This window comes from Streptomyces sp. NPDC050164, assembly GCF_044459945.1.
Classification (GTDB): domain Bacteria; phylum Actinomycetota; class Actinomycetes; order Streptomycetales; family Streptomycetaceae; genus Streptomyces; species Streptomyces coeruleorubidus_A.
This window is the reverse complement of the sequence record NZ_JBITJK010000025.1, coordinates 55,980-112,038: the sequence shown is the minus strand read 5'-3', so window position 1 is coordinate 112,038 and position 56,059 is coordinate 55,980. Positions and strand designations below refer to the sequence as shown.

The following is a 56,059-nucleotide window of genomic DNA, read 5'->3' as shown; positions in this document are numbered from 1 at the left end:
GGGCCTTCGTGGCGCCAGGCCTGCACCGGCACGAAAAGAAGTACTCCCTGGCCTTCGTGGCCGCGGGATTCCCGCTGTTCATCACGGGGGCGTACTTCGCCTACTGGTCGCTGCCCAAGATGGCGTCCGTGATGCTCGAGTTCGCGATCATCGGCAGCGACAACCAGCTTCCCCTTGATGATCTCCTGCAGCTGATCATGCGGATGATCATCGTCTTCGGCCTCTCCTTCGAGCTGCCGTTGCTGCTGGTCATGCTGAACTTCGGCGGCGTCCTCTCCGGCAAGAAGATGGCCGGCTGGTGGCGTGGCATGATCATGGGCATCACCTTGTTCGCCGCGATTGCCACCCCCAGCACCGACCCGATCTCCATGCTTGCCCTGGCGGGCCCCATCTGGGTTCTGTACTTCGGTGCGTGCGCAGTCGCCCTCGCGAACGACAGGCGGCGTGCCCGTCGCGAGGCGGCGGGGCCGGCCGACGACGAGGCCTCGGAGCTTGATCTGACCCCGGAAGACGTCGGTGAGGTAGAAGCCGTGACGACTGCGCCTGCCCTGCCGAAGCAGGCGGACACCACCCGAGAACGCGTGAACGGCTACGACGACGTCACATAGATGTCGAAGCCTGGTTTTGCGTTGATCAGGACGAAGCGACGAGGAGGTGCCCCCACCCAGGCAAGGGTGGGGGCACATGCACGCGATGGCGCCGCTCTCGGTCGTCCACTGCAGGCCCTTGGGTGCACGGCGTCAGCGGCGGCTGCGGCCGGCGCGGTGCCCACGAAGCCCACTTCTGCGCGGCTGCCCGCCGCTCAGTGATCCGGATAATGATCGTCCTGTTGTCAGTGCGGCCCGGTACGCTCGAAAGCACGATGACAGAGGATCTCTCACCGGCCGAGCGGTACGCGGCAGCCCGCAAGCGCGCTGCCGAGCAGGCCACCGCGCTCGCCTCCTTCCGCGAGATGTACGACTTCGGCCTCGACCCCTTCCAGATCGAGGCCTGCCAGGCGCTCGAGGCGGGGAAGGGCGTGCTGGTCGCCGCGCCCACCGGCTCCGGCAAGACGATCGTCGGCGAGTTCGCCGTCCACCTCGCCCTCCAGCAGGGCAAGAAGTGCTTCTACACGACGCCCATCAAGGCGCTGTCGAACCAGAAGTACGCCGACCTGTGCCGCCGCTACGGCACGGACAAGGTGGGCCTGCTCACCGGCGACAACAGCGTCAACTCCGACGCCCCGGTGGTCGTGATGACCACCGAGGTGCTGCGGAACATGCTGTACGCCGGTTCGCAGACGCTCCTGGGCCTCGGCTACGTGGTCATGGACGAGGTGCACTACCTCTCCGACCGCTTCCGGGGCGCCGTATGGGAAGAGGTGATCATCCACCTCCCCGAGTCGGTCACGCTCGTCTCGCTCTCGGCTACCGTGTCGAACGCCGAGGAGTTCGGCGACTGGCTCGACACGGTCCGCGGCGACACCGAGGTGATCGTCTCCGAGCACCGGCCCGTGCCGCTGTTCCAGCACGTGCTGGCGGGGCGGCGGATGTACGACCTCTTCGAGGAGGGCGAGGGCCACAAGAAGGCCGTCAACCCCGACCTCACGCGCATGGCGCGCATGGAGGCGACCCGGCCGTCGTACCAGGACCGCCGGCGCGGCCGGCAGCGCGAGGCCGACCGCGAGCGTGAGCGCAGACAGCGCTCCCGGGTGTGGACGCCGAGCCGGCCCGAGGTCATCGAGCGGCTCGACGCCGAGGGGTTGCTGCCCGCCATCACCTTCATCTTCAGCCGCGCCGCCTGCGAGGCCGCCGTCCAGCAGTGCCTGTACGCGGGCCTCAGGCTCAACGACGAGGAGGCGCGCCACCGGGTACGCGCGCTCGTCGAGGAGCGCACGGCGTCCATCCCGCACGAGGACCTGCACGTCCTCGGCTACTACGAGTGGCTGGAGGGCCTGGAGCGCGGCATCGCCGCCCACCACGCGGGCATGCTGCCGACCTTCAAGGAGGTCGTCGAGGAGCTGTTCGTGCGCGGCCTGGTCAAGGCCGTGTTCGCGACCGAGACCCTCGCCCTCGGCATCAACATGCCCGCCCGTTCGGTGGTGCTGGAAAAGCTCGTCAAGTGGAACGGCGAGCAGCACGCGGACATCACCCCGGGCGAGTTCACACAGCTGACCGGGCGGGCCGGACGGCGCGGCATCGACGTCGAGGGCCACGCCGTCGTGCTCTGGCAGCGCGGCATGAACCCCGAGCACCTGGCGGGCCTGGCCGGCACGCGCACGTATCCGCTGCGGTCCAGCTTCAAGCCGTCGTACAACATGGCGGTCAACCTGGTCGAGCAGTTCGGCCGGCACCGCTCGCGCGAGCTGCTGGAGACGTCGTTCGCGCAGTTCCAGGCGGACAAGTCGGTCGTCGGCATCTCCCGGCAGGTGCAGCGCAACGAGGAGGGTCTTGAGGGCTACAAGGCCTCCATGACCTGCCACCTCGGCGACTTCGAGGAGTACGCGCGGCTGCGCCGCGAACTGAAGGACCGTGAGAACGAGCTGGCCCGGCAGGGTGCGGCACAGCGGCGCGCGGAGGCCGCCGTCTCGCTGGAGAAGCTGAAGCCCGGAGACGTCATCCATGTGCCCACCGGCAAGTACGCGGGCCTGGCGCTGGTGCTGGACCCGGGCCTGCCCGCGGGCCGTTCGAACGGCCACCGCGGTTTCGAGCACCACGACGGGCCGCGCCCGCTGGTGCTGACCGCCGAGCGGCAGGTGAAGCGGCTGGCGGCCATCGACTTCCCGGTGCCGGTCGAGGCGCTGGAGCGGATGCGGATCCCGAAGTCCTTCAACCCCCGTTCACCGCAGTCCCGTCGGGACCTCGCGTCCGCGCTGCGCACCAAGGCCGGGCACATCCCGGCCGAGCGGCACCGCAAGCGGCGCTCCCAGGCGGCCGACGACCGCGAGATCGCCCGGCTGCGGACGGCGCTGCGCGCGCATCCCTGCCACGGGTGCAACGACCGTGAGGACCACGCCCGTTGGGCCGAGCGCTACCACCGGCTGCTGCGGGACACCTCGCAGCTGGAGCGGCGCATCGAGGGCCGTACGAACACGATCGCGCGGACGTTCGACCGGATCGTGGCGCTGCTGACCGAGATGGACTACCTGCGCGGCGACGAGGTCACCGAGCACGGCAAGCGGCTCGCGCGGCTGTACGGCGAGCTGGACCTGCTCGCCAGCGAGTGTCTGCGCGAGGGCGTCTGGGAGGGGCTCGGCCCGGCCGAACTGGCCGGGTGTGTCTCGGCGTTGGTGTACGAGGCGCGCGTCGGGGACGATGCGCTGGCGCCGAAGCTGCCGTCGGGCAAGGCCAAGGCCGCGCTGGGCGAGACGGTGCGGATCTGGGGGCGGCTGGACGCCCTTGAGGAGGAGTTCCGGATCTCCCAGACCGAGGGTGTCGGGCAGCGTGAGCCGGACCTGGGGTTCGCCTGGGCCGCGTACATGTGGGCCTCCGGGAAGGGGCTCGACGAGGTGCTGCGCGAGGCGGAGATGCCGGCGGGGGACTTCGTGCGGTGGTGCAAGCAGGTCATCGATGTGCTGGGACAGATCGCGGCGGCGGCCCCACAAGGGTCTTCGGTGGTGAAGAACGCCCGTAAGGCCGTTGATCTGTTGCTGCGGGGAGTTGTCGCCTACTCGTCGGTGGGGTGAGCTGTTGCGCGGGTGCCGGTTGGTCGTGGTTGCTCGCGCCCACGCGGCGGAGCCGCAAATCGACACGGCCCCGCGCCCCTGAAGCAGCGTTGTACTGAAGCCCGTTCACCCATCACGGTGAACGGGCTTTCGTATGCCTGTTCGCTATTACGCGCCGTGTTCGAACGATGTCGCAGCGTGTAAAAGGTTGAGCGTACTATCCCTTCGCGACCGGTTTCCGGCAGTTGCTGAATATGACATGGCGATGATCCGGTCGGACTAAGCTCGCCCGCAGCGCACCGGCTTGAGATGAATTCGTGCGCTCGTTCCCCAATGTGCGGAAGAGTCCTACAGCTTCATGACATACCCCCTTGCAAGTCCTTCCGAACCCCAGCCGACTCCTTTCAGAAGGCCCACATGGTGAGTGTTCAATCCCCTCCCGGTCGCGCTGAACTGCCCTACGCGCGACTGCTGCTGCTGCCGGCCATAGTGATGGCCGCGGCCACCGGAGCCGCTGTCGCCCTGGTGACGGCGCCGGCCCGGCTCGCCGTCGGCTGGTGCGGTGGCATCGCCACCGTGCTGGTGATCGCGGCGGCGGCCGAGGCGGTGCGCCGCGGCCGTGCCCTGCGCAAGCAGCGGGCCGAGCACGCCAGGCACAGCACGCATCTGGAACAGCGGATCGCCGCCCACGAGAACGAGTTGGTCCGCTTCTCGAGGGAGATCATCCCCGCGGCGCTCCAGCTGCTGAGCACCGGACAATCCCCCAGGGAGGTGATTCGCAAGCTCGGCGTGGCCAACCCCGAGTACCGCGACCTCCCCGCCCCGCAGGCCGAGACACTGCTGGCGGTGCTCAAGATCGTCGATCGCGAAGTGACCATGCGCGACGCCGCCGCGCGCTCCTTCGTCAGTGTCGCCCGCCGTGTCCAGGCGATCATCCACCAGCAGGCCGAGGAGCTCCGGGAGATGGAGGAGGACCACGGCCGCAACCCCGAGGTCTTCGACGACCTGCTGCGCATCGACCACGGCAACGCCCTGATCGGCCGCCTCGCCGACTCCGTCTCCGTCCTCGGCGGCGGCCGCCCCGGACGGCAGTGGCCCGAGCCGGTGTCCCTGTACAGCACGCTGCGCGGTGCCATGTCCCGCATCCTGGAGTACCGGCGCATCCAGCTGTCCTCCATCGCCAAGGTCAGCGTCAAGGGCATCTACGTCGAGCCGGTCATCCACGCCGCCGCCGAGCTCCTCGACAACGCCACGCGCTACTCGCCGCCGCAGACGAAGGTGCACGTCACCGCCACCGAGGTGCAGACCGGCGTCTGCATCGAGATCGAGGACGGCGGTGTCAACCTCAACGAGGAGGCACGCGCCCGGATCGAGGGCATGCTGGAGGCCGCCAAGGCGGGCGTCGACCTGCAGGACATCGGTGAGCACCCGCGCCTCGGCCTCGCCGTCGTGGGACGTCTGTGCACGGCGTACAACATGCAGGTCTCGCTGCGCGCCTCCGCGTACGGTGGCGTCCGCGCCATCCTCATCGTGCCGAGCGAGATGATCACCCACGAGCCCGGTGTCGGACTCGCCCACGGCATCGGCGCCACCGGCATCCCCATGACGGTCGGCATCCCCGAGGGGCCGAAGCGCACGCCCAAGAAGCGCCGCCCCACCAGCCCGCGCATCCCCGCAACGGTCTCCCTGGAGGACGACGACGTCCCCGAGGTCACCGAGTGGACGCCGAACGGCCTGCCACAGCGCCGCAGCCGGGTGAAGACGCCGCTCGCCGAGCGACTCGCCCAGCAGGCCGCCAACGAGAAGGCCGACCGGGAGGCCGCCGAACGGGGCGAGTACAACCCCTGGGCGACGCTGGAGCCCGAGCCCAAGCCCCTGCGCGACATGAACGCCCCCGACGCCCCCGGCAAGGGCCTCGAGGCCTTCTGGGAGGGGCTCAAGCAGGGCATCGAGCCCGGCACCCACCCGACCGACTTCATCCGGAACCCGACCAAGTACCTGCACCTGCTCAACGACCCGGCTCCCACCGAGGCCGACGACGAGGGGGACCTCAAGTGATCCAGCAGCGAGGCAACTTCGACTGGATGCTCAAGCAGCTCGCCGACGGCGTGCCGGGCATCGAGATGATCGTGGTGCTCTCGGCCGACGGTCTGCGCATCGCCCGCTACGGCGGCGAGCCCGACGCGGCCGACCGGGTCGCCGCGGCCTGCGCCGGCCTGCAGTCCCTCGCGGGCAGCGTCTGCCAGGAACTCACCGTCGGCGACGGCGAGATGAAGCTCGTCATGATCGAGATCGACCGCGGCTACTTCTACCTGATGAGCGCCGGAGCCAACGCCTTCCTCGCGGTGCTCTCCGACGTGCGGTGCGAACCCGGACGGATGAGCGCGATGATGCGCGATCTGGTCGTCCGGATCGGCGGCCATCTCACCAGTCCGCCCCGGCGGAACGGGCAGATCGTATGACGCCTCCGCAACGCCAGAGGCGCGATCCCGCCGTCCCGGATCCGCCCGCGCCCCAGGAGGGCGAGGGCAAGGTCAGGAATCCCGAGCGGATGTACGTGGTGGCCGGCCCGGACGGTGAACGGGCCGAGCTCGACCTGGTGACGTTAATCGTGGCGCGCGCCACGGACCCGCCGCCCTCCGCCTCTCCCGAGCAGGCGGCGGTGCTCCGGCTCTGCGCCGCCCCCCTGTCCGTGGCCGAGCTGTCGGCCTACCTCCACCTGCCGTTCAGCGCGATGGGCGTGCTGCTCACCGAGCTGCTGACGGCGGAACTGGTGCAGGCGCGCGCCCCGATCGTCCGCCAGCAACGCACCGACCGTTCCCTCCTCGAAGCGGTGATGAATGGACTTCAAAGGCTCTGACACCATCCCGGGCCCCCGGGCCGAGGACCAGTTGCCCCACACGGCGCAGGCCGCGGCCAAGATCGTGATCGTGGGTGGCTTCGGCGTCGGCAAGACGACCATGGTCGGCTCGGTCAGCGAGATCACACCGCTGACCACCGAGGAGACCATGACGCAGGCCGGCATCGGTGTCGACGACAACTTCGGTTCCGCGTCCAAGACGGCCACCACCGTCGCGATGGACTTCGGGCGGATCAGCATCACCGAGCAACTCGTGCTGTACCTCTTCGGCACACCCGGCCAGCAGCGCTTCTGGTTCCTGTGGAACGGCCTGTTCGAGGGCGCGCTCGGCGCGGTGGTGCTGATCGACACCCGTCGGCTGGAGGTCAGCTTCGATGTGATGGGGCGCCTGGAGGAGCGCGGCGTACCGTTCGTGGTCGCCGTCAACTCCTTCCCCGACGCCCCCCGTTACGCCATCGAGGAGCTGCGCACGGCCCTCGATCTCACGCCGGACATCCCGATCATCGAGTGCGACGCGCGGCGGCGGGCCTCCAGCCGTGACGTCCTGATGACCCTCATGCGCTTCCTGCACTCGCTCGCCATGACGGGCTCGCGCACCTGATCCCGTGTCCGCGCCCGCCCCATCTTGCCCCCGTACATCTGGATTCACCTCAGTTTCGGAGCGACCACTGTGACGCCTGAATCCCACGCCCCGACCGGTACGGACGCCCCCCGGACCGGCCCGCCCCCCGGCTGCCCCGCGCACGGCCTCGGGCCCGGGGGACTGCACCGGCTGCAGGAGTCGGAGGACCTGCCGGCGCTGTACGAGCAGCTGCGGAAGGAGCACGGCCCCGTGGCGCCCGTGCTGCTCCACGACGACGTACCGATGTGGATCGTGCTCGGCCATGCCGAGAACCTGCACATGGTGCGCTCGCCTTCGCAGTTCTGCCGGGACAGCCGCATCTGGACCCCGCTCAGGGACGGCCTGGTCAAGCCCGATCACCCGCTGATGCCGCACATCGCCTGGCAGCCCATCGCCTCGCACGCCGAGGGCGACGAGCACAAGCGGCTGCGCGGCGCGGTTCAGGGCGCCATCTCGACCATCGACTTCCGCAGCTTGCGCCGCTACATCAACCGCAGCACGCAGGCCATCGTCAACCGGTTCTGCGAGCACGGCGAGGCCGACCTCGTCGGACAGTTCTCCGAGCACCTGCCGATGGCGGTGATGTGCGAGATCCTCGGCATGCCCGAGGAGTACAACGACCGTCTCGTCGAGGCCGCCCGTGACGCCCTCAAGGGCACCGAGACGGCGATCGCCAGCCACTCCTACGTCATGGACGCCCTGAGCCGGCTCACCGTCAGGCGCCGCGCCCAGCCGGAGGAGGACCTCGCCAGCTACCTGATCACCCACCCGGCCCGGCTGACCGACGACGAGGTCAGGGAACACCTGCGCCTGGTGCTCTTCGCCGCCTACGAGGCCACCACCAACCTGCTGTCCAACGTGCTGCTCACGGTGCTGATCGACCCGCGCTTCCGGGCCCAGCTCAACGGCGGCCAGATGACGGTGCCGGAGGCGGTGGAGCAGTCGCTGTGGAACGAGCCGCCGTTCAGCACGGTCTTCGCCTACTTCGCCAAGCAGGAGACCGAGCTGGGCGGGCAGCGCATCCGCCGGGGTGACGGACTGCTCTTCGCCCCGCTGCCGGCCAACGTCGACCCGCGGGTGCGGCCGGACCTGAAGGCCAGCATGCAGGGCAACCGGTCCCACCTCGCGTTCGGCGGCGGCCCGCACGAGTGCCCCGGTCAGGACATCGGCCGCTCCATCGCCGACGTCGGCGTCGACGCGCTGCTGATGCGGCTGCCGGACGTCGAACTCGACTGTGACAAGGACGAGTTGCGCTGGACGGGGTCCATCGCCTCCCGGCACCTCGTGGCACTGCCGGTGCAGTTCGCGCCCAAGCCGCCGCAGGACGTGACGCAGACGCCGAGCCACAAGCCGGTCCCCCCACAGCGCTCGGACTGGCAGATCGGCATCGCGCAGCCGCAACCGCAGTCCCAGACCGCACCGGTCGCCGCACAGCCGCAGCCTGAGCTGGCTCCGGCGCAACCCCAGCCGGCTCCTGAGACCCCGCAGCCGGCGGCTGAGGAACCGGCCCGCCGCAAGGGCGTCTGGCAGCGCTTTGTGAGCTGGTGGCGCGGCTACTGACCGTCCGACGGGCCGTCGTACGTCCCGGCGGCCCACCGGTCCTGCGACGCCCAGGCCGCGAGCACCCGGCCGCTGCGGAACCGGTGCTCCACGCCCGTGACCGGGTCGGTGAACTCCAGGGCCCGGGCCAGCAGTTGGAGCGGGCGCCGGAAGTCACCGGCCGGCACGGGAGCGGTGACCTCGGGGTAGAGCGGGTCGCCGAGGATCGGCACGCCCAGCGCGGCCATGTGCACACGCAGCTGATGGGTCTGCCCGGTGCCGGGCACGAGCCGGTACCGGGCGAGTCCGCCGGCCCCGTCCGGGCGGTGCTCGACGAGCTCGACGCGGCTGACGGCGTTGGGCTCGCCCGCCACCTCCCGGGCGGTGAGCTCGCCGCGCTCCTTCACGATCCGGCTGCGCACGGTCCGGGGCAGGGCGAGGCCGGGATCGTACGGGGCGACGGCCTCGTACTCCTTGCGCACCCGCCGGTCGCGGAACAGCGTCTGGTAGGTCCCGCGCTCCTCGGGTCGCACGGTGAACAGCACGAGTCCGGCGGTGAGCCGGTCCAGCCGGTGCGCGGCGCTGAGCGTCGGGATCTCCAGCTCGCGGCGCAGCCGGGCCAGCGCGGTCTCGGCGACATGGCTGCCGCGCGGGGTGGTGGCGAGGAAGTGGGGTTTGTCGACGACGACGAGGTGCTCGTCCCGGTACACGACCTCCAGCGGGAACGGCACCGGCACCTCGTCGGGCAGCTCCCGGTGGAACCACACGAACATCCCGGGCACATACGGCGCGTCCGCCGGCACGGGCCGCCCGTCCGCCCCGACGACGAGCCCCGCGTCGAACATCCCGTCGACGACTCCGTCGCCGGCCCCCGAGAGCCGCTCCACCAGATGCTCACGCACCGTGGCCCACGCCCCCGCGGCGGGCAGCCGCACCCGCACCGGGTCGACCCCGTGGCGCTGTGGCAGGGGAGCGGGCGGGATGCGGGTCCTGCGTCTCATCGCGGCCCAGCGTACGAGGCGGGCGGGCACCGGCGGAAAACGAGTGGGGCGGGCCACCGCTCTCTTGCCAGGATGTGGGCATGCCCTTCCTCACCAGCCCGGTCCTGACGCCCGAGGTCTTCACAGGCCACCCGCAGCCCACCCTGGCCACCGGCGACGGACTCCTCCTGCGCCCGTGGCGGGCCGGGGACACCCCTGCGGTGTACGAGGTCTTCCAGGACCCCGTGATGCACCAGTGGCACGCCCGGACCGCCGACTCCGAGGAGGAGGTCGCCGGCTGGATCCGCGACTGGCATCAGGCCTGGGAGGAGGAACGGGAGGCGCAGTGGGCCGTCGTCGACGCGGACTCCGACCGGCTGCTGGGGCGGGTGGCGCTGCGCGAGATACGGCTCGACGACGGCGTGGCGGAGGTGGCGTACTGGACCGCCCCGGCGGCACGCGGCCGGGGCGTCGCCGCCCGGGCCACGACCGCACTCGCCCGCTGGGCGCTCGACGAGATCGGTTTCCACCGTCTCGAACTGCTGCACGCCGTGCGCAACGAGGCCTCCTGCCGTGTCGCCTCGCGGACCGGATTCGCCCTCGAAGGCACCAAGCGCAGTGCCATCCTGCACCCGGACGGCTGGCACGACATGCATCTGCACGCGCGCGTGCGGGGTGACTGACCGCGGCCTGCCCGGGGCGGAGCGATGTCTCGCGCCGCTCAGGCGGCGGGGGTGCGCTCCTGCTCCGCCTCGATGCGCGCGTTCCACTCCCGCTTCGATGCCTGCCAGCCGTCCTCGTTGTGGCCGCGGCGCCAGTAGCCGGAGATCGACAGGTCCTCGCGCCCGATGCCGCGCTCGACGCGGAGCAGCCGGCGCAGCTCCTTCACGAAGTGCGCCTCGCCGTGGACGAAGGCGTGCACCCGGCCCTCGGGGAACGCAAGGCCCCGCACGGCCTCGACGAGCGCCTCGCCGAGCGGCCGGTCACCGCGGTGCAGCCAGACGACCTCCACGTCCGAGTCGATCTTCTGCTCCTCCTCGGGGCCGGAGACCTCCACGAAGGCGTACGCCCTGGCCCCGCGCGGCAGTGCCTCCAGGGAGCGGGCGATCGCGGGCAGCGCGCTCTCGTCGCCGACGAGCAGATGCCAGTCGGCGTCCGGGTCGGGCGCGTACGCCCCGCCGGGGCCCGTGAACCGCACGGTCTCGCCCGGCTGGACGCGCGCCGCCCAGGGGCCCGCCAGGCCCTCGTCGCCGTGGATGACGAAGTCCAGGGTCAGCTCGCGGTGTTCCGCGTCCCAGTGGCGCACCGTGTACGTCCGGGTCACCGGCCACTGTTCGCGCGGCAGCTCCTCGCGGATGCGCTGCATGTCGAAGGGTTCCGGGTAGGTCACTCCCTCGGGCGGGAACAGCAGCTTCACATAGTGGTCGGTGCAGGTGCCCGCCGCGAAGTCGGCGAGGCCCTCGCCACCGAGCACCACGCGCTGCATGTGCGGGGTCAGCCGCTCGGTGCGGACGACCTGAGCGGAGTGTGGTTTGCGCGGCTGGCGTCCCGGTCGCTCTGCCATGAGGGCCTCCCTGATTCGTATAGTTAGGCTTACCTAAGTTAGCACCTCGCCCCCCACTTAACACCTCTCGAATGAGAGATTGATGAGGGCCACCGGCCTCAAGGAAGGCCACCGGCCCCGCACAGGTCACGCCGCGAGCGTCGCCAGCAGGCGCTCCAGTGACCCGCCCAGTCCCCAGCGGGCCGCCAGCACCTCCAGCTCCGCCGGGTCGCGCGGCGTCCGCGGCAGCGCCGTCGTGACGTCCGGCAGCGGTACGTCGCCCGCGACCCTGACCACCTTCGGCGCGACCGCCAGATACGGGCGCGCCTCGTCCAGCCGCCTGCGCTGCGTCGGCGTCAGCTTCGAGCCCCGGTCCTCGACCGCCGCCAGGATCCCGGTCAGGTCCCCGTACTCGGCCAGCAGCTTGGCGGCCGTCTTCTCGCCGATGCCCGGCACGCCGGGCAGGCCGTCGCTGGGGTCGCCGCGCAGCAGGGCCAGATCCGCGTACCCGCTGCCGTCGACCCCATACTTCTCACGCAGCACCGCCTCATCGGTGTGCTGCAACGTGCCCACGCCCTTCAGCGGGTACAGCACGCGCACCCCGCGAGCGTCGTCCACCAGCTGGTACAGGTCGCGGTCGCCCGTGACGATGTCGACCGGGCCCTTCGCCCGCGCCGTGAACGTGCCGATCACGTCGTCGGCCTCGTATCCCGCGACGCCCACGCGCGCGATGCCCACCGCGTCCAGCACCGCCTCGATGACCGGCACCTGCGGCGACAGGGTGTCGGGCACCTCCTCCTCGTCCGGGCCGGCCGCGTGCTCCTCGGCGACGCGGTGGGCCTTGTAGGAGGGGATCAGCTCCACCCGCCAGTGCGGCCGCCAGTCGGCGTCCATGCAGGCCACGAGGTGGTCGGGCCGGTGGTCCCGGACCAGGCGGTCGATGAAGTCGAGCAGCCCGCGCACGGCGTTCACCGGCGTGCCGTCCGGTGCCTTCACCGAGTCCGGGACGCCGAAGTAGGCGCGGAAGTACAGGGAGGCGGTGTCGAGGAGCATCAGTCGTCCGGTCACGTCACGCATCATGCCGTACGCCACCGACAGCCACTCGCCTCATGTGTGACGCGCCCCACTTGTGCGTTTGGGGTCCGGGATCGGGGGGAGGCGCCGCCCCGCAGCGAGGCTGGTTGCGCAATTGCGCAATTCAACTTTTGCGTCCTGTCCTCGCTCTGTTCTATTGCCGTGAAATTGAGGTGCACGTGTCAGCAAGGCTTCAGGCGGAGAGCCTGTACAAGGTGTTCGGCAGGAGACCGGACCAGGCGGTCCAGCGGCTCCGCGACGGGGCGGACCGGGAAAAGCTGCGCGCCGAGGGCGCGACCGCCGCCGTGATCGACGCGTCCTTCACCGTGGAACCCGGCCAGATCTTCGTCGTCATGGGCCTGTCCGGCTCCGGCAAGTCCACGCTGCTGCGCATGCTGAACGGCCTGCTCGAGCCGACCGCCGGACATGTGCGCTTCGACGGCCAGGACCTGACCGCGCTCGGCGACCGTGAGCTGCGCGAGGTCCGCTCCAAGAAGATCAGCATGGTGTTCCAGCACTTCGCGCTCTTCCCGCACCGCAGCGTGCGCGAGAACGCCGCCTACGGTCTGGAAGTGCAGGGCGTGCCCCGCGCCGAGCGCGTACGCCGCGCCGACGAGGCGCTCGCCCTGTGCGGCCTGGCCGGCTGGGAGAAGTCCTGGCCCGACGAGCTGTCCGGCGGCATGCAGCAGCGCGTCGGTCTCGCCCGCGCGCTCGCCACCGACGCCGAGCTGCTGCTGATGGACGAGTCCTTCAGCGCCCTGGACCCGCTGATCCGCCGCGACATGCAGGACCAGCTGCTGGAGCTCCAGCAGAAGCTGAAGAAGACGATCGTCTTCATCACCCACGACCTGAACGAGGCCATGCGCCTCGGTGACCGCATCGCCGTCATGCGCGACGGCCGCATCGTGCAGAACGGCACCGCGCAGGACATCCTGCTGCGTCCGGCCAACGACTACGTCGCCTCCTTCACCCAGGACGTCGACCGCTCCCGCGTGCTGACCGCGGGCGAGCTCATGGACGCCTCGGTCACCGGCGACGACCCCGGCTGCCACTGCGAGACCGCCACGACCGACACCCCGTTCACGGAACTGTGCGCGATCAGCGCCCGGCTCTCCCACCCCGTCTCGGTCGTGGACGGGGACAACAAGCTGATCGGCGTCGTCCCCCGGCAGCGCCTGGTCGGCTTCCTCGGCGACGAGCGGGACGCCACCCCGCAGCCCTGCGACTCCCCGCGGGACAAGGGCGGAGAGAAGGTGACCGCCCGTGCCTAGGATTCAGCTCGGCACCTGGGTCAACGACGGCGTCGACTGGCTGACCACCCACATGGGGTGGCTGTTCGACTTCTGCAAGGCCGTCTTCCTCGGCCTCTACGACGGCATCAACGCCGTCCTCCAGGCCCCCGAACCGCTGCTCCTCGCGGGCATCTTCGCCGTGATCGCCTTCTGGCTGCGCGGCACGCTCGCCGGTGTCCTCGCCTTCGTGGGATTCGCGTTCATCGACTCCCTCGACCTGTGGGAGAACGCGATGATCACCCTGGCGCTCGTCCTCGTGGCGACCGTCATCGCGCTGGTGATCTCCATACCCGTGGGCATCTGGGCGGCCCGCTCGGACCGCGTCAGCGGTCTGGTCCGGCCCGTCCTGGACTTCATGCAGACGCTCCCCGCGATGGTCTACCTCATCCCGGCGATCCTCTTCTTCGGCACCGGCGCCTCCGCCGGTATCGTCGCCACCCTGATCTTCGCGCTCGCCCCGGGCGTGCGCATGACCGAACTCGGCATCCGCCAGGTCGACAAGGAACTGGTCGAGGCCGCCGACGCGTTCGGCACCACACCCCGCAACATCCTGCTGCGCGTCCAGCTCCCCCTCGCCCTGCCCACGGTCATGGCCGGCGTCAACCAGGTCATCATGCTCGGCCTGTCCATGGCCGCCATCGCCGGCATGGTCGGCACCGGCGGCCTCGGCGGCGACGTCAACCAGGCCATCGGCCAGCTCAACGTCGGCCTGGGCGCCGAGGCCGGTGTCGGCATCGTGATCCTCGCGATCTACCTCGACCGCATGACCAGCGCGCTGGGCACCCAGGTCTCCCCGCTCGGCCGCCGCGCCGCCGCCAGGCTGCGCGCCGCCCAGGGGCTGAAGATCTGGTCGTACCGGCCCCGCCCGGCCGTCGCCGTGATCGGGGTCGTCGTGCTCGCCCTCGTCTCGGGCGGCATGGGGGTCCTCGGCGGCGGCACCAGCTCGACCGCCGCGGCCGGCAGCAAGGACGTCGGCCAGGGCAAGAAGATCAGCATCGGCTACATCCCCTGGGACGAGGGCGTCGCCTCCACCTTCCTCTGGAAGGAGGTCCTGGAGCAGCGCGGCTACCAGGTCGAGGCCAAGCAGCTCGACGCCGGACCGCTCTACACCTCCCTCGCCCAGGGCGACGTCGACTTCCAGACGGACGCCTGGCTGCCCACCACCCACGCCCAGTACTGGAAGAAGTACGGCAAGCAGCTCGAGGACCTGGGCGCCTGGTACGGCAAGACCTCCCTGGAGCTCTCCGTGCCCTCGTACATGAAGGGCATCGACTCCCTGGAGGACCTCAAGGGCAAGGCGTCCGAGTTCGGCGGCAAGATCACCGGCATCGAGTCCAGCGCCGGCGAGATGGCCCTGCTCAAGAGCAAGGTCCTCAAGGAGTACGGCCTGGACAAGGAGTACAAGGTCGTCGACAGCTCCACGCCCGCGATGCTGGCCGAGCTGAAGCGCGCGTACGCCAAGAAGGAACCGATCGTCGTCACGCTCTGGTCGCCGCACTGGGCGTACAACGACTACAAGCTGAAGAAGCTCAAGGACCCCAAGGGCGCCTGGGGCAAGGGCGACGGCGTGCACACGCTGGCCCGCAAGGGCTTCGCGAAGGACGACCCGACGGTCGCCGAGTGGCTGAAGAACTTCAAGATGAGCGAGACGGAGCTCACCAGCCTCGAAGCCGAGATCAACAAGGCCGGCGAAGGCAACCAGCAGGAGGCCGTCCGCGCCTGGCTGAAGCAGCACCCCGGCTACGTCGACAAGCTCGCCCCCCTCAAGGGCACCGGCGGCAGCACGCCCGCCGAGGCGAAGCGACCGCTGGACGTGGCGTGGTTCCCCTGGGACGAGGACATCGCCGTCACGTACCTGTGGAAGAACGTCCTCGAACGGCGCGGCTACACGATGAACCTGAAGCAGATGGACGTCGGCCCCGTCTACACCGGTCTGGCCTCGGGTGATCTCGACCTCAACTTCGACGCCTGGCTGCCCTACGCCCAGAAGAACTACTGGGACAAGAACAAGGACCGGCTCAAGGACCTCGGCACCTGGTACGAACCGACCTCCCTGGAGATCGCCGTGCCGTCCTACGTCAAGGGCGTCGACTCCCTGGAGGACCTCAAGGGCAAGGCCGGCACCTTCGACGGGAAGATCATCGGCATCGAGCCCGGCACCGGCGAGATGGACCTGCTGAAGAACAAGGTCCTGCCCGGCTACGGCCTCGACAAGGAGTACGAGGTCGTCGACGGCTCCACCCCGGCCATGCTGGCCGAGCTGAAGCGCGCCTACGCCAAGAAGGAGCCGATCGCCGTCACCCTCTGGTCGCCGCACTGGGCGTACAGCGACTACGAGCTGACCAAGCTGAAGGACCCCAAGAAGGCCTTCGGCGAGGGCAACACGATCCGCACCATCTCCAGCGAGAAGTTCCCCGAGCAGTACCCGCAGCTCACGAAGTGGATCAAGAACTTCAAGATGAGCGAGGCCGAGCTCGGCAGCCTGGAGAGCGAGATCAAGGACCGCGGCCAGGGCCATGAGGAAGAGGCCGTCGCCGCGTGGCTGAAGCAGCACCCCGACATGGTGGAGCGCATGACGCCGCAGTGAGGCCCGGGTACGGGGCGGGACGCGACACACCGCGTGCCGCCCCGTACCCGAACCCACGAGCTGGATCCGGACAACCACAGAGCGCTACTCCACCCCCCCGAAACCCTTCTCCCTCCCTGTTCCTCCCGTAGGAGGAATCCGCGCGCCGCCCCCGGGGACGGCGAATCCCCTGGCGCGAACTGTGAGGTCGCCCACCGCCTTGTATGACGTCGATGTGACGGGCGCATGCAACGGTTTGCCGAACATGCGTAGGGTGCAGACAACTCAACATAAGCAGTGCGCCGGGACTCCGGCGCACAGGGACCGGATCGACGGGCGAAGGAGGGAGCCGGAGCGATGGGCGACCACAAAGAACAGCCCCTTCGGGTGGGCGCGGCCGTGCGTCGGCGGCGCCGCGCGCTGGAGCTCACGCTCGCCGTCGTGGCCGAGCGCAGCGGCCTGTCGGTCCCGTTCCTCAGCCAGGTCGAGAACGACCGGGCGCGGCCCAGCACCAGCTCCCTGGAGAAGGTCGCCGACGCCTTGCGCACCACCGCGGTCGAGCTCCTCGCCGCGGCCGACCCGGCGTGCAGCGTGGACGTCGTCCGCGCCGACGACCCCGAACCGCTGCCCCAGCCCAGAGCCCGGTCCCTGGTGCGCGGCCACCACCAGATGCACGCCTCCGAGTTCACCGGCGACCACGACGCCGGCCGTGAGTTCCAGTACCGCAACGACCAGTTGATGTACGTCGCCGACGGCGCGGTGGAGATCGAGGCGGAGGGCCGCGCCTACCGGCTCGGCCGCGGCGACACGCTGTACCTCACCGGCGGTGTGCGGCACCGCTGGCGGGCGGCGGAGTCCGACACCCGGGTGATCGTCGTCGCCGTGGCGGAGCACATCGAGGCGGTCCGGGACCGGCCACGCCGGTGAGGGTCGTCTCGCTGGTCCCGTCGCTGACCGAGGCCGTGGCCCGGTCCGCGCCCGGCGCCCTGGTCGGCGCCACCGACTGGTGCACGCATCCGCCCGGCCTCGACGTCGTGCGTGTCGGCGGCACGAAGAACCCGAAGACCGACCGGATCGTCTCGCTCGCGCCGGACCTGGTGATCGCCAACGAGGAGGAGAACCGCGAACCCGACCTCGCGGCCCTGCGCGCGGCGGGCGTCGAGGCCCTGGTGACGGAGATCCGCGACGTGCCGCAGGCCTTCCGGGAACTGGCACGCGTCCTGGACGCCTGCGGGGTGGCGGGCCGCCCGCGCTGGCTCGACGAGGCGGAGGAGACCTGGTCGTCCCTGCCGCCGCCCCCGACCCGTCTGACGGCGGTCGTACCGATCTGGCGCCGCCCGTGGATGGTCCTGGGCCGCGACACCTTCGCGGGCGACGTCCTCGCCCGCCTCGGCGTCGACCACCTCCACGCCGCGCACCCCGACCGCTACCCGCGCATCCCGCTCGCGGAACTCCGCGCCTGCGCCCCGGACGTGGTGATCCTCCCGGACGAGCCGTACCGCTTCACCGCGGACGACGGCCCCGAGGCCTTCCCGGGCCTGCCCTGCGCGCTCGTCAGCGGACGGCACCTGACGTGGTACGGGCCGTCGCTGGCCGAGGCACCACGGGTACTGGGCCGGGCCCTGCGAGCAGCTCGCCCCTGAGCAGCCCGCGTACGGTGCCCGCGGCGGCGGTCGCCCACGCGGCGACCAGCACCGCGTACAGCACGACCGCCGGCCCCGCGTAGGCCACGAGCCCGGTGTGCCGGCCCAGCGCCTCGGCGCCCGTGACACAGGTGCCGACCGGGAAGGTGAACGCCCACCAGGTCATCGAGAACCGCATCCCGTGCCGCCGGGCGCGCAGCACATGGGCGGTGGCCAGGCAGAACCACAGCAGCGCGAACCCCATCACGGGCACGCCGTAGAGCACGGCGAGCACACCGAAGCCCTGGCTGTACGGCGCCGGCACGACCCCGGGGGCGACGTCCGCGAACGCGGCGGCGGCGGTCGTGGACTGCCCGAGCGGCCCGAGCACCAGGAACAGCGTCGGGGTGAGGGTGAGCGGCAGCGGCCCGCCGGTGATCAGCCGTGCGAAGACCAGCGGCAGCATGAGCAGGGTCGCGAGCAGGCTGAGCCCGAACAGCGCGACGCAGACGAGGAGCAGTGTCTCCCGGGCCTGACCGGGCGGCAGGTGGGGCACCAGCGGCGGACCGACGGCGGCCGACACCATGGGCGCGACCAGCGGCAGCAGCCAGACGGGCGTGGCCTGTCCCGGCTCGACCCGGTGGCGTACGGCCATCAGATACGGCACCGCGACGGCGGCCGCCAGCCCGAGGACCGTACCGGCGCCGAACAGCACGGCGTCGAGCGCCACGGCCGCCCGCACGCCGACCCAGTCCCGGCCGACGGTGAGGGCACCGCCGCCCACGGACAGCAGGGCCATGGAGAGGCAGCCGTAGAACGGGGCCGTCGCCGGGTCGAGGAGGTGGGCGCGGGCCTGCTCCCGGTGGTGGGCCCAGTGCACGGCCCGGGCGCCGAGCAGGGTGACGAGCAGGACCAGCGAGAGGGCCCAGACGGCGGCCTGCGCGCCGCGCAGCCCGGGGACGTGCGGCGACAGGGCGGCCCCGGCGGTGGCGACGACGGCGGTGCCCATGACCGTGGCGTACCAGTTGGGCCCGAGGTGACGGACGGAGACTGTGCGCTCAAGGGACTGGGCTGCGGTGACCATGACTCCACGGTCGGGTCGCGGGCACCCCACCACCAGGGAGTACGCCTCTATGGCGACATAAGCTGGGTTTATGAGCAGGACGGAAGAGCAGGGTGAGGTTCCGACCGGCGGGTCCCTGGCGCACCGGGTGCCGGATCTGGGCGCTTTGGAGTTGCTGCTGGCGGTGGCGCGGCTCGGCAGCCTCGGCGGGGCGGCGCGGGAACTCGGCATCACCCAGCCCGCGGCCAGCAGCCGGATCCGGTCGATGGAGCGGCAGCTCGGCGTGGCGCTGGTCGACCGCTCACCGCGCGGGTCCCGGCTCACGGACGCCGGTGCGCTGGTGACGGACTGGGCGCGGCGGATCGTCGAGGCGGCGGAGGCGTTCGACATCGGGGCGCAGGCGCTGCGCGATCGCCGTGACTCCCGGCTGCGGGTGGCGGCGAGCATGACGATCGCCGAGTATCTGCTGCCGGGGTGGCTGCTCGCGCTGCGCGCCCAGCGGCCCGACACGGCGGTGTCCCTGCATGCCGGGAACTCGACGGTGGTCGCGGAGCGGCTGCTGTCGGACGAGGCGGATGTGGGGTTCGTCGAGGGGCTGACGGTCCCGACGGGCCTGGACTCGGTGGTCATCGCCCACGACCGGCTGATAGTGGTCACGGCTCCTGCCCATCCCTGGGCCCGCCGTCGACGCCCCCTGGCGGCCGGGGAACTGGCGTCGACGCCTCTCATCCTCCGTGAGAAGGGCTCCGGTACCCGGCAGGTCCTGGACGCGGCGCTGGGCGGGCTGGCCCGGCCGCTGATCGAGCTGTCGTCCACCACGGCCGTCAAGGCGGCGGTGGTGAGCGGGGCGGGGCCTGCGGTACTGAGTGAACTGGCGGTGGGGGAGGAGCTGGCGATGCGGCGTCTGGTGCGGGTGCCGGTGGAGGGGGTCGCCCTGGCGCGTGACCTGAGGGCGGTGTGGCCGACGGGGCATCGCCCTACCGGGCCGGCCCGGGACCTGCTGTCGCTGACGCGGGGGTAGGTCCTCGCTGTGGCCAGGGGGCTCCGCCCTCTGACTCCGAGGCCCTCCCGTCTCCGAGGCCCTCCCGTCGGCCGACCCGCTACGTCTTGCTCAGAAGCTCTGGGCGATCATCTCTTCACGCATCAGCCCTTCCAACTCCGTGTCCGACAGCGGGTGCAGCGTGTTCAGGAGCCGGCGCAGGCCCGGTTCGTCGAGGGACTGGCTGGAGACCTTGACCTCCGCGCCGCGGTGGTGGCGGATGAGGGTGATGTGGCGGATGCCGCCAGGGAGGCGGTGGATCACACGCATCTCGCCGCGCACGTCCACGGAGCAGGTCGCGTCCCTCTCCACGAGCTCAGGGCATCGCAGTGTCGGCGTGAGCGGTCGGCGCACCGTCAGGTCGACGCGCCCGCTCTCGTCCTGCCGGACAGGGTGGTATTCGACGCTGAAGTAGGCGAGCCCGACCACGGCACGGGATACCCGCATCCCGGTCGGGGCGGTGCCCAGGTACAGCAGCTCCGGATGCTCCCGGTACCGCGCGACCTCCGCCGCGTGCCGGCGCTGCTGCGCCTGCGCCGGACCGACGAAGCCCCCGTAGACCACGCCGGCCGCCAGCGCGGCCACCGCCCCCAGCCGCACCCACCGGCTCGGTACGAAGAACGCCGCGGCCACGGCGTACGGCGTCCCCGTCAGCGCGACCCGCGTGCCGGCGCTCCCCAGGTCGACGTCCCCGCCGTAGGCGGCCAGGCCCGCCAGGACGCCGAGCGTGCCGAGGACGAAGACCATGACCGCCCAGCCGAGCCGCCGCGGCACGGAGTCGCACAGCGGCACCACGGTGCGCGCCGGTATGCCCGCCGTGGCCAGCAGGCCCACGGTCAGTGCACCCCCAACGCCAAGGCCGCCACCGCCGCCCCGACACCACCGCCCCAGCCCGACACCAGCAACTCGAAGCCGAGCGGCGGCACCGCGGCCGCCATCGTCGCCCAGACCAGGAGGAGATGCAGGACCGTCAGTGCCCCTCTGCCACTCGTCATGCCCGAACCCTGCCAGTCCGGGTTCCGACGCACATGAGTTCTCCTACTCAGTACCTCGCGTCGCCGGTGGTGCCAGTGCGGGGTGCGCACGCTGCCCCGTCTCGGGGCCGACGTCCGGGTCGGGATCGGCTCAGGCCCTTGCTGACGCCTCCACCAGCGCCCGCATCACCCGCACGTCCTCACCCATCTCCGGATGCCACTGCACCCCCAGCACCCACCCCTCACCGGACGGCAGTTCCAGCGCCTCCACCGTGCCGTCATCCGCGTAGGCCGACGGGACGAGCCCCTCGCCCAGGAGGTCCACGGCCTGGTGGTGATACGACGGCACCGAGGTCTCCTTCGGCACGACCCCGGCGTACAGACTCCCCGGCACGGGCTTGACGGCATGGTTGCCGAAGACGCCCACGACCTCCGCGTGCCCGTCCAGGTGCTGCACCAGCGTCCCCCCGAGGGCGACGTTGAGGAGCTGCATGCCCCGGCAGATGCCCAGCAGCGGCACACCAGCCGCCAGCGCCGCGTCGATCAGGGCCAGCTCCCACACGTCCCGCTCCCGCGCCGGCGGCCCGGTGCGGGGATGCCGCTCGGCGCCGTACCGTACGGGCTCCACATCCGGCCCGCCCGCGATCACCAGCCCGTCCAGCCGTGCCACGGCCGCGGCCGCGTACGCGGGGTCGTCCGGCGGGAGCATCGCGGCCAGGCCGCCCGCCCGCTGCACGAGCCGGGGGTAGCCGACCGGCAGCAGCGCGGCCTCCAGTTCCCACACTCCCCAGCGCGCACCGGACTCCAGATAGGTGCTGACACCGATCAACGGCCTGGCCACCACAACTCCCTCAACAGTCGACGTCTCAGTCCCGTGTCAACTCTGCCTCGGCCGCGGCCAGCGCCGCGAACTCCTCCTCCGGCGCCTTCGCCACCAGTCGCTTTCGGCTGTACAGACCGAAGTACGCGATGGCCACGACGTACACCGCGAGCGCGATGAACGCCGCCGTCACATCAACCAGGAACGTCGCCACCAGCGCCGCACAGGCCAGCACCAGGGCGACGGAGGAGGTCAGCACCCCGCCCGGCGTACGGTACGGCCGCGGCAGCTCCGGCTCGCGGCGGCGCAGCACGATGTGCGACAGGGACATCAGCGCGTAGGAGATGGTCGCGCCGAAGACCGCGATGTTCAGCATCCGGGCGCCGTTCCCGGACACCGCCGCCAGCAGGAAACCGATCGTGCCGGGCACCAGCAGGCCCAGGTACGGCGCCTTGCGGCGGCTGGTCAGCGACAGGAAGCGCGGCAGATAGCCCGCCCGGGACAAGGCGAACAGCTGGCGCGAGCCGGCGTAGATCAGGGAGAAGAACGACGCCACCAGGCCGGCCAGGCCCGCGTAGTTCACGATCCGGCTCAAGGTCGTCGCCTTGCCGTCCGGCTGGAGCGCCTCGACGAGCGGGTTGCCCGCCTCCTGGATCGCGGCGGAGCCGCGGGCTCCCGCCGCCGCGACGAAGGTCACCACCGCCAGCACGACCAGGATGCCCATCGACCAGCGGATCGCCTTCGGCAGCGTACGGGCCGGGTCCCTCGTCTCCTCGGCGGCCAGCGGCACGCCCTCGACGCCCAGGAAGAACCACATGCCGAAGGGGAACGCCGCCCAGATGCCGAGCAGGCCGAACGGGAGCCAGGAGTTCGACCCCGCGGCGGAGGAGTCGACCGGGATGTCGTCCAGCGAGGCGAGCGAGAAGTCGGGCAGTGCCGCCAGCGCGAACACGATCAGGGCGACCACCGCGATGCCTGTGACGACGAAGCTGAAGCGCAGCGCCTCGCCCACGCCCCAGAGGTGGATGCCGAGGAAGATCGCGAAGCAGACCAGGTACATCGGCCAGCCTGACTCCAGGCCGAACAGGCCCAGCGACTCGACGTAGTCGCCGATGAAGATGACGATGGCGGCGGGCGCGAGGACGTACTCGATGAGGATCGCCGTACCGGTCAGGAAGCCGCCCCACGGGCCGAGCGCCCGCCGGGCGAAGCCGTAGCCGCCGCCCGCCGTCGGCAGGATCGAGGACAGCTCGGCGAGGGCGAAGACCATGCACGCGTACATCGCGCCCATGAGCACCATGGCGATCGCGAGGCCCCCGAAGCCGCCTTCGGCCAGGCCGAAGTTCCAGCCCGAGTAGTCGCCGGAGACGACGTAGGCGACGCCGAGGCCGGTCAGCAGCACCCAGCCGGCGCTGCCGCGGCGCAGTGCCCTGCGTTCCAGATAGTCGTCCGCCTGCACGGCGGCGGGTGTGCTGGTGGATTCCTGGGACATGGGCAGGCTCCCCACGGGAGGCGGACACGGGGTCGAGAGGGTTCGACCCAATGGAATGGATCCATACCTTTGCCGTGTCCGCTACGGGAAGGCAATACCCCTGCGTTAATCACCAGTAAATCCTCGCAACGCCGGGACCCGTCCCGGCTCAGCCCAGGAAGCCGCGCAGCAGCGCCGCCGTCCCCGCGCAGTGCTCCCGCATCATCTCCCGTGCCCCGTCCGCGTCCCGGTCCAGCACCGCCTCCACCAGGGCGGTGTGCTGCCGCTGCGAGTGCTCCAGGTTGCGCACGAGCAGCGGGATGCAGTCGAGCAGGTCGTTGACCGTGGCCCGTACCGCCGCGTACTGCGCGGTCAGCGTCGGCGAGCCGCACAGCTCGGTCAGCGTGAGATGCAGCAGGGTGTCCTGCCGCCGGTAGTCGCCCAGCGGCGCGTCGTGCGTGCGGGACAGCGCCTGACGCAGCCGCGCCTCCTGCTCGTCCGACAGGCCGTGTGTGGCGCACAGCCCCGCCGCGCCCACCTCCAGCACCTCCCGGAACCGCAGCATGTCCTCTATGTCGACCTCGGCGATCCGGCGCCGCAACTCGTCCTCGCCGCCGGCGTCGTTGCGCGGCAGCACGAACGTGCCGCCGTACCGGCCCCGCCGCGACTCCACCAGCCCCTGGTCCTGGAGCACCTTCAGCACCTCGCGCAGCGTCACCCGGCTGATCCCCAGCCGCTCCGCCAGCTCCCGCTCGGCCGGCAGCCGCCCACCCCCCGGCACCAGGCCCAGCCGTACGACCTGGAGGATCTGCTCCAGCGCCTCCTCGAAGCCGTTGCCCGCGCGCACCGGCCGCAGCACCGGTGTCAGCCCGTCCCGCACCTCGCCGCCAGCTTCCTCCGGCATGTGGCCGTACCCCCTTCCCAAGCAATGGTTCTCCGCAATACCTTATGGCTTCCGGTGGATCCAAGGAGCCAAGGAGGCCCTCCCGTGGCAGACCGCACACCCCCGTTGAGCGTCGAGGAACTGCACGCCCTCGTCGCGGGCGGTGAGATCGACACTGTCGTCCTGGCCTTCCCCGACATGCAAGGGCGGCTCCAGGGCAAGCGGTTCGCCGCGCGCTTCTTCCTCGACGAGGTGCTCAAGCACGGCACCGAGGGCTGCAACTACCTGCTAGCCGTCGACACCGAGATGAACACCGTCGACGGCTACGCGATGTCCTCCTGGGACCGCGGCTACGGCGACTTCGCCATGCACCCGGACCTGGCCACCCTGCGCCGCGTCCCCTGGAACGAGGGCACGGCCATGCTCCACGCCGACCTCGCCTGGAACGACGGCTCGCCCGTGGTCGCCGCTCCCCGCCAGATCCTGCGCCGCCAGCTGGAGCGCCTCGCCGAACTCGGCTACACCGCGCAGGTCGGCACCGAGCTGGAGTTCATCGTCTTCAAGGACACCTACGAACAGGCCTGGGACGCGGGCTACAGAGGCCTGACCCCGGCCAACCAGTACAACATCGACTACTCGGTCCTCGGCACCGGCCGCATCGAGCCCCTGCTGCGCCGCATCCGCAACGAGATGGCGGCCGCCGGCCTCACCGTCGAGTCCGCCAAGGGCGAGTGCAACCCCGGCCAGCACGAGATCGTCTTCCGCTACGACGAGGCCCTGGTCACCTGCGACCAGCACGCCGTCTACAAGACCGGCGCCAAGGAGATCGCCGCCCAGGAGGGCGTGTCGATCACCTTCATGGCCAAGTACAACGAGCGCGAGGGCAACTCCTGCCACATCCACCTCTCGCTCACCGACGCGGACGGCAACAACGCCATGGCAGGGGACGGCGAAGGCGGCATGTCGGACGTCATGCGCCACTTCCTCGCCGGCCAGCTCGCCGCCCTGCGTGACTTCTCCCTCCTGTACGCGCCCAACATCAACTCCTACAAGCGGTTCCAGCCGGGCTCCTTCGCCCCGACCGCCGTCGCCTGGGGCCACGACAACCGCACCTGCGCGCTGCGCGTGGTCGGCCACGGCCGCTCGATGCGCTTCGAGAACCGGCTGCCCGGCGGCGACGTCAACCCCTACCTCGCCGTGGCCGGGCTGGTCGCGGCCGGACTGCATGGCATCGAGCAGAAGCTGGAACTGCCCGAGCCCTGCCCCGGCAACGCCTACTCCGGCGACTTCCCCCACGTCCCCACCACCCTGCGCGAGGCCGCCGAGCTCTGGGAGAACAGCCCCGTGGCCAAGGCCGCCTTCGGCGACGAGGTCGTCGCGCACTACCGCAACATGGCGCGCGTCGAACTGGACGCCTTCGACGCCGCGGTGACCGACTGGGAGCTGCGCCGCTCCTTCGAACGTCTGTGAGGCCCCTCTTGTCCTCCGAGCACCTTCTTGAAGTACTGAACCCCGCGACCGAGGAGGTCGTCGCCGCCGTCGCCGGGGCGAGCCCGGCCGACGTCGACGCGGCCGTCACCCACGCCGCCAGGGCACAGCGGATCTGGGCCGCCCTCGCCCCCGGCGACCGCGCCCGGCTGCTGCGCCGCTTCGCGGCCACCGTCGACGAGCACCTGGAGGAACTGGCCCGCCTGGAGGTCCGCGAGGCCGGGCACCTCATCGGCAACGCCCGCTGGGAGGCCGGCAACGTCCGCGACCTGCTGGACTACGCGGCCGGGGGAGTGGAGCGGCTCACCGGCAGGCAGATCCCGGTACCCGGCGGACTCGACGTCACGATCCTCGAACCGCTCGGCGTCGTCGGCGTGATCGCGCCCTGGAACTTCCCCATGCCGATCGCCGCCTGGGGCACGGCCCCCGCCCTCGCGGCCGGGAACGCGGTCCTCCTCAAGCCCGCCGAGACCACCCCGCTCACCGCGCTGCGACTCGCCGAACTCGCCCTGGAGGCAGGGCTCCCGGAGCACCTCTTCCAGGTCCTGCCCGGACACGGCGACATCACCGGCGACGCGCTGGTGCGCCACCCCGGCGTCGCCAAGATCGTCTTCACCGGCTCCACCAGGACCGGCCGGCGGGTCGCGGCGCTCGGCGCCGAGCAGATCAAGCCGGTCACCCTCGAACTCGGCGGCAAGAGCCCGAACATCGTCTTCGCCGACTCCGACCTGAAGGCCGCCGTCGACCCCTTCTCCTTCCTGGACAACACCGGCCAGGACTGCTGCGCCCGCACCCGCATCCTGGTCCAGGAGACGGTGTACGACGAGGTCCGCGAGCTGCTCGCCGAGACGCTGGCCGCCGTGGTGGTGGGCGACCCGGCCGACGAGAAGACGCAGATGGGCCCGCTGATCTCCCGGCAGCAGCTCGACCGCGTCCGGGGCTTCGTGCCCGAGGACGCCCCGGCCCTGCGGGGCAGCGCACCCGAGGGGCCCGGCTTCTGGTTCCCGCCGACCGTGCTCACCGGCGAGCGGCCCGACTCGGCGGCGGCGTGCGAGGAGATCTTCGGCCCGGTCGCCGTCCTGCTGCCCTTCACCGACGAGGCCGACGCGATCCGGCTCGCCAACGACACCCCGTACGGCCTCTCCGGCTCCATCTGGACCCGGGACGTCGGCCGCGCACTGCGCGTCTCCCAGGCCGTCCGCGCCGGCAACCTGTCGGTCAACTCCCACGCCAGCGTCCGCTACTGGACCCCGTTCGGCGGTTACAAGCAGTCGGGCGTCGGCCGCGAGCTCGGCCCCGAGGCCCTGGCCGCCTTCACCGAAACCAAGAACGTCTTCATCAGCACGGAAGGCCCCGCACAGTGACCTCTCAGGAAAGCATCTGCCGCAGGCTGGTCGGCCGCAGCGCCGTCGTCACCGGAGCCGGCAGCGGCATCGGCCTCGCCGCCGCCCGCCGTCTCGCCTCCGAGGGGGCGCACGTCGTCTGCGGTGACGTAGACGAGGCACGCGGCAAGGCGGCCGCCGAGGAGACCGGCGGCATCTTCGTGAAGGTGGACGTCACCGACCCCGAGCAGGTCGAGGCCCTCTTCAAGACCGCCTACGACACCTACGGCAGCGTCGACATCGCCTTCAACAACGCCGGCATCTCCCCGCCCGACGACGACTCCATCCTGGAGACCGGCCTGGAGGCCTGGAAGCGCGTCCAGGAGGTCAACCTCACCTCCGTCTACCTCTGCTGCAAGGCCGCCATCCCGTACATGCAGCGCCAGGGCAGGGGCTCGATCATCAACACGGCGTCCTTCGTGGCGAGGATGGGCGCGGCCACCAGCCAGATCTCGTACACGGCCTCCAAGGGCGGCGTCCTCGCCATGTCCCGTGAGCTGGGAGTGCAGTTCGCCCGGGATGGCATCCGGGTCAACGCCCTGTGCCCCGGGCCGGTCAACACCCCGCTCCTCCAGGAGCTGTTCGCCAAGGACCCGGAGCGCGCCGCGCGCCGCCTGGTGCACATCCCGCTGGGCCGGTTCGCCGAGGCCGAGGAGATCGCCGCCGCCGTGGCCTTCCTCGCCAGCGACGACTCCTCCTTCGTGAACGCCACCGACTTCCTGGTCGACGGCGGGATCGCGGGGGCGTACGTCACACCCCTGTAATAGCCGTGTCCGGACGGCCGGGATCTCGCTCTACAGTGCCGGGATGAGCATGACGCCACCGCCCGGCTGGTATCCCGACCCGCACGGCCCGCATCTGCAACGCTGGTGGGACGGCACGGCCTGGACCGAGCACCGCCGTGCGCCCGAGGTCCCCACGAGCCCGGTGCCTCCGCCCCCGGGCGGCGGCACCGGGCGCGCGAAGGCCGTCGCCCTCATCGCCGCCGGCGCCGTCCTCGTCGCGGCGATCGTCACCGGAGCCGTAGTGCTGAGCGGCGACGACGGTGACGGGGCGGAGACGAGGACGGCGCCGACGCCCGCGCCCCCGGCCACGACCGGCCCGCCGCAGACGACTCCCGAGGCGTCCGCGTCGACGTCCGAGCCGTCCGCCGACGACCCGGCCGTCGTCGAGGACCAGCTCAACGGCGTCACCTTCCCGCTCCTCGACGGCTGGGTCCGGCCGCAGCACGTGGCCCAGGACGACGTCGTCATGACGACCGACGGCACCTACGACTGCCCCGGCGGCGTCGGCCTGTGCCGTCACGGCCTCGTCTTCTCCCGCACGGTGACCGAGAACGACGAGAAGTCCCCCGAGGCCCTCGCCAAGGCGGACATCAAGGACGCGGCCGACGAGGCCTACGACCACGACAAACTCGGCCGTGAGCTCTACGGGGGCATCGAGTCGCACCAGCTCGTCAAGTCCGGGCCGGTCGCGGTGGCCGGCCGCGCCGGGTACCTCGTGCGCTGGCGCGTGCGGACCGCCAAGGGGCCGGGCGGCTACGTCCAGTCGCTCGTCTTCCCCTCCAGCGTCGGCACCGAGTCGCCCGTCCTCGTCCGCTACGTCTTCGACGCGGGCGAGGACGGACCGCCGCTCGCCGACATGGACCGCATCACCAAGGGCATCCGGCCGTTCGGCGACGCGGACACGGGCGGCGGCGTGGGCAGCAGCATCGGCCCCGCGGACTGATTCCCTGACGGCTGCCGGGTTACAGGAACGTGTGGCCCTCGCCGCGGTACGTCGGCACGGCCGCCGTCACCGCGTCGCCCTCGACCAGGTGCAGTACATCGAACCGCTCGCACAGCTCACCGGCCTTCGCGTGCCGGAACCACACCTTGTCACCGATCAGCAGGTCGTCGGCGGGCGAGCCGAGCAGCGGCGTCTGCACCTCACCGGCCCCCTCCTGAGGGTCGTAGCGCAGTCCCTGAGGCAGATACGGCACGGGCAGCCGGTCGGGCCCGGCCGCGCCCGAGGCGGGGTACCCGCCACCGAGGACCGTCACGACCCCGACGCCCGGCCGCCGTACGACGGGCTGGGCGAAGAGGGCAGCCGGACGGCCGCTGAACGACGTGTAGTTGTCGAACAGCCGCGGCACGTACAGCCCCGACCCGGCGCCGATCTCGGTCACCGCGTCCTCGGCAGCCGTGTGCTGCACCGAGCCGGTGCCGCCGCCGTTGACGAACTCCAGCCCCGGCACGACGGCCCGCACCGCGCGCACCACCTCCGCGCGCCGCTCGGCGAGTTCACGCTTGGCGGCGGCCTGCATCAGCCGGACGGCACGGGACCGCAGCGGCCGCCCCGCCACCGCGTCCCCGACACCGGCGACATGCCCCTCGTACGCCATGATCCCCACGAGCTCGAAGCCCGGCCGCCGGGCCACGGCCCGCGCCACCTCGGCGACCTGGGCGGGGGAGTGCAGCGGCGAACGCCGAGCCCCGACCCGCACCCGCCCGCCGAGCAGCTTCAAGGAGGTGTCCAACTCCAGGCAGACACGCACGACTTCACGCCCACCGCCCCGCGAAGCGTCGATCAGATCGAGCTGGGCGACGTCGTCGACCATCACGGTCACGGCGGCGGCGAGCTTGGGATCACCGGCGAGTTCGGCGTACGCGGCCCGGTCGGCGGACGGGTAGGCGAGCAGCACGTCGTCGAACCCCGACCGGGCCAGCCACAGCGACTCGGCGAGGGTGAACGACATGATTCCCGCGAAACCGTCCCGGGCCAGGACGCGTTCCAGCAGCGCCCGGCACCGCACGGACTTGCTGGCGACCCGGACGGGCTTGCCCCCGGCGCGACGGACCAGATCGGCGGCATTGGCGTCGAAGGCGTCCAGGTCCACGATCGCTACAGGGGCGTCGAGATGGGCGGTGGCCCGGTCGTAACGGGCCCGGTCGGAGGCGCGCGCAGTCATGGACGCAGCCTGCCAGACAGGATTACCGCAGGGTAGGGGGACGTTCCGGGCAGATGCCCCGGGCTCGTGGACTGGTTCCCGTTCGCGCAGGAACAAGCCGTAGAGTGACGCGCACGTACGGCGGAGCGGCGCCGGCCGGACTTCCGCGCTGGGATGACGCTCCATCCGTACGGGTATGTGTGCCCGGGACGACTCAGTGCCGGGCCTCGGGCAGGACGACACCGGCCCGCGCAGCACGCAGCGGCCCGGGCATGAGGAAACGGGGGGTGCATGAGCACGGAAGCACGGCGTGCCTCTTTCCCCCCACGCCCCGGCACCCCGCCACGCCCTTCGCACCCACCGGCCTCGCCCGAGGACGCCCAGGCGGCATCCTCCGGCACGGACACGGGTGACACACCGTCGGTTGTGGACGACCGGGGGCGTTCCGGCGTCCGTGGGCCGAGTGCGGGTACGGCAGGAAGGCCGACCGCGGGTACGCGGCGCCCGTCGCCGGAGCAGGACACGGACCCGTCAGGGTCAGCTGCCGCCGGGCAGGAAAAGGGCGCTCGGGGCGGTGGCGCGACCTCCGGCGGGGCCGACGGCTCGAACGGCCGCCCCCGTTTCCCCAGCTTCGGCGACACCAAGGCCCGGCGTACCGAGCCCGCCGCACCCCCGCGTACCGAGCCCGCCGCCCCGCCCCCGCCCCGCGCTTCCGACCGCTTCCCGGACATGCGGCCCGGCATCGGCCGAGTGACGCGACCCGAGTCGGACAGGCCGTCCGCACCACCGGACGCCGCCCCTCCGCGACCGCGTCACCTTCCCACGCCGGGCCCGTCCGGCCGGTCGGGGCGTTCGGACGCTCCGGCCGGGGCTTCGCCGGAGACGGCAGGCCGGCCGGCGTACGTCCCCACGCCACGCCGCACCGGCGCCCCCGCGGAGAACTCCTCGGAGACGACCGCCCGCCTGCGACCGGTCCCCGCCGACCCGTCCCCCGCAAAGCGAGCCGAGCGCCCGTCCTCCGAGCCTGCCGAATCCTTCGTCCGCCCCGGTTCCGCCCGGCCCGGTGTTCCGCCGCGCCCCTCGCGCGAGCCGCAGGTCGGCGCCGACGCCGACACCGGTGCCACCACCGGGCGTGGCATGCGCGTGCCCTCGCCGCCCGCCCACCGGCCCGCCGCACACCGGCAGGCCACCCCGAACCCCACCCACGTCTCTCCCGACCCGTCCCTCTCCTGGAGCGCCCTGCCCCCCGGCCCCGCTCCCGCCGGCCCACGACCCGTCGTGTCCTTCGGGGAGCCCGAGGGATACGACGCCGACGCGCGACCCCGGCCGCTGGGGCGGCGCGGTGCGTCCCAGGCCGCCGCTGCCGCCGTCTGTCTCGTGCTCGGGCTCGGGCTCATCTCGGGCGCGGTCACCGGGAGCTGGCTCGTGGGGGACTCCGGGCAGGAGGGCTCGCGCAGCACCTTCACCGCGGCCGGAAGCCTCTGGCACAGCGTTCCCGTCGACCAGTTGTTCCCGCCCACCGTGCAGGGCCAGGGCGCGGGCCCCGGCGGAGCGGACCGCACCTGGACCCGTATCGCCGTCGCCCCGGACAGCGGCTGCAAGGACGCCTTCGACCCCCTGCTGCGCAAGGCCCTCGCCCCCGTCGGCTGCGAACGCCTCCTGCGCGCCACCTACACCGACGCCACCGAGAGCTACGTGATCACCGTCGGCCTGCTCTTCACCAAGGCCGACGCCCCGGGCATGACCTCCCTCGCGAACCGTTTCCGCAAGGAGCGCCTGGACCGCCGCAGCGACCTGATGCCCCTGCCGTACGCCGCGAAGGGCACGCCCGCCGCCGACTTCGGCCCGGAGCAGCGCGCCTCCTGGACCGTCTCCGTGCTGACCGAGGCCCCGGTCGTCGTCTACGCCGTCTCCGGCTGGGCCGACGGCCGTACCGTCGACGACCCGCAGCCCGCCGAGGACGCCATGAAGTCCGGCGCCACCACCGCCCCCGCCCAGGCGGGCCTCGGCAACGAGGCACAGGGCCTCGCCGACCGCGTCGAACGCGGCCTGCGCAAGAACGTCCGCTCGGCCACGGAGCAGCCGTCGTGAAAGCCACCAGGAACCCGGCCGGCAAAGCCGCCAGGGTCGGCCGGTCCGCGGCGCTGAGCGTCCTGCTCGCCGCCGGCCTCGTCCTCCTGCCCTCCACCACCGCCCACGCCGACGGCATCCGCGCCCAGCAATGGGCCCTGGAGGCCATGCACACGCAGGAGGCCTGGCAGACGACGAAGGGCGAGGGCGTCACCGTCGCCGTCCTGGACACCGGCGTCGAGGCCGACCACCCCGACCTGATCGGCAACGTCCTCACCGGCGAGGACCTGGTCGGCTTCGGAGCCGAACCCGGCGACCGCGCCTGGGCCCGGCACGGCACCGCCATGGCCGGCATCATCGCCGGGCACGGACACGGCCCGGGCAACGCAGACGGCGTCCTCGGCATCGCCCCCGAGGCGAAGATCCTCCCCGTCCGCGTGATCCTGGAGGACGGCGACCCCTCCCGCGCCAAGGCCCGCAGCACCCGCGGCAACGCCCTCGCCGACGGCATCCGCTGGGCCGCCGACCACGGCGCCGACGTCATCAACCTCTCCCTCGGCGACGACTCCGCCTCCGCGCACCCGGAACCCGCCGAGGACCAGGCCATCCAGTACGCCCTGAAGAAGGGCGTGGTCGTCGTCGCCTCCGCCGGCAACGGCGGCGAGAAGGGCGACCGCATCTCCTACCCGGCCGCCTATCCGGGCGTCATCGCCGCCACCGCCGTCGACCGCTCCGGAACCCGCGCCCCCTTCTCCACCCGCCGCTGGTACGCCACCGTCAGCGCCCCCGGCGTCGACGTCGTCATCGCCGACCCCGACCGCAAGTACTACGAGGGCTGGGGCACCAGTGCCGCCGCCGCCTTCGTCTCCGGCGCCGCCGCCCTGGTCAGGGCCGCCCACCCCGATCTGACCCCGGCCCAGATCAAGTCGCTCCTCGAGGACACCGCCCGCAGCGCCCCCGTCGGGGGCCGCGACGACTCCCGGGGCTTCGGCTTCGTCGACCCGGCCGCCGCCATCAAGGCCGCCGACCGGCTGAAGCCGCAGGGCCTGCGCTCGGCGGCGTACGGCGCGAAGTACTTCGGCAGCGGCCCGGACGCCACCGGCTCCGGCGGCGGCACCGCGGACTGGGCCGCCCCCCTGGCGGGCGGTGCCGGCGGTGTCCTGCTGGTTGCGGCCGTGGTCTTGTGGCGCGGCCGCCGCGCGATCCAGGACGACTTCTAGCCGCCGGGCGGGAGGACCTTTGGCCGCCGGGCGCGAGGACCTCTGGCCGACGGCCACCAGGCCCGCCCGCCGAAGCCGCGCCACCCGGCCTATAGGGTCGACGACCGTGGCGAACAAGAACATCCCCGACTCCGGCTTCTCCGACGACGACGGCTCCGCCGACCCCCGGCTGAGCGCGGCACTCGCCGCCTGGTCCGAGGACCGCGGTGCCGTCGGGCCGGTCCTCGACGCCCTCAAGGGCGCCCGGCTGCTCGTCCCCGTCGTGGCCGTGCTCGGCGAGGTCGAGGAGGACGAGCGGGGACTGCGCCGCGAGAAGACCAGCGACATGGCCGTACCGACGCTGAAGGCCGGGAACCGCACCGCCCTCCCCGCCTTCACCTCCACCGACTCCCTCGCCCGCTGGGACCCGGCGGCCCGACCCGTCGCCGTCCCCCTGCACCAGGCCCTCCAGGCCGCCGCGCACGAGAAGGCGGACACGGTCGTGCTCGACCTGGCCGGGCCCGTGCCCTTCGAACTGACCGGCTCCGCCCTGCTCGCCCTCGCGGAGGGCCGTACGACCACCGACCCGCTCGCCGACCCGGCCGTCGTCGGGGCCGTACGCGAGGCCGTGGCCGCCGAGCCCGCCGTCCTGCGCGCCCACCTCGGCCCGGGCCAGGCCGACGGCACGCTCGCCCTGGTCCTGGACCCCTCCGCCGCCCCCGCCGAAGCCGCCCGGGCTCTCGCCCGGCGGCTCGCCGCCGACGAGACACTCAGGGCCCGCCTGGTGCGCGGCCTCGACCTGGCACTGCTGCCGGCCGGGGCGACGCCACCGGGCGAGCCCTTGTTCGTACGCTGACGGTCGAGCTAGCCGTAGACCGGGCCCGTGTACTTCTCGCCCGGGCCCTTGCCCGGCTCGTCCGGGACGAGCGACGCCTCGCGGAACGCCAGCTGGAGCGACTTCAGGCCGTCGCGCAGGGGCGCCGCGTGGAACGAGCTGATCTCGGTGGTGGACGCGTCCAGCAGGCCGGCCAGCGCGTGCACCAGCTTGCGGGCCTCGTCCAGGTCCTTGTGCTTGTCGCCCTCCTCGGTCAGACCGAGCTTCACCGCGGCGGCGCTCATCAGGTTGACGGCGACCGTCACGATCACCTCGACCGCCGGGACCTCGGCGATGTCACGGGCCATGGCGTCGAAGTCGGGGGACTCAGGAGGGGTCTCACTCATGCCCCCACGATAGGCGCAGGCCGGGCGTGCGCCGTACCAGGCCCCGAGGCGTCACAATTAGCCGTTCCTGGCCATTGCTGGTAATCTCGTGTAACGACCGGTCGGACCCGCATGCCTCGCGGCCCGCGAGCCCGACCCACAAGTGGAGGCTTTCGAACTCCCACCTGACCGCCCCCAGGGCGGCGGGTCACCGGTCAGACGGTCCCGTCCCAGCGGCGGCGATCCGTCCGAAAGCGCGCCCCGCGGCTCCCCGCGGCGGTGCTCCGGTAGTTCGAGGAGCCCCGCCTGGGAATCGTCCGGGGCATTTTTTGTGCTTCGGCGCGGTTAGGTCTATCGAACAGAGACGTTACGCGGCCGTCCGCCAGACCGTCGCGTGGTGCTACCGAGGAGGATCCATCAGCGCCGAGCCCCGCATCAACGACCGGATTCGCGTTCCCGAGGTGCGACTTGTCGGTCCCAGTGGCGAGCAGGTGGGCATCGTCCCCCTGGCCAAGGCACTGGAGCTTGCGCAGGAGTACGACCTGGACCTGGTCGAGGTCGCGGCGAACGCCCGTCCGCCCGTGTGCAAGCTCATGGACTACGGGAAGTTCAAGTACGAGTCGGCCATGAAGGCCCGTGAGGCGCGCAAGAACCAGGCGCACACGGTCATCAAGGAGATGAAGCTCCGGCCGAAGATCGACCCGCACGACTATGACACCAAGAAGGGTCACGTCGTCCGGTTCCTCAAGCAGGGCGACAAGGTCAAGATCACGATCATGTTCCGTGGTCGCGAGCAGTCCCGGCCCGAGCTGGGCTACCGACTGCTCCAGCGGCTCGCGGAGGACGTCCAGGATCTCGGTTTCGTCGAGTCGAACCCGAAGCAGGACGGCCGAAACATGATCATGGTCCTCGGTCCGCACAAGAAGAAGACCGAGGCGATGGCCGAGGCTCGCCAGGCGCAGGAAGCCCGCAAGGCGGAGGCGAAGGCCAACCCCGGCCGTTCGCAGAACGCCGCGGACGCCGACGTCGACGCGGACGCCGATGCGCCGGCCGAGGAGCCCGCAGAGGCGTGACCCCCGGGACGCCAGTCCCAGGAAGCAACCGAAACAAGACGACGCTCCACCGTGCCCGGTTTTCGCGACCGGGCACCGGAGCGCCACCGACGAGGAGAGAACGGCGCTATGCCGAAGAACAAGTCGCACAGCGGTGCCCGCAAGCGCTTCAAGATCACCGGCTCCGGCAAGGTGCTCCGCGAGCGTGCCGGCAAGCGCCACCTGCTCGAGCACAAGTCGTCCCGCGTGACGCGTCGCCTCACCGGCAACGCCGAGATGGCCCCGGGCGACGCCGCGAAGATCAAGAAGCTTCTCGGCAAGTGACGCCCCGGCGTGTGAGCGCCGCACGTCAGGACCGGGACCCAATCGATTTCGGGCCGTGTGAAGACCACCGCGGCCCCGCTACAAGGAGTTAAAAAGTGGCACGCGTCAAGCGGGCAGTGAACGCCCACAAGAAGCGTCGGGCGATCCTCGAGCAGGCCTCCGGCTACCGCGGTCAGCGTTCGCGCCTGTACCGCAAGGCCAAGGAGCAGGTCACCCACTCGCTGGTCTACAACTACAACGACCGCAAGAAGCGCAAGGGTGACTTCCGTCAGCTGTGGATCCAGCGCATCAACGCCGCTGCCCGCGCCAACGGCATGACCTACAACCGTTTCATCCAGGGTCTGAAGGCCGCGAACGTCGAGGTCGACCGCAAGATCCTGGCCGAGCTGGCCGTCAACGACGCCGGTGCGTTCGCCGCGCTCGTCGAGGTCGCCCAGAAGGCGCTGCCGAGCGACGTCAACGCCCCCAAGGCGGCCTGACGCCGGCTCTGAGCCGATGTGACTGAAGGACCCGCAGGCCCGAGGCCTGCGGGTTCTGCTGTGCAGCCAGTGAGAAAGCGAACAGGATGTCCCCTGCCACCCCCGAGCTCATCTCTCCCCGCTCTCCGCGCGTCCTGGCCGCCCGGCGCCTGGCCAAGCGGAACTTCCGGGGCAAGGAGCGGCTGTTCCTCGCGGAGGGGCCGCAGGCGGTACGGGAGGCGGCCGGGCACCGGGACGGGGGCGTGGCCACGCTCGTGGAGCTGTTCGCCACGCTGGAGGCCGCCGAGCGCTACGCCGACATCGTGGGGGCGGCCCGGGACGCCGGCGCCCGGGTGCACCTCGCCTCCGAGCAGGTCATCGCCGACATCTCCACCACCGTCACCCCGCAGGGCCTCGTCGGTGTCTGCCGCTTCCTCGACACGCCCTTCGAGGAGGTCCTCGCGGCGCGCCCCCGGCTCGTCGCCCTCCTCGCCAACGTCCGTGACCCCGGCAACGCCGGGACCGTGCTGCGCTGCGCCGACGCCGCCGGTGCCGAGGCCGTCGTCCTGACCGACGCCTCCGTCGACGTGTACAACCCCAAGGCCGTCCGCGCCTCCGTCGGCTCCCTGTTCCACCTGCCCGTCGCCGTCGGCGTCCCCGTGGAGCAGGCGGTCGAAGGGCTGCGGGCCGCCGGTGTGCGAGTCCTCGCCGCAGACGGGGCCGGTGACCGCGACCTCGACGACGAGCTCGACAAGGGCACCATGGGCGGGCCGACCGCCTGGGTCTTCGGGAACGAGGCCTGGGGCCTCCCGGAGGAGACCCGCGCCCTCACGGACGCCGTCGTGCGGGTCCCGATCCACGGGAAGGCCGAGAGCCTGAACCTCGCCACCGCCGCCGCCGTATGTCTCTATGCGTCGGCGCGTGCACAGCGCGCCGCCGGAGGGTGCCGCTCCGTCACCGGGAACTAGTAGGGTGACCAGCTCAGGGACCCCTCTGCGGAGCCTTGGAGGTGGGGTACGGGGATGAGCGTCGGCACGAGCAGCGCACCGGGGGCCCAGGACGCCGGGAGCCCGCCCGCCGCGTCCCGGCCACCCGGTGATCTCGCCGACCTCGGCATCGACCCCGACATGCTGCCCGACGGACTCGTCGTCGCCGACGAGCAGGGCCGGGTCATCTGCTTCAACGCAGCCGCCGAGCGCATCACCGCCGTCCGCGCCCGGGACGCCCTCGGACAGCGCCTGGAGAAGGCCCTGCCATTAGAGGATCTGGAGGGGCGCCGCTGGTGGCAGCTGACCGACCCGTACGGCGGTCTCGCGATCCGGGTCGGACAGCCCGAGCGCAACCTCCTCCTCCCCGGCGGCCGTGAGGTGCTGGTCTCCGCGCGCTACGTCCGCACCCGGCCCACCGGTCCCGTCCGGCGCCTCGTCGTCACCCTGCGCGACACCGAGGCCCGCCGCCGCACCGAACGCAGCCACGCCGAGCTGATCGCCACCGTCGCCCACGAGCTGCGCTCCCCGCTCACCTCCGTCAAGGGCTTCACCGCCACCCTGCTCGCCAAGTGGGAACGCTTCACCGACGACCAGAAGCGGCTGATGCTGGAGACCGTCGACGCCGACGCCGACCGGGTCACCCGGCTCATCGCCGAGCTGCTGGACATCTCGCGGATCGACTCCGGCCGGCTGGAGGTGCGGCGCCAGCCCGTCGACATCGGCGCCGCCGTCGGACGGCACATCCAGGCCTACGTCGCCGCCGGGCTGCCCGCCGACCGGTTCCTGCTGCGCGTCCAGCAGCCGCTGCCCGATCTGTGGGCCGACCCCGACAAGATCGACCAGGTGCTCAGCAACCTCCTGGAAAATGCCGTGCGGCACGGCGAGGGAACTGTCACGATCGACATCACGGCCACGGCGTCCCTCCGCGAGGGCGAGTACGCCGAGAACGCAGCCACGTCGGTCACGGTGAGCGACGAGGGGCCCGGCATTCCGGAGGAGTCCATGAACCGCGTCTTCACCCGCTTCTGGCGGGGCAGCAAGCGCGGTGGCACGGGCCTCGGGCTCTACATCGTCAAGGGCATCGTCGAAGCCCACGGCGGCGCCATCACGGTCGGCCGCGCGCCGGGCGCCGGTGCCGAGTTCCGATTTACGTTGCCCGTGGCGGCTCCGGCGTATCTCGCCTGAGGACCACGGGCGCATTCGTATACCTCCACCCCGTTAGACTCGGCCATTGGCACCTTTGTGTCCCGCAGACGGCCATCGGAGTCGGTGACGGGGACCTTCAGCCAGCCAATCGGAAGCACGGGAAGAGATGTCGGCACCGAATAAGTCGTACGACCCTGTAGAGGTCGAGGCGTTGAAACCGGAAGAGATCGAGCGCATGCGGGACGAGGCGCTCGCCGCCTTCGCCGCCGCGGACTCCCTCGACGCGCTCCACGAGGCCAAGGTCGCCCACACCGGCCCCGCCTCCCCGCTGGCCCTCGCCAACCGCGAGATCGGCGCCCTGCCCCCGCACGCCAAGGCCGACGCCGGCAAGCGCGTCGGGCAGGCCCGCGGCGCCGTGAACAAGGGCCTCGCCGCCCGCCAGGCGGAACTGGAGGCCGAGCGGGACGCGCGCGTGCTGGTCGAGGAGGCGGTGGACGTCACGCTGCCCTACGACCGCGTACCGGCCGGCGCCCGGCACCCGCTCACCACGATGATGGAGCGGGTCGCGGACGTCTTCGTGGCCATGGGCTACGAGGTCGCCGAGGGGCCCGAGGCCGAGGCGGAGTGGTTCAACTTCGACGCCCTCAACTTCCTGCCCGACCACCCGGCCCGGCAGATGCAGGACACGTTCTTCGTGCAGGGCCCCAAGGGCACCGAGGAGTCCGGCTCCGGCGTCGTCCTGCGCACGCACACCTCCCCGGTCCAGGCCCGTGCCCTGCTCGACCGTGAGCTGCCGGTCTACATCGTCTGCCCCGGCCGGGTGTTCCGCACCGACGAGCTGGACGCCACGCACACGCCCGTCTTCCACCAGATCGAGCTGCTCGCGATCGACGAGGGCCTGACCATGGCAGACCTCAAGGGCACCATGGACCACATGGTCCAGGCCCTGTTCGGCGCGGACATGAAGACCCGGCTGCGGCCGGCCTACTTCCCCTTCACCGAGCCGAGCGCCGAGATGGACATGCTCTGCTACGTCTGCAAGGGCGAGTCCGCCGGCAACCCCGACCGGCCCTGCCGCACCTGCTCGTCCGAGGGCTGGATCGAGCTCGGCGGCTGCGGCATGGTCAACCCGCGGGTGCTCACCGCCTGCGGCGTCGACCCCGAGAAGTACAGCGGTTTCGCCTTCGGGTTCGGCATCGAGCGGATGCTGATGTTCCGCCACAACGTCGAGGACATGCGAGACATGGTCGAGGGTGACGTCCGGTTCACCCGGCCGTTCGGGATGGAGATCTGATGCGGGTCCCGCTTTCTTGGCTGCGGGAGTACGTCGACCTGCCGGCGACTCAGACCGGCCGGGACGTCCAGGCCAAGCTCATTTCGGCCGGTCTGGAGGTCGAGACCGTCGAGCAGCTCGGCGCCGACCTCAAGGGCCCCTTGGTGGTGGGCCAGGTGGCGACCATCGAGGAACTGACGGAGTTCAAGAAGCCGATCCGCTTCTGCACCGTCGACGTCGGCCAGGCCAACGGCACCGGTGAGCCCCAGGAGATCGTCTGCGGCGCCCGCAACTTCGCCGTCGGCGACAAGGTCGTCGTGGCCCTGCCCGGCGCCGTCCTGCCCGGTGACTTCCAGATCGCCGAGCGCAAGACCTACGGCAGGATGTCCCGCGGCATGATCTGCTCCAGCGACGAGCTGAACATGGGCGACGACGGCACCAAGGGCATCATCGTCCTGCCCCCGGAGACCGAGGTCGGCAAGGACGCGGTCGAGCTGCTGGAGCTGGTCGACGAGGTCCTCGACATCGCCGTCACGCCCGACCGCGGCTACTGCCTGTCGATGCGCGGCGTCGCCCGCGAGACCGCCATCGCCTACGGCCTGCCGCTGCGCGACCCGGCCCTGCTCGACGTGCCCGGCCCGAACGCGTACGGCTACCCGGTGCGGATCTCCGACCCCACCGGCTGCGACCGCTTCACCGCCCGTACGGTGACCGGCCTGAGCGCCGAGGCCCGCTCGCCGATCTGGCTCCAGCGCCGGCTCCAGAAGGTCGGCATGCGCCCGATCTCGCTCGCCGTCGACGTCACCAACTACGTGATGACGGAGCTCGGCCAGCCGCTGCACGCCTACGACCGCGGCCTGGTCCAGGGCACGATCGGCGTGCGCCGGGCCGAGCCGGGCGAGAAGCTCACCACCCTCGACGGCGTCGAGCGCACGCTGGACGCCGAGGACCTGGTGATCACCGACGACCGCGGCCCGATCGGGCTCGCCGGTGTCATGGGCGGCGCCAACACGGAGATCGCAGACCACGACGACGTGGAGAACGCCACGGCGGACGTCGTCATCGAGGCCGCGCACTTCGACGCGGTGTCGATCGCGCGTACGGCCCGCCGGCACAGGCTGTCCTCCGAGGCGTCCCGGCGCTTCGAGCGCGGCGTCGACCCGCAGGCCGCCGCTGCCGCCGCGCAGCGCACGGTCGACCTGCTGGTCCTCCTCGCGGGCGGCACCGCCGAGGCCGGCGTCACCGAGGTCCTCGCCCCGACCGCGCCGCGCACCATCACCATCCCTGCCGACCACCCGGACAAGGTCGCGGGCGTGGCCTACGGCCGGGAGACCGTCGTACGGCGGCTCCAGGAGGTCGGCTGTGACGTGTACGGGCAGGACGAGCTGATCGTCACCGTGCCGTCCTGGCGGCCCGACCTCACCGACCCGAACGACCTGGCCGAAGAGGTCATCCGCCTGGAGGGCTACGAGAACCTGCCCTCCACGCTGCCCAAGCCGCCGGCCGGCCGCGGCCTGACGAACCGGCAGCGGCTGCACCGCCGCGTCGGCCGGGCCCTGGCCGGTGCCGGGTACGTCGAGGCACTGAACTACCCGTTCATCGGCGAGCAGGTCTTCGACCAGCTCGGCCTCGACGCGGACGACCCGGCCCGCCGCGTCGTCAAGCTCAGCAATCCGCTGAGCGACGAGGAGCCCGCGCTGCGCACGACGCTGCTGCCGGGTCTGCTGGCCGCCCTGCGGCGCAACGACGGCCGGGGCTCGCACGACCTCGCGCTGTTCGAGTCCGGTCTGGTCTTCCGGCCGCGCGAGGAGCAGCGGATCGCCGCCGTGCTGCCCGTCGAGGGCCGCCCGACCGACGAGGAGCTGGCCGAGCTGAACGCGGCGCTGCCCGAGCAGCCTCGGCACGCCGCCGTCGTCCTCGCCGGTGCGCGTGAGCAGGCCGGCTGGTGGGGCAAGGGCCGTCCGGCCGACTGGGCCGACGCGGTCGAGGCGGCGCGTTCCGTCGCCCGCGAGGCCGGCGCCGAGCTGATCATCCGCAAGGGGCAGTACGGGCCGTGGCACCCGGGGCGGTGCGCCGAGCTGGCGATCACCCTGGACGGTGCCGAGCGGGTCGTGGGCCACGCGGGGGAGCTGCACCCGCGCGTGGTGAAGGCGCTGGGACTGCCGGCGCGTACCTGTGCGATGGAGATCGACCTGGATGCGGTGGAGTCGGCCGGTGACGCCACGGTGAAGGCGCCGCGGATCTCCACGTTCCCGGTTGCCACGCAGGATGTCGCCCTGGTCGTCGACGCGGTTGTTCCGGCGGCGGAGGTCGAGGAGGCCTTGCGTGACGGTGCCGGGGAGCTGCTGGAGTCGATCCGGCTGTTCGATGTGTACGACAACGCCGAGCAGTTGGGGGAGGGGCGGAAGTCGCTGGCGTATGCGTTGCGGTTCCGGGCGGCTGATCGGACGCTGACGGTGGATGAGGCGTCGGCGGCCCGGGATGCTGCGGTTGCGCTTGCGGGAGAGCGCGTCGGGGCCGTGTTGCGGAGTTAGCGCCGTGGAGGACTGTGCTGTTTTGCCGGCTGTGGGTTGGTTGTAGCTGGTCGCGCAGTTCCCCGCGCCCTCGAAAGGCGGGGCCGGCGATGCCGTCCGCCCCGCCACGGAGTGTCGGGCAGGCGGCCGGGCGGACGGCGGAAGCGGGCCGCCGCACTGTACGAGGGGGAGCCGGCGGCCCGGCCGGCCTCTTTCGAGGCATTTCAGTCAACCGGTCGACGACTGAGAGCGACAGTGCGCACACAGCGCGGATTCGAGCACTCCGTTCACACCCCGTGTGAAGGCGGAGCCATTAATCTGGCCACACCGAGCCACCGGGGGGCCCACATGCAGCCCAACACTCTGCTCGACGCGATCCTGGACGAGGCCGGGATCTCGCACGCGGGGCTGGCCGCACACGTCAACCAGGCGGGACGGGCGCGTGGCCTGTCCCTGAGGTACGAACACACCGCCGTCGCCCGGTGGTTGAAGGGGCAGCGTCCCCGGGGCCAGGTGCCCGACCTGATCTGCGAGGTGCTCGCCGCCCGGTTGCGGCGGCAGGTGACCCTCGACGACATCGGCCTGGGCGTGCCCGGTGAGCCGTCCGCTGCGCACACCGGCTCGCTGTCCGGCTTCGTCGAGCGGGCCACCGCCCTGTGGCGCTCCGACCAGCAGCAGCGCCCGCACATCCTGGGCGCGCCCGCGCTCACCGGCACGCCCGCCGTCATGCCGGTGTGGGAGTGGGAGAACCCGCCCGAGGACGTGGACGTCTCCCGCGGCGGCAGACACCGGGTCACCCCGGGCGACCTGGAGATGCTGCGGGCCGCCCGGACGCACTACGAGCAGATGTACCGCAAGGCCGGGGGCATCGCGACGCGCGCCCGCATCGTCGGCTTCCTCAACGCCGAGGCCGCGCCGCTGCTGCGCGGCAGCTACACGGATGAGACCGGCCGCCAACTGCACCGGGCCACGGGCGGGTTGGTGGCCGTCGCCGGGATCTGCGCCTACGACTCCGACGCGCACGGCCTCGCCCAGCGCTACTTCCACCAGGCGCTGCGGCTCGCCAAGGCCAGCGGGGACCGGGGACTCGGCGCCTACATCATCGCGCTGCTGGTCAACCAGTCGCTGTTCATGCGGGAGTACCGGCAGGCCGTCGCCTTCGCGGAGGCCGCGCTGCGGGCCGCCGGCAAGCACATCACCCCGGCGCTCGCCTCCGACCTGTACGCGATGCAGGCCAAGGCGTACGCGCATCTCGGCGACGGCAGCAGCGCCCTGTCCTGCATCCGGCGCGCCGAGCAGGCCGCGGCACGCATCCGGCGCGGCTATGAGCCCGACGAGACCGGTTATGTCCAGCCGGGACTGGTCAACGTCCAGGTGGCGGAGGCGCTGCTGAGTCTCGGGGAGATCGCGGCCGCCGGGGAGCACGCCGCGGCCGCGGTCGACAACCCGGCGCACGACCGCGGCCGGGTGCACCGGCTGGCCATGCTCAGCACGATCGAGCTGCGGCAGGGCAACGCGGACAAGGCCGTGGCCATCGCCGTGCAGATGGCCGAGCAGGCCCGCGGTATGGAGTCCCAGCGGCTGCGCGACCGGCTGCGCGCGGTGCGGGAGCACCTCGTGCGCAGCGGCTGCGCGGGCACGGCCGAGGCCGCGGAACTCATCGACGGGGCACTGCGCGTACCGTTGTAGACGCCGGGCGACGGGCGCCCGCGTCATCCCGAGCGACTTCCCGTGCGCCTGCTGTCACTACATTCCTGCTGCGATATTGCCACTTACTCGACGGAAGGTGGCAGAACCGTGCAGTGGACGAAACACAACGAACAAGCTGTGTACTCAAACCGCTGGTTCAGCGTCAATCTCGCGGATGTCGAACTACCGGACGGCCGGCACCTCGACCACTTCCTCATACGGCTGCGGCCCGTTGCGGTGGCCACGGTCGTGAACGAGGCCAACGAGGTGCTGCTCCTGTGGCGGCACCGCTTCATCACCGACAGTTGGGGGTGGGAACTAGCGGCGGGCGTCGTCGAGGACGGCGAGGACATCGCCCGCGCGGCCGCCAGGGAACTGGAGGAGGAGACCGGCTGGCGGCCGGGACCCCTGCACCACCTGATGAGCGTGGAGCCGTCCAACGGGCTCACCGACGCCCGGCACCACGTGTACTGGGCCGACGAGGGCGAGTACGTCGGGCACCCCGTGGACGACTTCGAGTCGGACCGCCGGGAATGGGTTCCCCTCAAGCTCGTCCCCGACATGGTCGCCCGCGGGGAGGTCCCGGCCGCCAACATGGCGGCCGCGTTACTGCTGCTGCACCATTTCAGGCTCGGTCAGGACACGTTGCCCTGAGCTAACGTCCCAGTGCCTGCCAGATCGCCACGACGAGGGCACCCACGGCGGTGAGGGCGGCGACCGCGGGCAGCGGCCAGCGCGCGTGTTCCAGTGAGTTGATCCGGGTGTTGAGCTCGTCGAGTTCCTTGGCGGTCTCCTCGGTGCGGTGGTTGAGCAGAGCCAGCCCGCCCTCGACGCGGGCGTACGCCACATCGAGGCGGCGTCGTAACTCTGCGAGTTCTCCATGGACGACCGGATGCTCGGGATCGGCGGTCACAAGTCCGTTCCTTTCCGTAGTCGTTGTACATCCCTTGCATGCGCATGAGGAGTCAACTCGCCTGGTGGGCGCCTGGGGAGAGTGTGCGACGGGCATATGCGAGCCCGGCGCGCACACGGTGTGTGAATGCCACGGGCCCGGCACCAATTCCGGTGCCGGGCCCGTGGGTTGGCCGAATTCTGACCGTCCGTAACCAGCCTCGGAGGCCTGGACGGGATGCCGGGCGTCAGTCGTACGTGTAGAAGCCCGAGCCCGTCTTGCGGCCCAGCCGGCCCGCGTCGACCATGCGCTGGAGGAGCGGGGGAGCGGCGTACAGGGGCTCCTTGTACTCCTCGTACATCGACTGGGCCACCGAGGCGACCGTGTCCAGGCCGATGAGGTCGGAGAGCTTCAGGGGGCCCATCGGGTGGGCGCAGCCCATCTCCATGCCGTTGTCGATGTCCTCGCGGCTGGCGATGCCCGTCTCGAACATCCGGATCGCGGAGAGCAGGTACGGGATCAGCAGCGCGTTGACCACGAAGCCGGAGCGGTCCTGGGCGCGGATCGCGTGCTTGCCCAGCACCTTCTCGGTGAACAGCTGGGCCCGGCTCAGCGTGCCTTCGGACGTGGTGAGGGCCGGGATCAGCTCGACGAGCTTTTGCACCGGGGCCGGGTTGAAGAAGTGGATGCCGATGACCTGGTCGGGCCGAGAGGTCGCCACCGCCAGCTTCACCAGCGGGATGGAGGAGGTGTTGGAGGCCAGGATGGCGTCGGGCCGGGTGACGACCTGGTCGAGCACCTGGAAGATCTCGGTCTTGACGTGCTCGTTCTCGACGACGGCCTCGATCACCAGGTCGCGGTCGGCGAACTCGCCGAGGTCCGTGGTGAAGCTCAGGCGGGCCTGTGTGGCCTCCAGCTCCTCCTCGGTGATCTTGCCGCGCTCGGCTGCCTTGGCCAGGGAGTTGAACAGCCGGGTCCGGCCGATCTCCAGGGCCTCGCCGGTGGTCTCGGCGACCATGACGTCCAGACCGGACCGGGCGCACACCTCGGCGATCCCCGCGCCCATCTGACCGCAGCCCACGACTCCGACGCGTGCAATGTCTCCCGCTGGGATGTCCGTCACATCGTCCCTTTCGCTGCTGATCCACTTCTGGGCAGGTGCTCCGGGTTCCGGTGCCTGCTCCGTTCGTGCACGTTACTCCCAAGTATCGATGATCGATCGCGGGGGTCGGGTCCCCCTCGGGCATGCTGGGCGCGGAGCGATCCGCGACCGGGCGGATCCGCGGCTTTTTGGGGCATGCGGATGGGACGAGTGTCACGCAGGGCGTTCGCGGTGGCGGCGCTGTCGGCTTTCACGATGATGCCTCCGGCTTCGGCCGCGCCCAAGCGGGACGGCAGGGGCGACGACAGGGCGGCCTCCGGGATGCGGGGCGTGTGGCTGGCCACCGTGGCGGGCCGCGACTGGCCGTCGAAGCCGGGGCTGACCGCCGCGCAGCAGCGGGCCGAGCTGATCACCCACCTCGACAGGGCGGTGAGCAACCGGCTCAACACCGTCATCTTCCAGGTCCGGCCCTCGGCGGACGCCCTGTGGCCCTCGCCGTACGAGCCGTGGTCGCAGTACCTGACCGGCACCCAGGGCAAGGACCCCGGCTGGGACCCGCTGGGCACGGCCGTGGCGGAGGCGCACGCCCGCGGCCTGAAGCTGCACGCCTGGTTCAACCCGTACCGCGTCGCCGCCCACGCAGACCCGACCCGCCTGGCCGCCGACCACCCGGCTCGCAGGAACCCGGACTGGGTGGTGACGTACGGCGGGAAGCTCTACTACAACCCGGGGCTGCCCGAGGTCCGGGGCTTCGTGCAGGACGCGATGCTCGACGCGGTGGAGAGGTACCCCGTGGACGGCGTCCACTTCGACGACTACTTCTACCCGTACCCCGTGGCGGGCCAGAGCTTCGACGACGACTCGGCCTACGAGGAGTACGGCGCCGGCTTCCCGGACCGGGCGGCGTGGCGGCGGGACAACATCGACAAGCTGGTCCGGGAGACGGCGGACCGCATCAAGCAGATCCGGCCCGGCACCCCCTTCGGCATCAGCCCCTTCGGCGTGTGGCGCAACGCCGCCACCGACCCGCTCGGCTCGGACACCGGGGCGGGCGTGCAGACCTACGACGACCTGCACGCGGACACGCGCAAGTGGGTGCGCGAGAGCTGGATCGACTACATCGTCCCGCAGCTGTACTGGAACATCGGCTTCGCCGCCGCCGACTACGCGACACTGCTGCCCTGGTGGGCGGAGGTCGCGAGCGGCACCTCGACGCAGCTCTACGTGGGGGAGGCGCTGTACAAGGCCGGTGACCCGGCGCAGCCCGCCGCTTGGCAGGACCCGGCCGAGTTGTCCCGGCACCTGACGCTGGCCAGGGATCACGCGCAGGTGCGCGGGCACGTCTTCTTCGCCGCCAAGGACGTGGCGGCCGATCGGATCGGGGCGATGGCGAGGGTGGTCGCCGACCACTACGGGCAGCCGGCGCCGCCGCCGCGCTGAATCACGGCCCGGTGGTGGTCTCCCGGTGCCGGATCTCGGTGTCGGGTCCCGGCGAGCACACGCCCTCGTGCCCGTCCTCGAACCGGACGCGGTACGGGGGATTGCCCTCCTGGCCCAGCACTTCGACGATCTCGCCGACCTTGTCGTGCTGACCGACCACCCTGCCGTGCTGGACAAGCTGGTCGCCCACGGTTGCGCGCATCTGGTGCCTCCTCACGGTGTGTGGAGCAGCGGTCCGTGGCCTTCGAGTCTACGGCCGGGGGCGCCACTCGGCAGGGGGCCGGGTGTGGCCCCGCTCAGCCGCGTGCCCGTTGTGTGACGGCGATGCAGACCAGCACCGCCGCGGCTGTCAGCGGGGCGGCCACCGTCAGGTGCTCGCCCAGCAGCAGCACCGACCACACCAGTGTGAGCAGGGGCTGGGCGAGCTGCAACTGGCTGGCCTTGGGGATGCCGATGGCCGCCATGCCCCGGTACCAGACGACCAGACCGAGGAACTGCGAGCCCGCCGCGACCCACAGCAGCCCGGTGACGCTGTGCGCGGTCAGCTGCACCGGTTCCTGCGCCAGCGCGAACGCGGCGACGGGCACGGTCAGCGGCAGGCACAGCGCCAGCGCCCAGCCGATGACGTGCCAGCCCGGCATGACCCGGGCCAGCCGGCCGCCCTCGGTGTAGCCGGCCGCGCACACCAGCAGCGCCGCGAAGAGGTACAGGTCGGCCGTGCTCAGGGCGCCGCCGCTCTGCTGCACGGTGAAGGCCAGCACCGCCGCCGCGCCGGCGAGGGCCGCCGTCCAGAAGGTGCGCGAGGGCCGGGTGCCGACCCGCAGGGCGGAGAAGAGAGCGGTGGTCAGGGGGAGCAGACCGACCACGACGGCGGCGTGCGCGGTGGTCGAGGTCTGCAGTGCCAGCGTGGTCAGCAACGGGAAACCGAGCACCACACCGGCCGCGACCACCGCGAGGCCCGGCCAGTGACGGCGGGCGGGCAGCGGGACGCGAAGGGCCAGCAGACAGCCCCCCGCGATCACCGCGGCGAGGACAGTCCGGACGGCGACCAGCGACCAGGGCCCGAAGCCCTCGAGACCCCAGGCGGTGGCGGGGAAGGTGAGGGAGAAGGCGATGACGCCCAGGGCGGCCTGGAGGGTGCCGAGGCCGGGCCGGTCCCGTTCCGGCTCCGTGGCGACTGCTATCCGAGGTGCCGTAGTAGCGCTACTCTGTGTTCTCATGCAAGAGCGTAGCAGCGTGGGTGATCTGGCAGAACAGCTGCGGCGGGAGCTGAACCGCTACTCACCAGGTGGAAAGCTGCCGTCGAGCCGGGCCCTGGTGGAGCGGTTCCGGGTGAGTCCCGTGACCGTGTCGCGGGCGCTGGCGCAGCTCGCCGCCGAGGGGCTCGTGGTCACCCGCCCCGGCGCGGGCGCGTTCCGCGCGCAGGCCCGCACGGCACCGGCCCCCGCCGGGGACACCTCCTGGCAGGAGGTCGCGCTCAGCGCCGACGGTGCCGCCGACCTCGTACCGCGCTCGGTGGACGCCTCCGGGGTGCTGGTCTCGCTGGCCGCTCCGCCGCCCGGCGTGATCGAGTTCAGCGGCGGCTATCTGCACCCGTCGTTGCAGCCGGAGCGGGCGATGGCCGCCGCCCTGTCGCGCGCCGGGCGCCGCCCCGGTGCCTGGGGACGCCCGCCCACGGAAGGGCTGCCGGAGCTGCGGGAGTGGTTCGCGCGGGGCATCGGCGGGTCCTTCACGGCCGCCGAGGTGCTGATCACCGCGGGCGGGCAGTCCGCGCTCACCACCGCCCTGCGCGCCCTCGCCCCGCCCGGCGCCCCCGTCCTCGTCGAGTCGCCGACCTACCCCGGCATGCTCGCCATCGCCCGTGCCGCGGGCCTGCGCCCGGTGCCCGTCCCGGTGGACGCGGACGGCGTGAAACCGGCGCTGCTCGCCGACGCCTTCCGGGCCACCGGCGCTCCGGCCTTCGTCTGCCAGCCGCTCTTCCAGAACCCCACCGGTGCCGTGCTCGCGCCCGAGCGGCGCCGCGAGGTGCTGCGCATCGCCCGCGCGGCGGGCGCGTTCGTCGTCGAGGACGATTTCGTGCGGCGGCTCGTGCACGAGGACGCGGGGCCGCTACCGCGCCCGCTGGCCGCCGACGACCCCGACGGTGTCGTCGTCCACGTCTGCTCGCTGACCAAGGCGACCTCGCCGAGCTTCCGGGTGAGCGCCCTGGCCGCGCGCGGCCCGGTCCTGGAGCGACTGCGCGCCATCCAGGTCGTCGACACCTTCTTCGTGCCCCGGCCCCTTCAGGAGGCGGCACTCGAACTCGTCGGCTCGCCCGCCTGGCCGCGCCATCTGCGAGCGGTGTCCGCCGAGCTGAGGGCACGCCGGGACGCGATGACCGCCGCGCTCGCGCTGCACCTGCCGGAACTCGCCCTGCCGCACGTGCCGTCCGGCGGCTACCACCTGTGGCCGCGCCTGCCCGACGGCACGGACGAACCGGCCCTGACCTCCGCCGCCCTGCGCGCGGGCGTCGCCGTCATCCCCGGCCGCCCCTACTTCAGCGCCGAGCCGCCGGCCGCGCACCTCCGGCTGAGCTTCGCGGCGGTCGCGGGGACCGGGGAGATCGCGGAGGGGGTACGGCGGCTGCGCACGGCCTGCGACGAGGTGCTGGGATAAGCGTTCGACGCATGGCTCGTGAGCTGCGAGCATCCCGCCATGACCGACACGCCGAGCCTGCCCGAGGGCTACGAGATCTCCACCGACCCCGCCCGTGTCGACGCCGAGCGGGTCCACCACTGGCTGTCCACCGACGCGTACTGGGCGCTGGGCCGCCCGCGCGAGAAGCAGGACCGCGCGATCGAGGGCTCGCTCAACTTCGGCGTGTACGAGACGGTGTCGGGCGAGCAGGTGGCGTACGCCCGGGTCATCACGGACCGGGCGACCTTCGGGTGGCTGTGCGACGTGTACGTCGACCCGTCGGTGCGCGGCAAGGGTGTCGGCACCGCGCTCGTGGCGGCCGTACGGGACGAGCTGCGGGAGTACGGGGTGCGGCGCGTGCTGCTCGCCACGCACGACGCGCACGGCGTCTACGAGAAGCTCGGGTTCGCGGCACTGGAGCGGCCTGCGGACTGGATGGCTCTCATCTTCGGTCAGTGAGGGCCGGTACACTCTGGGTAACTTCCTGATAACGGCTCTTGACCTGCGCACTTGCGGCAATCACGATCGCGGCATGCCATTTCGGGTCACGTTCGTCGCCGCCGCGCGCAGCTCTCCGCTGCTCGCCGAGCGCTTCGGGGACGACCGGCCACTGGACCAGGCCGGCTGGGGTGAGGTGGAGCGCGTCGCCCACGAGCTGCTGCCGCTCGCCGCGGCCGAGCTGCGCTACTGCTCGCCGACCCCGCGCAGCCGCGCGACGGGGGAGGGGCTCGGGTACGCGCCGCTGGTGCAACTCGGCCTGCGGGACTGCGACATGGGCCGGTGGCGCGGGCTGACCCTGGGCGAGGCGATGGCCCGGGAGCCCGAGGCCGTGGACGCCTGGCTCGCCGACCCGCGTGCCACACCGCACGGCGGTGAGTCGCTGGTGGACTTCATCACCCGCGTCGGCGGCTGGCTCGACACCCGGCCCGTCGAGGACGGCTGCCGGGTCGTGGCGGTCGCCGAGCCGTCCGTGATCCGTGCCGCCCTGGTGTACGCCCTGAAGGCGCCGCCCTCGACGTACTGGAACATCGACATCCGCCCGCTGTCGACGACCTCCGTCACGGGCCGGGCGGGGCGCTGGAACCTGCGCTTCGACGGGGTGTCGGCTCAGACTTCGCGTGCGTAGTCGGTGCGCAGTACGAGGTCCTTGGCCGGGCCGCGTACGTGCCACACCGTCCGCCAGTGGTCCGGGTCGCGGACGGTGAACTCGCCGCGGTAGAGGTCCGCCGCGCAGGGGTGGTCGGCGACGTGCCGTCCGGACGTCAGGTCCAGGTCGTAAAACGGCCGCCCGTCCGCGAACCGCACGTCCGCCGTGCCGCCCGGGCCCGGCAGGAACCGCAGCATCCGCTCGGCGGGCCGGGCGACGCCCTGCCAGACGAAGGTGCCGGACTCGTGGTGCAGCAGCCCGCCGTCCTCCGCCGCGGCGAACACGGTGCTTCCGGAGAACTCCCCCTGCTCGCCGCTCGCGAGATCCCGCACCGACCGGGCCACGCGCCAACGCCCGGCCAGATACGCCAGTACGTCCGGCACTGGCCAGAACTCGCCCATCCCGTCCCGCTCTCCGTACCAACCGTTGTTGCGCGACCCATTGACGCGCCCCTGCCCCCTCCCTATCTTGCCGTTCGAAGTGCTGATCAATGTCTGATATTTCGAACACTCCTCTACCAGAGAGCCGCGGAGTATCCATGCCACGCACCGCCCGCACCCGATGGAGAATCGGTCTCACGACCACCGCCCTCCTGACGGCAGCAGCCCTCGTACCGGCCCCCGCGCACGCCGAGGACGTCACCGACTACGCCATCACCGTCGACCCGTCCGCCAAGGGCGCCGCGATCGACGACACGATGTACGGCGTCTTCTTCGAGGACATCAACCGGGCCGCCGACGGCGGTCTGTACGCCGAGCTCGTACAGAACCGTTCCTTCGAATACTCCACCGCCGACAACGGCTCCTACACGCCCCTGACCTCGTGGACGGCCGGCGGCACGGCCGAGGTCGTGAACGACTCGGGCCGCCTCAACGAGCGCAACCGCAACTACCTCTCCCTGGGCGCCGGTTCCTCCGTCACGAACGCCGGCTACAACACCGGCATCCGGGTCGAGCAGGGCAAGCGGTACGACTTCTCCGTGTGGGCCCGCGCCGAGAGCGGCAGCACGCTCACCGTCTCCCTCAAGGACACGGCAGGCGCCCTGGCGACCGCCCGGCAGGTGGCCGTCAAGGGCGGCTGGGCCAAGTACAAGGCCACCTTCACCGCGACCCGCACCAGCAACCGCGGCCGCCTCGCCGTCGCCTCGACGAACGCCGCCGCGCTCGACGAGATATCGCTCTTCCCGCGGGACACCTACAAGAACCAGCCGAACGGCCTGCGCAAGGACCTCGCCGAGAAGATCGCCGCCCTGAAGCCGGGCTTCGTGCGCTTCCCCGGCGGCTGCCTGGTCAACACCGGCTCCATGGAGGACTACAGCGAGGCCTCGAACTGGCAGCGCAAGCGCAGCTACCAGTGGAAGGACACCATCGGCCCCGTAGAGCAGCGCGCCACCAACTCCAACTTCTGGGGCTACAACCAGAGCTACGGCCTCGGCTACTACGAGTACTTCCGCTTCTCCGAGGACATCGGCGCCATGCCGCTGCCCGTCGTCCCGGCCCTGGTGACCGGCTGCGGCCAGAACAAGGCCACCGACGACGACGCGCTGCTCAAGCGGCACATCCAGGACACCCTCGACCTCATCGAGTTCGCCAACGGCCCGGCGACCTCCAAGTGGGGCAAGGTGCGGGCGCAGATGGGCCACCCCAAGCCCTTCCACCTGACCCACCTCGGGGTCGGCAACGAGGAGAACCTCCCCAAGGAGTTCTTCGCCCGCTTCGAGCAGTTCCGGGCGGCCATCAAGGCCAAGTACCCGGACATCACCGTCATCTCCAACTCCGGCCCGGACGACGCCGGCACGACCTTCGACACCGCCTGGCAGCTCAACCGCGAGGGCAAGGTCGACATGGTCGACGAGCACTACTACAACAGCCCGAACTGGTTCCTGCAGAACAACGACCGCTACGACTCCTACGACCGGGGCGGCCCCAAGGTCTTCCTCGGCGAATACGCCTCACAGGGCAACGCCTGGAAGAACGGACTCTCCGAGGCCGCCTTCATGACGGGCCTGGAGCGCAACGCGGACATCGTCAAGCTGGCCTCCTACGCCCCGCTGCTCGCCAACGAGGACTACGTGCAGTGGCGGCCGGACATGATCTGGTTCAACAACCACGCCTCCTGGAACTCGGCCAACTACGAGGTCCAGAAGCTGTTCATGACCAACGTCGGCGACCGCGTCGTCCCCTCGAAGGCCACCACCACGCCGGACGTCAGCGGCCCGATCACGGGTGCCGTCGGCCTGTCCACGTGGGCGACCAGCGCCGCGTACGACGACGTGAAGGTCACCGCCGCGGACGGCTCGACGCTGCTCAGCGACGACTTCTCCGGTGACGCCTCCAAGTGGACCACCAGCGGCCGGGGCAGCTGGAGCATCCAGGACGGGCAGTACGTCCAGACCGACACCGCCGCCGAGAACACCATGGTCACGGCGGGCGACCCGGCCTGGAAGGACTACGACCTGCATGTGAAGGCCACCAAGAAGTCCGGCAAGGAGGGCTTCCTCGTCGCCTTCGGCGTCAAGGACACCGGCAACTACTACTGGTGGAACCTGGGCGGCTGGAACAACACCCAGTCCGCGATCGAGCAGGCCGTCGACGGCGGCAAGGGCACGCTGATGACGAAGGCCGGGTCGATCGAGACCGGCCGCGCCTACGACATCGACATCAAGGTCCGCGGCCGCCAGGTCACCCTGTTCCTGGACGGCAAGGAGTGGGGCAGCTTCAAGGACGACAAGCCGGCCGAGCCGTTCCGCCAGGTCGTCACCAAGGACGCGAAGACCGGTGACCTGATCGTCAAGGTCGTCAACGCCCAGTCCGCCGAGGCCCGTACGGCCGTCGACCTGGGCACCGCCAGGGTCGCCGCCACGGCCAGGGTGACCACGCTCGCCGCCGACGCGGACGCGGTCAACACCGAGACGGACACGCCGGTCACCCCGGTGACGTCCACCTTCTCGGGGGTCGCCAAGAAGTTCACGTACACCTTCCCGGCGAACTCGGTCACCTTCCTGCGGATCAGGCAGAGGTAGCCACCGTCGGGCGCGGGCTGCTGTCCCGGCGGCAGCAGCCCGCGCCCGGTGAAGACCCGCTCGGCTGCCGAGGTGGCGTTGAGGGATCAGCCGTCGCCGCCGTGCTCCCAGGGCTCGAAGCCGGCGAACTCGACGGGGTCGTCGTCCTCGTCCAGCCCGCACAGGCCGGGCGTCACGAGCCTGCCCCGCTGCCAGGCGAGGAGCGTGTCCATCAGACCGCCCTCCAGCGCGGGACCCTGGTCCGCGTGCCGGGGCCAGAAGATCAGCGGCCAGGCATCGGGATCCTCGCCCTGCGTCAGCCAGCCCAGGTGGTCGCCGTCGATGGAGTCGGCGAAGGGCAGGAACCCGTCGGACTCGGGCCACGTGCTCAGCGGATACCAGTCCGGTGACCCCTCCTTCAGATCCTCGTACGCCTCCAGGGTCTCCTCGACGTACGCCATGAACCGCGGCGCGGCCGTCCGAAGCGGCGCAGGGAAGCGCAGCCACCCGCTCCAGCAGCCGGCGCCGTACACCTCCATCAGCCGCACATACTCCCGCGGCAGCCGCGAGCCCAGCGTGTCGAACAGCTGCTCCCAGGTGCCGTCGCCGAGATGCGGCCGTTCGGGCGGCGGGGTCAGCAGGCGCAGGGCGTCGAGGCCGGTGCCGGTCTCCAGCGCGACGCGACGCTCGGCCTCGGTGAGACGGGGCTCGACCGGGACGGGCGCAGTCCATGGCTGGGCGGCGTCCAGGAAGGCGGTGCGGGCGACGGTGCCGGGCAGGTGCAGCAGTGGGCCGGGTGGGGACGGGGAGTCCCAGGTCTCGCGGACGGTGTGGCGCAGATAGGCGGTGAGGGTGAGGTCGTACCGGTGCCAGTCCCGCAGCCCGCTGCCGGGTATCGCGCCGGTGTGCCGCACGACCACCGTCCACGCCTCGGGGTCGTCCGACACCGAGGTGTCCCAGAACAGCATGTCGCCGCCGCGGCTCGCGCCCCAGGCCAGCAGTCCTCCCGGCTCGGGGTGCACCCGCGGCCGCTCCTCCTCCGGCAGCATGCGCACCTGCTTGCGTGCCTGCCGGTGCGTCTCGCGCAGCCAGTCGCCGTAGTCGAACCGTCCGTCGACGCACGGCACATGGATCCAGAGGAACTCACCGAAGTCGACCGGCCCGCACAGGTCCGCGAGTTGCTTGTAGTCACTCGGCAGACCTGCCCCGAGCCACTCCTCGACGGCCGCCCAGTCGACAGGGACGGGGACCGGCGGACGCCGGGTGGAGGGGCTGGTGAAGGCCAGGATGCCGGGGTCCACCTCCTCCCAGAGCAGGTCACGTGAGCCGGCGGTCACCGTGGCGACGCAGGGCCGCTCCGTGCCGCCGCGCGCGGCGTGACGCGTCAGGGCGGGCGAGCCGGCGGTGAGCGCCCGGGCCGTGTCCGCGAGCATCTCCGTCACCGAGTCCCACAGAGGCACTTCCAGGCCCCACTCCTCGTGGTTCCAGAGGAGGACGGCCCCGTGCGCCGGGCCCGGCCGCAGGTCGACGAGGAGGTGGTCGCCGCCCGGGCTGCCGGCGATCGGCAGGAGACCCGGAAGGTACTCCGCCGCGTCGGCGAGCGGGCCGGGGTGCGCGGCCTCGTCGCGGGCGACCAGCACGAGGACGTTCCTGGCCTCCATCGCCTCGTCCAGGTCGAGCGGAGCGAACTCGACAGGGATCCAGAAAGCCGCGTCCACGTCGTCGAGCCGCCACCAGGCCCGCAGGTCCACCGGCATCGCCAGTCCCAGCTCGGCCTCCGCCGCGAGGAGCCGTTCCGTGTCCGCCGCTGCGCGGCTCGGCCCCCGCTGCGTGTGCTCCCGCAGCCATGCGGCGATACCGCCCCACGAGTCCCGCACGGCGTCTTCCGTGTCGTTCATAGCGGAAGTCTCCCGTGCGGACGATCACCGCACGGAAGCGGGGGGAGCGCTCAGCCGGCCGCGGCGAGCAGTTCGGCGACCACGGCCCGGACCGACTCGTCCGTCTCGAAGCCACGCCAGCCCGAGAAGTAGAACAGACGCCGGTCGATATCCGGGACCCCGCGCAGCAGCCGGGCGGCGGGCCGGGCCGCGGGGCCGAT

52 protein-coding genes (2 of these 52 only partly in view) are annotated in these 56,059 nt (G+C 71.7%); 34 read left to right on the top strand and 18 right to left on the bottom strand.

Annotated elements, in window-relative coordinates; translation table 11 throughout:
• The 7 genes from tatC to ACIBNA_RS28705 all read left to right on the top strand — a co-directional run.
• Nucleotides 1-608 carry the 3' portion of a twin-arginine translocase subunit TatC gene (tatC, locus tag ACIBNA_RS28735; RefSeq protein ID WP_399168085.1) on the top strand. The gene continues 346 nt to the left of window position 1, outside the view, so 608 of the gene's 954 nt are visible here — the last part of the coding sequence; the start codon falls outside the window, past its left edge; its stop codon occupies nt 606-608.
• Between the two features lie 209 nt (nt 609-817).
• A complete protein-coding gene (locus tag ACIBNA_RS28730) occupies nt 818-3,664 on the top strand; it encodes a DEAD/DEAH box helicase (RefSeq protein WP_399168084.1) in 2,847 nt (948 codons plus the stop codon).
• Nucleotides 3,665-4,060: 396 nt separating this feature from the next.
• Nucleotides 4,061-5,701, top strand: a complete 1,641-nt coding sequence (locus ACIBNA_RS28725; protein ID WP_399168083.1) for a sensor histidine kinase — start codon at nt 4,061-4,063, stop codon at nt 5,699-5,701.
• Nucleotides 5,698-6,105 carry a roadblock/LC7 domain-containing protein gene (locus tag ACIBNA_RS28720; protein WP_031141974.1) on the top strand — a complete coding sequence of 136 codons (408 nt, stop codon included), beginning with the start codon at nt 5,698-5,700 and terminating at the stop codon, nt 6,103-6,105. Before ACIBNA_RS28725 ends, ACIBNA_RS28720 begins: the two co-directional genes overlap by 4 nt.
• A complete protein-coding gene (locus ACIBNA_RS28715; RefSeq protein ID WP_399168082.1) occupies nt 6,102-6,503 on the top strand; it encodes a DUF742 domain-containing protein in 402 nt (133 codons plus the stop codon). Before ACIBNA_RS28720 ends, ACIBNA_RS28715 begins: the two co-directional genes overlap by 4 nt.
• Entirely contained in the window at nt 6,484-7,104 is a 621-nt protein-coding gene (locus tag ACIBNA_RS28710) for an ATP/GTP-binding protein (protein WP_274815145.1), read from the top strand. Before ACIBNA_RS28715 ends, ACIBNA_RS28710 begins: the two co-directional genes overlap by 20 nt.
• 69 nt (nt 7,105-7,173) lie before the next feature.
• Complete coding sequence (locus ACIBNA_RS28705) at nt 7,174-8,685, top strand: cytochrome P450 (RefSeq protein WP_399168081.1); 1,512 nt, start codon at nt 7,174-7,176, stop codon at nt 8,683-8,685.
• Here the strand turns inward: ACIBNA_RS28705 and ACIBNA_RS28700 are convergent.
• Nucleotides 8,679-9,665: an RluA family pseudouridine synthase gene (locus tag ACIBNA_RS28700; protein ID WP_399168080.1), complete on the bottom strand. Its 987-nt coding sequence runs from the start codon at nt 9,663-9,665 to the stop codon at nt 8,679-8,681. The genes ACIBNA_RS28705 and ACIBNA_RS28700 overlap by 7 nt on opposite strands.
• Before the next feature lie 80 nt (nt 9,666-9,745).
• Between ACIBNA_RS28700 and ACIBNA_RS28695 the strand changes: the two genes are divergently transcribed.
• A complete protein-coding gene (locus ACIBNA_RS28695) occupies nt 9,746-10,327 on the top strand; it encodes a GNAT family N-acetyltransferase (RefSeq protein WP_399168079.1) in 582 nt (193 codons plus the stop codon).
• A gap of 38 nt (nt 10,328-10,365) precedes the next feature.
• Here ACIBNA_RS28695 and ACIBNA_RS28690 read toward each other — a convergent pair whose 3' ends face one another.
• A complete protein-coding gene (locus tag ACIBNA_RS28690; protein WP_399168078.1) occupies nt 10,366-11,208 on the bottom strand; it encodes a siderophore-interacting protein in 843 nt (280 codons plus the stop codon).
• Between the two features lie 126 nt (nt 11,209-11,334).
• On the bottom strand, nt 11,335-12,264 hold the full coding sequence (locus tag ACIBNA_RS28685) for a 5'-3' exonuclease H3TH domain-containing protein (RefSeq protein WP_399168102.1): 930 nt from the start codon (nt 12,262-12,264) through the stop codon (nt 11,335-11,337).
• Nucleotides 12,265-12,440: 176 nt separating this feature from the next.
• Here ACIBNA_RS28685 and ACIBNA_RS28680 point away from each other — a divergent pair, with 176 nt between their 5' ends.
• The 4 genes from ACIBNA_RS28680 (at nt 12,441) to ACIBNA_RS28665 (ending at nt 17,762) form a co-directional block, all read left to right on the top strand.
• Nucleotides 12,441-13,532 carry a glycine betaine/L-proline ABC transporter ATP-binding protein gene (locus tag ACIBNA_RS28680; protein ID WP_399168077.1) on the top strand — a complete coding sequence of 364 codons (1,092 nt, stop codon included), beginning with the start codon at nt 12,441-12,443 and terminating at the stop codon, nt 13,530-13,532.
• A complete protein-coding gene (locus ACIBNA_RS28675) occupies nt 13,525-16,140 on the top strand; it encodes an ABC transporter permease/substrate binding protein (protein ID WP_399168076.1) in 2,616 nt (871 codons plus the stop codon). The genes ACIBNA_RS28680 and ACIBNA_RS28675 overlap by 8 nt, the downstream gene beginning before the upstream one ends.
• A 336-nt stretch (nt 16,141-16,476) precedes the next feature.
• On the top strand, nt 16,477-17,046 hold the full coding sequence (locus tag ACIBNA_RS28670; protein WP_274815138.1) for a helix-turn-helix domain-containing protein: 570 nt from the start codon (nt 16,477-16,479) through the stop codon (nt 17,044-17,046).
• A complete protein-coding gene (locus ACIBNA_RS28665) occupies nt 17,043-17,762 on the top strand; it encodes a helical backbone metal receptor (RefSeq protein WP_399168075.1) in 720 nt (239 codons plus the stop codon). Before ACIBNA_RS28670 ends, ACIBNA_RS28665 begins: the two co-directional genes overlap by 4 nt.
• On the opposite strand, the gene ACIBNA_RS28660 is transcribed toward ACIBNA_RS28665, so the two are convergent.
• Complete coding sequence (locus ACIBNA_RS28660; RefSeq protein WP_399168074.1) at nt 17,674-18,825, bottom strand: TDT family transporter; 1,152 nt, start codon at nt 18,823-18,825, stop codon at nt 17,674-17,676. The genes ACIBNA_RS28665 and ACIBNA_RS28660 overlap by 89 nt on opposite strands.
• A gap of 70 nt (nt 18,826-18,895) precedes the next feature.
• Here ACIBNA_RS28660 and ACIBNA_RS28655 point away from each other — a divergent pair, with 70 nt between their 5' ends.
• A complete protein-coding gene (locus ACIBNA_RS28655) occupies nt 18,896-19,825 on the top strand; it encodes a LysR family transcriptional regulator (protein ID WP_399168073.1) in 930 nt (309 codons plus the stop codon).
• A gap of 90 nt (nt 19,826-19,915) precedes the next feature.
• Here the strand turns inward: ACIBNA_RS28655 and ACIBNA_RS28650 are convergent, their stop codons facing one another.
• From ACIBNA_RS28650 to ACIBNA_RS28630, 5 genes are all read right to left on the bottom strand, one after another.
• On the bottom strand, nt 19,916-20,677 hold the full coding sequence (locus tag ACIBNA_RS28650) for a hypothetical protein (RefSeq protein WP_399168072.1): 762 nt from the start codon (nt 20,675-20,677) through the stop codon (nt 19,916-19,918).
• A 2-nt stretch (nt 20,678-20,679) separates the two neighbouring features.
• Complete coding sequence (locus tag ACIBNA_RS28645; RefSeq protein WP_399168071.1) at nt 20,680-20,838, bottom strand: hypothetical protein; 159 nt, start codon at nt 20,836-20,838, stop codon at nt 20,680-20,682.
• 130 nt (nt 20,839-20,968) lie between these two features.
• Nucleotides 20,969-21,661: a gamma-glutamyl-gamma-aminobutyrate hydrolase family protein gene (locus ACIBNA_RS28640; protein ID WP_399168070.1), complete on the bottom strand. Its 693-nt coding sequence runs from the start codon at nt 21,659-21,661 to the stop codon at nt 20,969-20,971.
• 22 nt (nt 21,662-21,683) lie between these two features.
• Complete coding sequence (gene eat, locus ACIBNA_RS28635; protein WP_399168069.1) at nt 21,684-23,129, bottom strand: ethanolamine permease; 1,446 nt, start codon at nt 23,127-23,129, stop codon at nt 21,684-21,686.
• A 148-nt stretch (nt 23,130-23,277) separates the two neighbouring features.
• Complete coding sequence (locus ACIBNA_RS28630) at nt 23,278-24,012, bottom strand: FadR/GntR family transcriptional regulator (protein WP_399168068.1); 735 nt, start codon at nt 24,010-24,012, stop codon at nt 23,278-23,280.
• A gap of 84 nt (nt 24,013-24,096) precedes the next feature.
• Here ACIBNA_RS28630 and ACIBNA_RS28625 point away from each other — a divergent pair, with 84 nt between their 5' ends.
• Genes ACIBNA_RS28625 through ACIBNA_RS28610 form a run of 4 tightly spaced genes read left to right on the top strand, consistent with a single transcriptional unit; the run spans nt 24,097 to nt 28,589 of the window.
• On the top strand, nt 24,097-25,461 hold the full coding sequence (locus tag ACIBNA_RS28625; protein WP_399168067.1) for a glutamine synthetase family protein: 1,365 nt from the start codon (nt 24,097-24,099) through the stop codon (nt 25,459-25,461).
• An 8-nt stretch (nt 25,462-25,469) separates the two neighbouring features.
• Nucleotides 25,470-26,843, top strand: a complete 1,374-nt coding sequence (locus ACIBNA_RS28620) for an aldehyde dehydrogenase family protein (protein WP_399168066.1) — start codon at nt 25,470-25,472, stop codon at nt 26,841-26,843.
• The gene (locus ACIBNA_RS28615) at nt 26,840-27,625 is read left to right on the top strand and encodes a 3-oxoacyl-ACP reductase (RefSeq protein ID WP_399168064.1); all 786 of its coding nucleotides are present in this window, start codon (nt 26,840-26,842) and stop codon (nt 27,623-27,625) included. The genes ACIBNA_RS28620 and ACIBNA_RS28615 overlap by 4 nt, the downstream gene beginning before the upstream one ends.
• 49 nt (nt 27,626-27,674) lie before the next feature.
• Entirely contained in the window at nt 27,675-28,589 is a 915-nt protein-coding gene (locus tag ACIBNA_RS28610) for a DUF2510 domain-containing protein (RefSeq protein WP_399168101.1), read from the top strand.
• A 19-nt stretch (nt 28,590-28,608) separates the two neighbouring features.
• On the opposite strand, the gene ACIBNA_RS28605 is transcribed toward ACIBNA_RS28610, so the two are convergent.
• Entirely contained in the window at nt 28,609-29,811 is a 1,203-nt protein-coding gene (locus ACIBNA_RS28605) for an amino acid deaminase/aldolase (protein ID WP_399168063.1), read from the bottom strand.
• A 1,257-nt stretch (nt 29,812-31,068) separates the two neighbouring features.
• Here ACIBNA_RS28605 and ACIBNA_RS28600 point away from each other — a divergent pair.
• The 3 genes from ACIBNA_RS28600 (at nt 31,069) to ACIBNA_RS28590 (ending at nt 33,915) form a co-directional block, all read left to right on the top strand.
• On the top strand, nt 31,069-31,881 hold the full coding sequence (locus ACIBNA_RS28600) for a hypothetical protein (RefSeq protein WP_399168100.1): 813 nt from the start codon (nt 31,069-31,071) through the stop codon (nt 31,879-31,881).
• Nucleotides 31,878-33,080 (top strand): type VII secretion-associated serine protease mycosin, encoded by a 1,203-nt coding sequence (gene mycP, locus ACIBNA_RS28595; RefSeq protein WP_399168062.1) that lies wholly within the window; start codon nt 31,878-31,880, stop codon nt 33,078-33,080. Before ACIBNA_RS28600 ends, mycP begins: the two co-directional genes overlap by 4 nt.
• Before the next feature lie 106 nt (nt 33,081-33,186).
• Nucleotides 33,187-33,915 (top strand): SseB family protein, encoded by a 729-nt coding sequence (locus tag ACIBNA_RS28590; protein ID WP_399168061.1) that lies wholly within the window; start codon nt 33,187-33,189, stop codon nt 33,913-33,915.
• 8 nt (nt 33,916-33,923) lie between these two features.
• On the opposite strand, the gene ACIBNA_RS28585 is transcribed toward ACIBNA_RS28590, so the two are convergent.
• The gene (locus ACIBNA_RS28585) at nt 33,924-34,280 is read right to left on the bottom strand and encodes a DUF1844 domain-containing protein (RefSeq protein WP_078945418.1); all 357 of its coding nucleotides are present in this window, start codon (nt 34,278-34,280) and stop codon (nt 33,924-33,926) included.
• A 395-nt stretch (nt 34,281-34,675) separates the two neighbouring features.
• Here ACIBNA_RS28585 and infC point away from each other — a divergent pair, with 395 nt between their 5' ends.
• From infC to ACIBNA_RS28540, 9 genes are all read left to right on the top strand, one after another.
• Entirely contained in the window at nt 34,676-35,332 is a 657-nt protein-coding gene (gene infC, locus ACIBNA_RS28580) for a translation initiation factor IF-3 (RefSeq protein ID WP_274821975.1), read from the top strand.
• 108 nt (nt 35,333-35,440) lie between these two features.
• On the top strand, nt 35,441-35,635 hold the full coding sequence (gene rpmI / locus ACIBNA_RS28575) for a 50S ribosomal protein L35 (RefSeq protein ID WP_274815125.1): 195 nt from the start codon (nt 35,441-35,443) through the stop codon (nt 35,633-35,635).
• A gap of 95 nt (nt 35,636-35,730) precedes the next feature.
• Nucleotides 35,731-36,114 carry a 50S ribosomal protein L20 gene (rplT, locus tag ACIBNA_RS28570; protein WP_003989074.1) on the top strand — a complete coding sequence of 128 codons (384 nt, stop codon included), beginning with the start codon at nt 35,731-35,733 and terminating at the stop codon, nt 36,112-36,114.
• Between the two features lie 86 nt (nt 36,115-36,200).
• Nucleotides 36,201-37,061 (top strand): TrmH family RNA methyltransferase, encoded by an 861-nt coding sequence (locus ACIBNA_RS28565; protein ID WP_399168060.1) that lies wholly within the window; start codon nt 36,201-36,203, stop codon nt 37,059-37,061.
• A 54-nt stretch (nt 37,062-37,115) separates the two neighbouring features.
• Complete coding sequence (locus tag ACIBNA_RS28560) at nt 37,116-38,267, top strand: ATP-binding protein (RefSeq protein ID WP_399168059.1); 1,152 nt, start codon at nt 37,116-37,118, stop codon at nt 38,265-38,267.
• Nucleotides 38,268-38,394: 127 nt separating this feature from the next.
• The gene (gene pheS, locus ACIBNA_RS28555; protein WP_274815120.1) at nt 38,395-39,522 is read left to right on the top strand and encodes a phenylalanine--tRNA ligase subunit alpha; all 1,128 of its coding nucleotides are present in this window, start codon (nt 38,395-38,397) and stop codon (nt 39,520-39,522) included.
• Nucleotides 39,522-42,035 carry a phenylalanine--tRNA ligase subunit beta gene (gene pheT, locus ACIBNA_RS28550; protein WP_399168058.1) on the top strand — a complete coding sequence of 838 codons (2,514 nt, stop codon included), beginning with the start codon at nt 39,522-39,524 and terminating at the stop codon, nt 42,033-42,035. The genes pheS and pheT overlap by 1 nt, the downstream gene beginning before the upstream one ends.
• A 327-nt stretch (nt 42,036-42,362) precedes the next feature.
• Nucleotides 42,363-43,703, top strand: coding sequence for a transcriptional regulator (locus ACIBNA_RS28545; RefSeq protein WP_399168057.1), 1,341 nt, complete (start codon nt 42,363-42,365; stop codon nt 43,701-43,703).
• Nucleotides 43,704-43,811: 108 nt separating this feature from the next.
• Nucleotides 43,812-44,357 carry an NUDIX hydrolase gene (locus ACIBNA_RS28540; protein ID WP_399168056.1) on the top strand — a complete coding sequence of 182 codons (546 nt, stop codon included), beginning with the start codon at nt 43,812-43,814 and terminating at the stop codon, nt 44,355-44,357.
• Nucleotide 44,358: 1 nt separating this feature from the next.
• Here ACIBNA_RS28540 and ACIBNA_RS28535 read toward each other — a convergent pair whose 3' ends face one another.
• A complete protein-coding gene (locus ACIBNA_RS28535; protein WP_274815115.1) occupies nt 44,359-44,616 on the bottom strand; it encodes a hypothetical protein in 258 nt (85 codons plus the stop codon).
• Between the two features lie 226 nt (nt 44,617-44,842).
• Nucleotides 44,843-45,718 carry a 3-hydroxybutyryl-CoA dehydrogenase gene (locus ACIBNA_RS28530; RefSeq protein ID WP_399168055.1) on the bottom strand — a complete coding sequence of 292 codons (876 nt, stop codon included), beginning with the start codon at nt 45,716-45,718 and terminating at the stop codon, nt 44,843-44,845.
• 180 nt (nt 45,719-45,898) lie between these two features.
• Here ACIBNA_RS28530 and ACIBNA_RS28525 point away from each other — a divergent pair, with 180 nt between their 5' ends.
• Nucleotides 45,899-47,137 carry a glycoside hydrolase family 10 protein gene (locus ACIBNA_RS28525; protein ID WP_399168054.1) on the top strand — a complete coding sequence of 413 codons (1,239 nt, stop codon included), beginning with the start codon at nt 45,899-45,901 and terminating at the stop codon, nt 47,135-47,137.
• Nucleotide 47,138: 1 nt separating this feature from the next.
• Here the strand turns inward: ACIBNA_RS28525 and ACIBNA_RS28520 are convergent, their stop codons facing one another.
• Both ACIBNA_RS28520 and ACIBNA_RS28515 read right to left on the bottom strand, forming a co-directional pair.
• Complete coding sequence (locus ACIBNA_RS28520; protein ID WP_010045242.1) at nt 47,139-47,339, bottom strand: DUF1918 domain-containing protein; 201 nt, start codon at nt 47,337-47,339, stop codon at nt 47,139-47,141.
• Nucleotides 47,340-47,433: 94 nt separating this feature from the next.
• Entirely contained in the window at nt 47,434-48,357 is a 924-nt protein-coding gene (locus tag ACIBNA_RS28515) for a DMT family transporter (RefSeq protein WP_399168053.1), read from the bottom strand.
• Here ACIBNA_RS28515 and ACIBNA_RS28510 point away from each other — a divergent pair.
• The 3 genes from ACIBNA_RS28510 (at nt 48,356) to ACIBNA_RS28500 (ending at nt 50,939) form a co-directional block, all read left to right on the top strand.
• Nucleotides 48,356-49,792 carry a PLP-dependent aminotransferase family protein gene (locus tag ACIBNA_RS28510; protein ID WP_399168052.1) on the top strand — a complete coding sequence of 479 codons (1,437 nt, stop codon included), beginning with the start codon at nt 48,356-48,358 and terminating at the stop codon, nt 49,790-49,792. The two genes, ACIBNA_RS28515 and ACIBNA_RS28510, sit on opposite strands and share 2 nt — an antisense overlap.
• Before the next feature lie 39 nt (nt 49,793-49,831).
• Nucleotides 49,832-50,272 carry a GNAT family N-acetyltransferase gene (locus tag ACIBNA_RS28505; RefSeq protein WP_399168051.1) on the top strand — a complete coding sequence of 147 codons (441 nt, stop codon included), beginning with the start codon at nt 49,832-49,834 and terminating at the stop codon, nt 50,270-50,272.
• A 73-nt stretch (nt 50,273-50,345) separates the two neighbouring features.
• Nucleotides 50,346-50,939: a histidine phosphatase family protein gene (locus tag ACIBNA_RS28500; protein WP_399168050.1), complete on the top strand. Its 594-nt coding sequence runs from the start codon at nt 50,346-50,348 to the stop codon at nt 50,937-50,939.
• On the opposite strand, the gene ACIBNA_RS28495 is transcribed toward ACIBNA_RS28500, so the two are convergent.
• A complete protein-coding gene (locus ACIBNA_RS28495; RefSeq protein ID WP_399168049.1) occupies nt 50,921-51,361 on the bottom strand; it encodes a DUF6314 family protein in 441 nt (146 codons plus the stop codon). The genes ACIBNA_RS28500 and ACIBNA_RS28495 overlap by 19 nt on opposite strands.
• A gap of 137 nt (nt 51,362-51,498) precedes the next feature.
• On the opposite strand from ACIBNA_RS28495, the gene ACIBNA_RS28490 reads away from it, so the two are divergent.
• Nucleotides 51,499-53,982 carry an alpha-L-arabinofuranosidase C-terminal domain-containing protein gene (locus tag ACIBNA_RS28490; RefSeq protein WP_399168048.1) on the top strand — a complete coding sequence of 828 codons (2,484 nt, stop codon included), beginning with the start codon at nt 51,499-51,501 and terminating at the stop codon, nt 53,980-53,982.
• Nucleotides 53,983-54,068: 86 nt separating this feature from the next.
• Here the strand turns inward: ACIBNA_RS28490 and ACIBNA_RS28485 are convergent, their stop codons facing one another.
• Together ACIBNA_RS28485 and ACIBNA_RS28480 are read right to left on the bottom strand one after the other, a co-directional pair.
• Complete coding sequence (locus ACIBNA_RS28485) at nt 54,069-55,859, bottom strand: SMI1/KNR4 family protein (protein WP_399168047.1); 1,791 nt, start codon at nt 55,857-55,859, stop codon at nt 54,069-54,071.
• Nucleotides 55,860-55,909: 50 nt separating this feature from the next.
• On the bottom strand, nt 55,910-56,059 hold the end of the coding sequence (locus ACIBNA_RS28480) for a hypothetical protein (protein WP_399168046.1). The gene runs 1,851 nt beyond the window's last position; the window shows 150 of its 2,001 coding nt (coding positions 1,852-2,001); its start codon lies beyond the right edge, outside the window; it ends in the stop codon at nt 55,910-55,912.

What these genes read in the sequence shown, in the direction of transcription:
- ACIBNA_RS28730 (WP_399168084.1), top strand. Translation starts at nt 818, where the DNA reads ATGATCGTCCTGTTGTCAGTGCGGCCCGGTACGCTCGAAAGCACGATG.
- ACIBNA_RS28725 (WP_399168083.1), top strand. Translation starts at nt 4,061, where the DNA reads ATGGTGAGTGTTCAATCCCCTCCCGGTCGCGCTGAACTGCCCTACGCG.
- ACIBNA_RS28715 (WP_399168082.1), top strand. Translation starts at nt 6,102, where the DNA reads ATGACGCCTCCGCAACGCCAGAGGCGCGATCCCGCCGTCCCGGATCCG.
- ACIBNA_RS28710 (WP_274815145.1), top strand. Translation starts at nt 6,484, where the DNA reads ATGGACTTCAAAGGCTCTGACACCATCCCGGGCCCCCGGGCCGAGGAC.
- ACIBNA_RS28700 (WP_399168080.1), bottom strand. Translation starts at nt 9,665, where the DNA reads ATGAGACGCAGGACCCGCATCCCGCCCGCTCCCCTGCCACAGCGCCAC.
- ACIBNA_RS28695 (WP_399168079.1), top strand. Translation starts at nt 9,746, where the DNA reads ATGCCCTTCCTCACCAGCCCGGTCCTGACGCCCGAGGTCTTCACAGGC.
- ACIBNA_RS28690 (WP_399168078.1), bottom strand. Translation starts at nt 11,208, where the DNA reads ATGGCAGAGCGACCGGGACGCCAGCCGCGCAAACCACACTCCGCTCAG.
- ACIBNA_RS28685 (WP_399168102.1), bottom strand. Translation starts at nt 12,264, where the DNA reads ATGCGTGACGTGACCGGACGACTGATGCTCCTCGACACCGCCTCCCTG.
- ACIBNA_RS28670 (WP_274815138.1), top strand. Translation starts at nt 16,477, where the DNA reads ATGGGCGACCACAAAGAACAGCCCCTTCGGGTGGGCGCGGCCGTGCGT.
- ACIBNA_RS28660 (WP_399168074.1), bottom strand. Translation starts at nt 18,825, where the DNA reads ATGGTCACCGCAGCCCAGTCCCTTGAGCGCACAGTCTCCGTCCGTCAC.
- ACIBNA_RS28655 (WP_399168073.1), top strand. Translation starts at nt 18,896, where the DNA reads ATGAGCAGGACGGAAGAGCAGGGTGAGGTTCCGACCGGCGGGTCCCTG.
- ACIBNA_RS28645 (WP_399168071.1), bottom strand. Translation starts at nt 20,838, where the DNA reads ATGACGAGTGGCAGAGGGGCACTGACGGTCCTGCATCTCCTCCTGGTC.
- eat (WP_399168069.1), bottom strand. Translation starts at nt 23,129, where the DNA reads ATGTCCCAGGAATCCACCAGCACACCCGCCGCCGTGCAGGCGGACGAC.
- ACIBNA_RS28630 (WP_399168068.1), bottom strand. Translation starts at nt 24,012, where the DNA reads ATGCCGGAGGAAGCTGGCGGCGAGGTGCGGGACGGGCTGACACCGGTG.
- ACIBNA_RS28610 (WP_399168101.1), top strand. Translation starts at nt 27,675, where the DNA reads ATGACGCCACCGCCCGGCTGGTATCCCGACCCGCACGGCCCGCATCTG.
- ACIBNA_RS28605 (WP_399168063.1), bottom strand. Translation starts at nt 29,811, where the DNA reads ATGACTGCGCGCGCCTCCGACCGGGCCCGTTACGACCGGGCCACCGCC.
- ACIBNA_RS28585 (WP_078945418.1), bottom strand. Translation starts at nt 34,280, where the DNA reads ATGAGTGAGACCCCTCCTGAGTCCCCCGACTTCGACGCCATGGCCCGT.
- rpmI (WP_274815125.1), top strand. Translation starts at nt 35,441, where the DNA reads ATGCCGAAGAACAAGTCGCACAGCGGTGCCCGCAAGCGCTTCAAGATC.
- ACIBNA_RS28565 (WP_399168060.1), top strand. Translation starts at nt 36,201, where the DNA reads ATGTCCCCTGCCACCCCCGAGCTCATCTCTCCCCGCTCTCCGCGCGTC.
- ACIBNA_RS28560 (WP_399168059.1), top strand. Translation starts at nt 37,116, where the DNA reads ATGAGCGTCGGCACGAGCAGCGCACCGGGGGCCCAGGACGCCGGGAGC.
- pheS (WP_274815120.1), top strand. Translation starts at nt 38,395, where the DNA reads ATGTCGGCACCGAATAAGTCGTACGACCCTGTAGAGGTCGAGGCGTTG.
- pheT (WP_399168058.1), top strand. Translation starts at nt 39,522, where the DNA reads ATGCGGGTCCCGCTTTCTTGGCTGCGGGAGTACGTCGACCTGCCGGCG.
- ACIBNA_RS28545 (WP_399168057.1), top strand. Translation starts at nt 42,363, where the DNA reads ATGCAGCCCAACACTCTGCTCGACGCGATCCTGGACGAGGCCGGGATC.
- ACIBNA_RS28525 (WP_399168054.1), top strand. Translation starts at nt 45,899, where the DNA reads ATGGGACGAGTGTCACGCAGGGCGTTCGCGGTGGCGGCGCTGTCGGCT.
- ACIBNA_RS28520 (WP_010045242.1), bottom strand. Translation starts at nt 47,339, where the DNA reads ATGCGCGCAACCGTGGGCGACCAGCTTGTCCAGCACGGCAGGGTGGTC.
- ACIBNA_RS28510 (WP_399168052.1), top strand. Translation starts at nt 48,356, where the DNA reads ATGCAAGAGCGTAGCAGCGTGGGTGATCTGGCAGAACAGCTGCGGCGG.
- ACIBNA_RS28515 (WP_399168053.1), bottom strand. Translation starts at nt 48,357, where the DNA reads ATGAGAACACAGAGTAGCGCTACTACGGCACCTCGGATAGCAGTCGCC.
- ACIBNA_RS28505 (WP_399168051.1), top strand. Translation starts at nt 49,832, where the DNA reads ATGACCGACACGCCGAGCCTGCCCGAGGGCTACGAGATCTCCACCGAC.
- ACIBNA_RS28500 (WP_399168050.1), top strand. Translation starts at nt 50,346, where the DNA reads ATGCCATTTCGGGTCACGTTCGTCGCCGCCGCGCGCAGCTCTCCGCTG.
- ACIBNA_RS28495 (WP_399168049.1), bottom strand. Translation starts at nt 51,361, where the DNA reads ATGGGCGAGTTCTGGCCAGTGCCGGACGTACTGGCGTATCTGGCCGGG.
- ACIBNA_RS28490 (WP_399168048.1), top strand. Translation starts at nt 51,499, where the DNA reads ATGCCACGCACCGCCCGCACCCGATGGAGAATCGGTCTCACGACCACC.
- ACIBNA_RS28485 (WP_399168047.1), bottom strand. Translation starts at nt 55,859, where the DNA reads ATGAACGACACGGAAGACGCCGTGCGGGACTCGTGGGGCGGTATCGCC.